Origin of the sequence: Kribbella qitaiheensis (assembly GCF_042657745.1) — a bacterium.
GTDB lineage: Bacteria > Actinomycetota > Actinomycetes > Propionibacteriales > Kribbellaceae > Kribbella > Kribbella qitaiheensis.
This window is the reverse complement of record NZ_JBHSKE010000077.1, coordinates 1-52,996: the sequence shown is the minus strand read 5'-3', so window position 1 is coordinate 52,996 and position 52,996 is coordinate 1. Positions and strand designations below refer to the sequence as shown.

The following is a 52,996-nucleotide window of genomic DNA, read 5'->3' as shown; positions in this document are numbered from 1 at the left end:
TGCATCTGGTCGCGGTCGTCGTCGCCTTGCGCAGCGGAGATGAAGGCATGGTCGCGGCCGCCGCGGTTCGTCGGAACGGATTGGCAGATGGAGCGGGCCTTGCCGCAGATGTCGCACTTGTACTCGTCGGGGACGTTGCCGCCGCCGTACCGCTTCCCGCCCTGCTGGTGCTTGGCGCGGATCATCTCCGCGCCCTTCATTGCCAGCATCACGGGGTACTGGTTCGAGCGGTTGCGGGCGATCTCGGTGCACGCCTCGGCGACGTCCACGAGTGAGCAGCCCTGGAGTTTCTCGAGGGCGGCCCGGACGGGTACCGGCTGCCAGTCGTCGCGGATCGAGATGAGGAAGGTGGCCAGGCCGCGGAGCTCGCCGGGGCTCATGCTCTCGCTCACGCTGCGGCTCCCCGTCCCGGCTTCCGTGCCTGCTGGATTTCTTCGGCGAGGCTGGCGACGGTGGCCATGGCCGCGGTCTCGTCGCCTGCCCGGTAGGCGGCGATGGCGTCGTCCATGTCCCGCTTTGCCCGCTTGGCGAGGTCTCCTCCGCGGGCCCCGACTGAGTGGAGTGCCTGCTCGAGCGGCTCGTTGCCGTAGATGGCGTTGCGGAGGGTGAGGGTGCGCCACCCGCCGGGGAGGTCTGCGTGGGTGCTCATGCGGCGCTCCTCTGGGCCATGACCAGGCCCTTCTTGGCGAACTGGACCGTCTCGGGTGCCCGGGTGCTGCGCTGCGTCAGTTCGGCTGCGAGCTCCTGTCGGCGGCGCTCCTGCTCGGCTGGGTCGTCTGCGGGTACGGCGATCGGAGGGGCGGGCGGCCTGACGGGGTGGCTGTACCTGTCGGCCCTGATCCCGGTGTGCTCCTCGATGCGACCCTCGGACCATCCCGCTGCGCGCATCCGGCGGACCACTTCGGCTCGTTCGGCCTTGGTGAGCGTGGTGATGATCTGTTCGTCGCGTCGCCCGTCGCGAACAGCGCGGATGACCATCGCCTCGTCTATCTCGTTGCGGCTCCGGTAGGTCTGCTTCTGCATCCCGAGCGGTCGCGCCTTCGGGTCGTCGATGGTGTCGTCATCCCAGGCCAGGGGTGACGGCCAGCCCCAGGCTTCGGCGAGGCGGCGGGTCTTCTCGGACGGACCGGGCGTCATGCTCAGGGCGTTGTAGACGGCGACGACTCGCTTGGCGCTGTCGACGTGGACGGATTTCGTGGAGGCCAGGTTGAGGTTGTGGAGTGTCTTGCCCACGCCGAGCCAGTTCTCGAGGTCGCGGTATCGCCAGCCGATCCGCATGAGGGCGCGGATGCGGCGCTGGGTGCCGGTTGCGTCGATGTGGCAGTAGATGGAGCGGGGCCCGCGGCGGCGCTGCTTGGCGCCACGGCGGTATGCGGAGTGGGCGGCGCGGCAGGGCGCGCAGCTCGGGACGCGGAGCTTCATGTGGGCGGTGTAACCGGCGTTGGTGCCGTGGCGCGGGTCGTCGTGCCTCATGACGCCGCCCGCCTTCCATGGGACCCGCCGCGGGGCCGGACCGGTTCGTTGTTGTTGCGGAGCGCGGTCTGGATCGCGGTCGTGGAGACGCCGAATGCGTCGGCGCACTCCTGGAGGGTCGCGCCGCGCCGGTACCGGAGGCACACCTGCTTCTGCTGCGCGTCGTCGAGCACGCGGGTCGTGTTGCGGACCTTGGCGGGGACGGCGTTGGCGAGGGTGTTCGTGTCGTCGTACTCGCCGTCGATGGCGTAGGAGTGGACGCGGTCTTTCCCTCGGCCGCCACCTTCGACGACCTGCACCTTCCCCTTGTGCCACACACCGGCGTCCACCTGGCCGCCGCGTGCGACGTACTGCTCGGTGAGCTCGGTCCACGGGAGGCCTTCGGGTTTGCGGTTCCCGCGGTGCTGGACGGGGCGGGTGGGGAGGTCGAACCAGTCGCCTCCGCCGGCGTTCTGGGTGATGGTCATGCGACATCACCGATCGCGGCCAGCCCGGCTTCAGTCAGGGTGACGGTGGATCCCCAGGAGCCCTCCAGTCGGTCCGGACGATGCCAGTTCGGCATCTTGACGTCCTCGCCGTACTCGATCAACCCGGCCGTATGCAGCGTGCGGAGCGTTCGTCCGTTGACGTGAGAGTGGCGCTCATAGCGGCCCATCATCGTCATCACCCACAGCGCGTACCGGCCGCGCGCGGCGTCGACTACCCAGCACGGGCCGCCGGGAGGCGCCTCCCTGAACTGCATGATCTTCAACAGGTTCTTCTGGGTGGCACTGAGCGTCGTGGTGGTCATGCCGCCACCGCCTGCTGCTGCTTCGTCCTGCGATACAGGCGCACTGGCGCCCGGTTGGCGGTCTCGCCGGTCGATGCCTCGTACCGGTTGGCGACGGGCCGCAGGTAGCCCTGGTTGACGGCTTGGGAGAACAGTCCGCCGCGGGACTTCTCCGGGATGTCGGCCGCCGCGAGGAGGTCGCGGAGGACGTTGCTGGAGACGTGGTGGCCGGCGGGGACCGTGTCGAGGACGCGGAGGAAGTCGGTCCAGTGTTGCGGGTTCATGGCGTTGCGTGGCATGTGAATCAGCCCCCTTCAGGCGGCAGTGGTTGGAGTGGCGGTGATGACGAGCCACATGGCCGGCGTGCGGTCGGGCAGTGACGGCGGGTGGATGCGCGGCGCGGACCAGTCGAGGTGGCTCGGGTCGTCGTCCGGGATCACTTGCGCGTCGCGGAGGCCGTCGATGGCGGGCTTGAGTGTGGCAACGAGGTTGTCGGCGTCGCGGCGTACTGCGGTCTTGGGCCGGTAGTGGAGCCGGACGTGGATGGCCTGCTGGGGCGGGATGTTGGCGGCGCGGGCGAGGGTGGTGACGTCGGCGCGGATCATGGCGGCTTTGGCAGACTTGGCTCGCCGGGCGCCGATGGTCTGGCCGCGGTCATTGAGGGACAGGGGCGGCTTCTCGTAGGGGAGGTCGAGGGTCCACATCACCTGGTCGCTCCCTTCAGGTTGCTGAGGCTGGTGGTGACGGCGTCGTCTTGCCGGTAGGTCTTGGCCGGCTGGTCGCTGAGCCATTTCCGTGCGAGCCATGCGCCGATGGGGAGGCCGAGGGTGATGCCTCCGAGTGCTCCGCCGGCGAGGCTGAGTGCGGCTTGCGCGCGGGTCATCGCTGGGCCTCCTCGGCGAGGTATTGCTCGAGCTTCTTGATGCCGCGGGCGGCTTGGTAGCTGATGAGCCGGTTGCGCTCTTCGGCCTGTCGCTTGGCTGCTTGGAGGCGTTCGGCCATGCCGAAGGTGAGCGGGATCGACTTGTCGGGGTCGCTCATACGAACCACACCCCGAGGAAGGCGCCGCGCGCCTTGTTGCCTTCGGGCTTCTCGTCGGTGCTCGCTGGGAAGAGGTCGAACGCGTGGCCGTTGCCGCAGAGGCAGTTTCCTCGGACGGCAGGGACGTTCCGGAACCAGCCGACCATCGCCTCGGGGGCGTGGTAGGACGCTCCCCAGATGGTGGTGGGCTCGTCGCGGTAGTCCTCCCAGGTGCGTCCGCTGTACGGGTCCCAATCCCCCTCGGCAGCGAGGTCGAGCATGAGTTGGTCGAGGTCGACCTCGTGATTGAGGACGACGAGCGGGCCGGAGTCCTCGATCGACTCGATGCGGCGGACGCCTTCGGGGAGTGCGGTCGTGGTGCTCACGCGGTCACCTGCTCGGCGTTGATGGCCCACTGCAGGCGGCCGACGAGGCAGGTGCAGCCCGGTTCGCCCCCGAGGGTGAACGAGATGCAGCCGTTGAAGTGGATGGCGTCGGCGATGCGTTCGGCGACGGCGGCGCGGAGGTCCTGCTCGGGGGTGAGGTCGTCTGCGCCGTGGAAGGTGGCGGCGAGCTTGGAGTTGGTCATGCGACGCCGCCAGCCTCGGTCGCCATGCGGATGACAGCCGTCAGGTTGAGCTTCCCGTCGACCGCCTCGTCGATCGCGTCCCGACGGAACTGCGTGGCCACCTCGGCCTTCACGGTGGCCTCGTCGCGGAACACGCCAGCAGCGAGCAGGGCGTCGGCCAGGTAGTCAGCCGGGGCGGGCGACTGCCGGTACTGGGCTTCCTTGATCACCTCGGTGACGCGCTCCTGGCTGGCGATCGGGGCGGACTCGGCCGGGTGGTCGTTGAGCAGGGATCGGAGAACATCCACCCCGACGCGGGCCGGAACTGGCCGAGTCCCCTCCTCGCGGCGCATCGCCTCGCGCCGGTCGGCCTTGACGCACATGTCTTCCAGGACTTCCCGCAGCCCGGTCATCAGTTGGCCGCCTTGCAGGCGTCGCGGGAGGTCTTGTACGTGGCGAGCGCGGCGGTCAACTGCTTGTTGAGCGCGTCCATCTTCACGTTCGCGGCGGTGATGCCGTCGGCGTCGAGGTTCGACGCGGCGTCCATGGCCTCGCCTAGGATCCCGAACCCTTCCCCTGCGGTGGCGATGACCGTGTCGGCGTCGGTGAGGGCGGTGGTGCAGATCGCGGGGGTGACCTCGGTGGTGACGGTCGTCTCGACCGGGGTCGGGGTGACGACCGGGTGGGTGGAGGCGTAGGTCGCGGTCTCGGTGGCGTTCTGGTCGTTCCAGGCGACGGCGGTGAGTGCGCCGACTACGGCCAGGGTGCCGACGATGGCGGCGGTGGTGATCTTCTTCATGGGCTCGGTTCCTTGTCAGTTCGTGTTGGTGGTGGGCTGGTCGGCCCAGGTGATTCGGACGGTCGCCATCGCGGGCTTCGCGGCGGTGCCGGCCGGGACGTACTCGGTCGGGACCGTGGTCGTCACCGTGTGCAGGTCGCGCGGATCGTGCGGCTTCTGGGAGCAGCGGAGGTTGTGGTACGGCTCGCCGGGGAAGCAGATCCGCGCGAGGCACCGGCGGGACAGCTCCGCCTTCGTTGGCACGGTCGCGGCCTTGGTCACGACGTGGCCAAGCAGTCAGGGCACTCACTGATCGGCAGGTCGTTGCCGTGACCATGGACCGGGCAGTGATGCTGCGGACCTTCGTACGTCTCGGGCGAGAATCCTCCCGGGTAGCAGTTGCACTGCTTCGCCTGCTGCGCGAGGGACAGCGGACAGCGGTCGGGGTTGTGATGCGCGCCGGTCGCCGTGTAGTCGAAGTCCGTTCGCCCGGCCGGGCAGGTGCAGGTGTCGGTCATGCCGCACCGCCCGACTGCCACGCCTTGTCTGCCTCGGCAGCCGCCGCGTCCGGGACGATCTCCGCGTCGATGACCTCGCCCGTTGCCGTGTCGGTCGCGCCGGCCTCGGTGCGGATGAGCTGGTCGAGCTTGTCGATGACCTTCGACGCCTCGTCCTTCGACAGTTCGTTGCGGGATGCAACGTCGCGGCCGATGATGGACATGACGTAGTCGAGGGCTTCCTTGCGCTCGGTGATCCCGGCGGTCTTCATCTGGACGCCGAGCTTCTTGATCTGCGCATCGGTGATGGTGCCGCGCTCGGGCTTGTCCTGGACGATCTCCGCGTCCGGGATGTCCCCCGCCGTCGGCGTCGGGTTCTCGTGCGAGACCGGGTTCGCCCCGTTCAGGATCGGACCCTCCGGCGCCGGGTAGTCCTGCGTTGGCTGGCCCGCGGCCTCCCGCAGGGTCATGCCCGGCCGGTGGGCGGGACGTTCGTCGCGGACCTGCTCAACGACGATCTCGCCGTCACCATCGACCTCGGCGCCCAACTCCTCCGGGGTGTAGTGCATCCCCGACAGGGCCTCTTCGCAGGCGTCGCGGGCAACCTCGGAGATCGCGCGGGCCTTCAGCATCGCGGCCGGGTACTTCTTCCACACGTCCTTCCCGACCAGCCCCGCAGCCTTCGCCCGGTCGAGCGTCCACTCCGACTCGAACGTGAACTCCGGGTCGTCACTCCGGACGATCTGCGCGACAGCCCGCTGGTCGTTGCCCGTCACCCGCAGCCGGTGGCCGGCGCGACGGACCAGCGCCGAGATCAGCGCCGCCGACGCGGACGGCTTGCCCTCGATGACGTGGATGCCGGTGATCGCCGCCATCGGCGGGAGCTGCAGCATCTCGGCGTACTCGATCGCGAACAGGAGGTTCGCGGGCTGCTTCTGGTACTGCCGCGGCAGGAGCGCTGACGACGCGAGGTGCTGGGCGTAGTCGACCTTGTCGGCGAGGCTGCCCATCCGGACAGCGGGCAGGTTCATGGTGGGCTCGGTGGTGGTCATGATGCGATTCCCCTCGGTTGCTTCGTGAGGCCACGCGCTGCCTCGATCCACGGCGTTCCGCCGTTGCGGGCCTTGCGGGTGGCGATGTGCTTCTTGCCGACGACAGCGCGGCGGCCAGTGCCGGTCGCGTCAGCGACGAGCGCCTTCACGTGCTGCGCCCGCACCTCCGCCGCCTCCAGGTCGATCAGCGCCTCGGTGAAGTCCCGCGCCAAGTCGGCCGAGATCTCCACGTCGAGCGTCCGGTCGATCTCCGGGTGCAGCTTCCGCACCGACTGATACGTCGAGTCGTGCCCATCCAGCGCGGGCGGCGTACCAGCCTCGATGCTGGCCAGGAACGCGGCGGCCCGCTCGATCGCGAACGCGGCGTCGTCCTCGTCGTACTCGACGACAAACTCCTTCATGTCCAGGTACGGGCCGAGGACCGCGAAGTGGGTGACCTCTCGGCCAGTGATGGCCATCCCCCACATCGCCTGCGCCCGGTACCAAACCGGGACCTGGTCCGTGCCCGACTGCCCCCACTCGTCGCCGCGGGCATCCGTCTTCACCTCGAGCACAGCGCCCGTACCGACCAGCCCATCCGGGTTCGTCACCATCCACGGCTGCTCGACGCTGGCCCAGGTGCCGGCCGGGTAGACGACGTCCCACTCCGGGTGCTGGTCGCGGAACCAGGCGACGATGCCGGGCTCGAGGTAGTGGCCTCGGGCCATGACGTCGGTCTGCGCTTCGGGCTCCTCGTTGCCCGCCATCAACTGCCACAGGGTGTAGGGCGAGGTCCACGGCGAGAGGCCGAGGACAGCGCTGACCTTGCTGGCGGTCATGACCTTCAGCCACTCGGGGCTGCCGGGGATGAGGTCGGGGATCTGCTGGGCGGTCATGACGCCTCCTCGAACCGTTCGGGGTCGCACGGCGGCTCGGGCGGGACGTCGGACAGATTGGGCTCGTCTTCGCTCGGGTCGTACATATGCAGCAGGCAGTCCGGGGAGATCCCCAGACCGGGGCATGCGCAGCGGCGCTTGGTGGTCATGAGAAGACCTCCGGCTCTTGCTTCCAGCAGTCCGGGCACACGGGCTGTGGGCGGCCGTCGACGAGGAGGAGCTTCGGTTCCGCGTCCTTGGTGTCGAACACGTCGCCGCAGAGCGCGCAGTCCTCTTCGGGCTTGCAGTGCGGGCAGTCGGCCCACTTGTCGCCGTGGCATTCCTGTCCGCCTCGGCTGCCGCACTGGCCGCAGTTGACGGTGTAGACGGTCCACTCGCTGCCGGTGGTCTGCTCGGTGGTGGTGCTCACGACTTGCCCCCGCCCAGTCCGGCGCGGAGCTCGCGGAGCCTGGTGATGAGCAGTTCGTTCTGCTGCATCAGTGCGACGGCGATCGCGGCAGTGAGCAAGTCCAGGAAGGCGGCGGCCTTCTGTTCCGGTGTTGCCCGAACCCAGGCGGCGATGTCTTCGATGTTCTCGTCGTCGGTGTACGGCTCGATGGCGCTCATGAGGCCACGTCCTGCCGGTCGGTGATCCACTTCCGGCACGCGCGGAGGGTCTTCGCCTTGAACATCGGGCCCATGTGTCCGGGGCTGAACACGCCCCAGAACGCGCCGCGCTTCTCGACCGAGTAGCCGTCGACCCTCCACAGTCCAGCTCGGACTTGCCTCATGCCGTGGCCTCCGGGTCCTGGTCGATGAGACGGATTCGGCCGTCCTTTGCGAGCGCTTCGAGGTGCCGCTGGGCGTACTCGCTCGGCGTCTCCCCCGGGATCAGTGCGTTGTTCGCGATCGCCTGGAGGACAGAGACGGCGTAGCCAGCGGTCTCGTGGTAGCGGCCAGCGACTGCGAGGTACTTGGTGCTCACAGCGCACCCCGCTCGTACTCGGCGTTGCCGGAGACGTTGAGGACCTCGATGACGGTCGCGCCCGGGTTCCCCTCAAGCGCTGCCTCGGCGGCGGCCTCTTCGGTCTCGGCGGCGAACCACTCGGTCAACGGCAGGTCGGAGCGGGCGGGCTGCCGGTAGGTGACTGCGTACGCGTCCCACTCCGTGACGGGGATGGGGCGGTGCTCGATCGGCTCGGACGGGAAGCTGTCGACGACCGGGGTGCACACGGCGCACCAGATCGACGGCGACGGCAGCGCCGGGTTCTCGAGGCAGCGGAGGCAAGTGAAGCCGTCCGGGACGATCTCCAGGGACTCCGCCGGGGCGAGCCGGGCTTCGTGGTCGGTCTCGTCGGCGGTGAGGGTGTCGAACATGTCCCGGGCGCCCTGGATGTTCAGCGCGAGGGCGACGGAGGCGACGGCGATGAGAGAGGCGATGCCGAGGATCCAGGCGAGGGTGCTCATCAGCGCACCAATGTGAAGTGGATGCCGGCGCCGACGACGGAGAGGAACAGCAGCACTTCTGCTGCGGTCCAGATCGCGGTGGTGAGGTGCTTCATGGGTAGACTCCCCTGCTAGTTCTGGAACCCGGGCCTCGTCTGCTTGCTGGCGGTGAGGTGCCGGGTTTCGGCTTTCTGGGTCAGGACGCGACTGCGTGGTCGCGGAGGTACTTGTCGAGCTCGGTTCGCGATACGCGGTAGTTCGGGCGGCGCGAGGCGGCGATGTTGACGGCGGCGAGTTCGCCACGCCGGATGAGTCGGCGGATGTGTTCGGCGGACGCCGCCAGTTCCTCGGCGATCTGGTCGACGGTGAGCAGCGGCGCGTGCCTGCCGTTCTCGCCACTCACGCTGCACTCCTCCGCTTCGCGGTTTGTCCAGTGTTACTGGACAGTCTGGCCACGAAAAGGTCGTCGATGCCGACACCGAGGTACTCCGCGATGCGGGCGGCCCGGTCGGGCTGGACGCTCTTGATCTCGCCTCGCAGGATGCGGCCGAGGTACGAGTGCGAAGCCTTGGGTCCCCACACTGCTTCTGCGAGTTCTCGGTGGGTGACTTCCTGGATGACCATCAGCTTCACGATCTTCTTCGGATCGAGCACCTTCATGTACAGCTCCGGAAGCTTGGCGCGGGTGGGTCGGCTCACTGTATCTCCTGGCGGGTCATGGTGTCCAGTGACACTCCTCAGAGTGTGTGGGCACGGTGTCCAGAAGTCAACCGGGTTGGCTCAAAGAATCCGCAGGCCGCAGGTGGGGCGTGCGTTTCGGCACTTCAACCGGCCGATACATTGGTGCCCAAGGGGCTGTGCAGTGTCGGTGCCCAGCCTGTTAGGTGAAGTGCGCCTGCTGGGTGAGCATGTTGCTCACGGGGTCGTAGAAGGGTCGAGCTATGGGTCGGTTGTGGGACCTCATCCAGACGCACATCGACAACGCGCCGTATCCGCCGTCGGAGAGACAGGTGGCGGCGAAGCTGGGGGTCTCGCCGAACGCGTTGCGGTTCTGGCGGGAGCCGAAGAAGCTGCCGTCGAGGGAGAACCTTCAGGCGATCGCGGACCTGGTGGGCGTGCGCTACTCGGTGGTCTTGGATGCGGCGCTGTTTGACACGGGGTACCACGAGAACGCGGCGGTCACACCTCTTCGTCGCCGCCCGGCTGCCACAGTCGAGGCGGAGCTGCAGGCGGCCGAACAGGACCTAGCCGAGTTGCCGAGGGTGGCCGGCGCGGAGGGTAAGCGGGCGGAGCTTCAGGCCATCGTGGACAGGCTGAAGGCAGAGCTGAGTTCGTCACGCCGCGCAACCCCTTCGGCCGATTCCGTAGCCAAATCGTGACCTGATGACCTGTAGCGATCCCCTCCGTTGTATCGATCAACTAGGCACAGACACCGGCCGTCCGATCTCACTCGGAAGCCACCGAAGAACCCGTCCGACCGGCGCCTGGCGTAAATACTTAACGGGCGACATGGGGAAAGGTGACGAGGTGGCGAGAAGAATCTGTCTCGGAAGACAACGACGTACTCAACTGCCGCTGTATGCCCTGGGGGGGTACGTCCTGTCAGGAGTGCTGCTGTGCACGGGAGGTGCACAGCCGTTCGGAACGATGTTGCGCGCGCCGCTGATGATCAGTGCGATCTTCGCGCTCATTGCCGGCGGGCTGGTGCATCTCCTCGACAAGAGCGAGCGGCACAACGCGGCGATGCTCGAGAAGATCGAGAACTCGGTCGGCGACGTGTGGGATGCGGGCAAGCGGTCCGGCAAGCGGGAGCGGGCCTTGGAGGATTCGGTGCCGCCGCCGCTGGCCGTGGTGCACGATCTGAGTCCGCGGTGAGCGATTCTGCGGGACTCCCGGCTGGTGCTATCAGCCGGGAGGCCCTGCAGTGGAGACGGTGGGGGCTTAGGTCTTTGACGCTAACAGGGGCGCTCGTATTTCTGTTGGCCTTGTCGGATTGTGTGGGTGACGAATCGGCGACAACCTCACAGTCGCCGAAGGTCGTGTTCTACGGCGAGGGCACCGGGACGAGCGGGGCCGCGGTGACGATGAAGACGGAGACTGGCGGCACGATCCAGCTGGACGTCTCGTTGCCGATTAGGAACGCCGAGACTGGTGAGCTCGGCATGATGTCAGAGCGGTTCAAGCGCGGCGACTTCCTGTACATCTCGGCGCAGAACAAGGGGGAGGCCGGGTCGATCACGTGCCGCATCGAGGTCAACGGCAAGGTGATCGACGAGGCCACCTCGAGCGGCGCGTACAAGATAGCGAGCTGCCAGGGGAAGGTGCCGTAGATGGGGCACGTCAAGGATCTGTGGACGAAGCCTGGTCCGAACGGCCGTCGTGTCCGTTCGGATCGCTACGGTCAGGGGAAGCGTTGGCTTGCCCGCTGGGTCGATCCGACGGGCCGGGAAGAGAGCCGCGCGTTCAAGTCGAAGGACGCGGCGCAGGACCACATCGCCCGGATGGACATCTCGGTCCGCGACGGCAGTTACCTGGATCCTCGCAGCGGGCGTCAGACGTTCCGTGAGTACGCGGAGAAGTGGCGTGCCGACCAACTGCATCACCGCGTCGCGACCGCCACGCAGACCGAGTCTCGACTGAGGCTCCACGCCTACCCGGTGTTCGGCGACAAGCCGATCAGCATGATCAGCCGGCGGGACATCCAGGACGCGATCAACCTCGCGACGAAGAAGCTCGACGCGTCCACGGTCGACACCTTCTATGGCCGCCTGGTAGCGGTCTTCTCCTCGGCGGTCCTCGACCGGGTGATCCGGGATTCGCCGTGCGTGAAGATCAGCCTGCCGGAGATCACGAAGCCGCCTGTCGTGGTGCTGGGGCCTGATCAGGTGAGCAAGATCCGGCTGGCGATGCCCGAGAGGTACGCGGCGGCTGTGACCGTGGCCGCGGCGTCTGGCCTGCGCCCTGGCGAGCTGTTCGGGCTGACGGTCGACCGGCTCGAGGGGTCGTGCGACAACGTGGTCCTGGTGGTGGACCGGCAGCAGGCGCGCAAGGCGGGGACGTGGGGGCCGCCGAAGACGGCGACGAGCAACCGGCGGGTGGAGCTCGGGCTGTTCGCGTCCCGGGCGCTGTGGGCGCATCTGAATCGGTTCGGCGAAGGCTGGCATGGGCACGTGTTCACGACGCGGCGCCAGACCGAGGTGAGCAAGACGACTCAGGGTCAGGTCTGGGGTGGCGCGATCGGGGGCATGAACCTGCCGGATCGGTCTGGTTGGCATGCGCTGAGGCATCACCATGCGTCGGTGTTGATCCGCGCCGGCCTGTCGGTGCCTGCGGTCGCGGACCGGTTGGGCCACAAGAACCAGAAGGAAACCTACGACACGTACGTGCACCTGTGGCCTGACGACAAGGACCGGATCGTCGCCGCGGTGGATGCTGCTCTGGCTGGGCTCTGACGGAACAGGGCCGGAACGGGCTGGTGTTTCCGCAGGTCAGAGGGGGTGCGGTCTGTTCCTGAGCAACATGCGGAAAACGCTATCTCGCCGTCGTGTACAACTTCTCCAGGTATGACGGCTGCCAATCCGGGCCGCGGTCGTTCAGCCGCCGGACCAGCCCGAGTACGTCGAGCCGCGGCTCCACCGGGTTGTCCCACCAGTCGGGCACCTGGTCGTACCACCTGTCGATCCGCACGGTCCGCCCGGCCGCGTCGATGCGCGCGAACAGCCAGCCGCCCTGCTCCCCCTGCGACTCGGCCAGCCACAGTTCCCCGAGCAACGCACTGAGCCGCTCAACCCCGTACTGCGGGTCGTCGACCTCCGGCGGCTCGAGATCGAACCGGTAAGACGGCGCGGCCGGATCCAGCACCTGCACCTGGATCGTGAACCCGGACGGCACGATCTTCGTCCGAGCCCGGCACCACTCCCGCAACGCCTTCAACGCCTCGGACTCCTTGGGCCGCGGGCGAGGCCGCTCGTACTCAGCCCGCATGGCCTCCTCGATGGACCCAGGCTCAGCCTCGACCTCAGCCGCCTCGCCCCCGACGATGCCAAGGCCCGGGATTTCCACCGCCGAACTGGCCGGCGGCGCCACCAACTCCTCCTGCCGCTCGGCAGCCGGCGACTGGTCCGGGAATGCCTCAACCTCGACCTCAGCATCAGGCGCCCCCGCAACGCCAAACTGCGGACCGACCGCATGACCCGCCGCCTGCTGCTCCGGGCCACTCGCCCAAGCAGAGTTCGCGTCAGCCTCCGCGGCCTCCTCCGGAGCTACCGCCCAGGCGGAGTCCGCCTCAGCCTCCCGCGTCTGCTCCGCGTCTACCGCCCGGGCGTGGTCCGCCTCGGCCTCCAGCGCCTGGTGGGCGGTGGCTTCCTGGCGCCAGGCCTCAACCTGCGCTTCAGCTTCACCGGTCGGCTGGTCGTCGGCGCCGGGTGCGAAGTCTTCGATCGGCCTGAACGGCTGCCGCTCCGCAGTGTCATCCAGCGCAGACCGCTGCCAGCGAGAACCTGGCTCCTCCGATCCCAAGCCGGCTTCCTCCACCGACGCGTCCACCTGCCGAGCATCCGGCTGCCGCGCATCCAACTGTCGAGCAATCGGCTGTGCGCGATCGGGCTCTGCCTCGCCCGCGTCCTCCGCGGCAAGGTCCGCAGCGTCGTCCTGGATGGCTTCGAGCGGGGCTGTCACCTCGACGTCGGACTGCTCACCCCATCCACCATCAGCCTGCTCTCGGGGCGCGACCGCCTCCGGAACGACGGCCTCCGGCACGGCGGCTTCCGGCGTGACGGGCGGCTGCTGGTCTGGTTGCTTGGTTCTGCCGGGCTCGTGGAACGGGCGCGGGCCGATCTGAATGGGTGCAGCGAGGGCGCTGAGTGCGGCCAACTGGTCGGCGTTGTAGCCGGTCATCGGTCGCAGGTTGTCCAGGTTGAACGGTTCCTCGACGTCCGCCTGAGGAGCCTCTGGCTGACCCTCAGCGGCCTGCTGAGCCGTACTCGACGCGTCGGCCAGGTGATCGGACGCGGAAGGGGCGTCGGCCGCGTACGCGGCGTTGGTCCGAGAGGGATCGTCGATCGCCTCGGCGGCCGGGTCCTGGGTGGCGGCGGCCGGGTCCTGGGTGGCGGGTGACGTGGGAGTCGGGCCGGGAGACGGGGCCGTGGTGGGAGGCGGGAGGTCGGCGAGCTGGTCGGCGGTCCAGTCGGCGTCGCCGAGGATCTCGTCGTGGAAGAGTTGGCCGTCCAGCTCGTAGGCGTACTCCCCCGGCTTCAGGTCTTCGGGCGTGATGCTGCTGAAGCCGTTGGGCGGGAGGTCGCGGATGGTGGGGCCGTCCGCGGGGGCGAAGGGCGACGGGCCGGAGGCGTAGTACTCGTCTTCTTCTGGGTCGCTGGAGTTCGAGTCGGCGTCGAGGACCGCGGCGATCTCGGCCGTCGGCTCGTCTTCGGTGCTGTTCTCGACCGACTCGTCGCTGGAGGCAGGCTCGCCAACGGAAGACTCATCAGCGGAAGGCTCGACCTCGATCGGGGCGACGAGGAGGTGTCCCTCCGTCGGCGGCTCCTCGGCCTGTTGCTGGGCGGCCAGGTAGGCGGCGACGTCCTCGACCCATTCGCCGTTGATCCACGCACCGCCGACCCACTCGCGCTCGGTCGGCGGCTGCCCACGCGTCGGTTGCTGAACAGGTTGCTCGTCACTCGCCTGCTGCGAGGCCGCAACCTGCTCGTCGTCTCCCGAATCCGGTAGTACGTCGAAGGCGTCTGTAGGTCCGTCGAAGTCCGGCTGATCCTCATCCGCATCCGGCAGTACGTCGAACGCGTCCGTCGGTCCGTCGAAGTCCGGCTGGTCGTCTTCCGCATCCGGCAGTACGTCGAAGGCGTCTGTCGGTCCGTCGTAGTCCGGCTGGTCGGACACGTAGTCCGGCTGGTCGGGGATGTGTTCCGCTTCGGCGGCGGGTACCGGATCGATGACGCCTGTGTCGTCGTCCGGGGTGGCGGACGGCTGCCCGTCCTCGATGGCGGCTGGCAGCCCGTAGTCGGTGGCGGCGGATGGGGCGGTGCCGTCCTCGACGATCGGGGTGGCTGCCGTGTCGTCGATGAAAGGGTTGAATTCGCTGGTCGCGTCGTCGGCAGCAGACCAGACCGACGGCTCGGAATGCACCTGCTGGTCCGGTTCGGGAGGCTGCTCCCGGGCGTTCCAGTCCTGCGGCGCGTCACGCCGTACGTCGGGCGTGTAGGTCGCCGCGGCGGGAGCATCGGCGAAGAGGCTCGCGTAGAAGTCCTCGCCCTCGCCTTCACCACCGACGCGCGGCGGCTCCGAGGATGGCAGCGGACCAAGTGTTGCCGGCGTGCTCAGTGCATAGGGGGTCGGCTGGGAGCGCGGCGGCTCGGCCGGCGGTTGAGGGCGCGGCGGCTCCGGAGTCTCCGGTTCCGGGCCGACCAGGCCGAGACGGGCAAGAGCCTCGCCGTCGTCGTCATCCCGCTTCTTGCGCCGGAATCTCCGCTTGCGCCCAGTGACCCCGTACTCGTCCCCACGAGCCGCTTGAGCCTCCACCCCATACTGCGACTCAGCCTCGTACTGCGACTCGGCGGGCGGCGGAGGCGGCGCATACGTCGGCTCCGGCCTGTACGGCGGCTCGGGGGCGAACGGCGACTCCGCCCGGAACGACGGCTCCGCGGTCAGCGGCGGCTCGGGCGCGAACCGCTCGGCGCCTCCGATGACCAGGTTCGCGTCGTCGCCGATCGGCTGACCCGTGAACGGACTGATCCCCGGCGGGACGACAAAGAGCTCCTCGTCCTCCTCGTCGTCATCCGCCTCATACAGGCCCGCATCGGCCTCATACCGAGCCGCGTCCGGCTCGTACCGGCCTGCATCCGCCTCATACGGAGGCACGGCCGGTTCATACCGGCCCTCGGACGGCTCGAACCGCGGCTCCGCCTGAGCCTCAGGGGCCGCAGGCTGTTCAACCGGCGCAGAAGCAACCGGAGGAGCCGCAGCAGCAGGAGCGGCAGCCTGGCCCGCAGCACCGACCACAGGATCCGCAGCGTTCCCAGTGAACTGCTGGGCCGCCACCAGCGCCGCCCGCAGATCCGGCTTCTGCGGCGACCGCGGCCCGATCCCGAGCCGGTCGAACAACTCCTGCAGCGCGTGCGGCGTCAGCCCGGTAGACCCCGCAGCACGAATCAGCCGGACCCCGATCGGCAGCAACTCATCGAGCCCGCCGAGGTAGTCGGCCCATTCCGCGGCCCACTCGATCATCTCGCGCGCGGCTTCCTCGTCCGAGGTCACCCACTCCGCGATCGGCAGGAACCCGTCGTCCAGCGGCTGCCACGGATCCCCCGGATACGAGGCGCGAGCCCACGTCCCGTTGAAGCTCCCGTACACGAATCCCAGCTGCCCCGCCGCGATCCGCCGCTTGACCTCAGGTTGCCCGATCCAGTCCGGCGACCCGGCCAGCAGGTCCGCATCGGCCGTCCGGCTGTGCTGGGTGTGGAACCCGAACAGCACCGCCCGGCCGCCCTCGAGCCGGACCATGCGCAGGTCGCTGCCGGTCTCGTCCTGGTGGTACCAGCCGTTCTCGTCGGCGTACCAGCGGCGGTCGAAGCCCGTCGCATGGGCGACCGCAGCCAGCGCGCACCAGCGGGCGCGCAGCTCCTCCGGGTCGTCCAGGTCGACGAGCGGCATCGGGTCTCCTGCTCAGGTGCCATCCAGCTCAGGCGGCCCCAGCTGAGGGCCCGCTCCGGCTCCGGGGGTCAGATCCAGGCCAGAACGGTACCCGAGACGCCCACGACCCACCTAGTCAGGTCGCGGCTCGAGCACAGCCACGCACTCTATGTGATGCGTCATCCCGAACAAATCGAACGCCCGCAACGAACTGACGCCGTAGCCGAGCTCCCCGAAGGTCTTCAGGTCCCGGGCGAGCGCGGCCGGGTCGCAGGCGACGTATGCGACCTTGCGGGGCGACAGCGCCGCGATGCGGCGTACGACGGCCTTGCCCGCGCCGGTGCGAGGCGGGTCGAGGACCACCAGGTCGACCGACTCCAGCCCTTGCCCGGCAGCGTTGTTCAGCACCTTGTCGACGTCGCCCTGCTCCAGCGTCACCGCGGGCAGATCGTGCAGGTTCCGCCGCGCGTTCTTCACGGCGTCCCGGTCCCCCTCGACAGCCAGTACGGCGCACCCCGCCTCAGCCAGGAACGCCGCGAACAGCCCGACCCCGGAGTACAGGTCCAGCGCGGTCTCCCCCGCCGCAGGCTCGAGCCCGGCCAGTACTGCGTCCACCAGCATCGACGGAGCCGCCGGGTGGACCTGCCAGAAGCCACCGGCCTCGACTCGGAACCGCCGGTCGCGCACCACCTCGACGACCCGCCCGGCCGAGTTCTCGTCGGTCAGGACGGCGGTCTTGCCCTCCGACGACACCACCGCCTGAACCGAAGAGGCCCCTGGCCACCGCTGGTCGAGCACCGGCGGGGTGTCCGGGTGCGCGATCAGGCACCGGTCGATCGGAACCAGGTCGTGCGAGCGGTGTGCGAACATCCCGGGCCGGCCGCCGACCACGGCGTACCGCATCCGGGTCCGCCAGCCGAGCCCGTCGTCGCCGGGTGACTCCATCACGACGTTGCGCTCGATGCCGCCGATCCGCCGCAGCGTGTCCGACACGACGGTCGCCTTCAGCCGGCGCTGCTCGACGATGTTCGCGTGCTGGAAGTCGCAGCCGCCGCAGCGCCCCGGTCCGGCGTACGGGCAGGGCGGCTCGATCCGGTGCGGCGACGGGGTGAGGACCTGTACGGCGTCCGCCCGCAGGTACTTCGCGTTCTGCTCGGTCACCCGGGCGTGCACGAGCTCCCCCGGCAACGCGTGCCGGACGAACACCACCTGGCCCTCGTAGCGCGCGACACAGTGCCCGCCGTGCGCTACCGGTCCCACCTCGAGCTCGAGTAGCGTCCCGACGATCTCTTCTGCCGTCACCGGTCTCCTGAACTCTTGCGCGCGCCGCGCCGTACCTGGCCGGCTACGCGTTCTTCACGGTCCTGCCGCTCCTCAGCCGCCTGCGAAGAGATCAGCTGGTACGGAACGGACGTAACCATCACACCAGGTGTGAACAAGAGCCGGCCCTTGAGCCGCAGCGCGCTCTGGTTGTGCAGGATGTGCTCCCACCAGTGTCCGACCACGTACTCGGGGATGTAGACCATCACTACGTCCCGCGGCGACTGGCGCCGGATGTCGCGGACGTACTGCAGGATCGGCCGGGTGATCTCCCGGTACGGCGAGGCCAGCCGCTTGAGCGGTACGGGGATGTCCCGGCGATCCCACTCGGCCTGCAGCAGCTCCGACTCGTCGCGGTCGACATCGACCGTCACTGCCTCGAGCATGTACGGCCGGGCCGCCTTGGCGAAGGCCAGCGCCCGCAGGGTCGGCTTGTGCAGCTTGGAGACCAGCACGATCGCGTGCACCCGGGCCGGCAGCATCAACTTGTCGCCGGCGTCGACAGCCATCTCGCGGCCGACCGTGTCGTAGTGCTTGCGGATCCCCTTCATCAACACGAACAGCACGGCCATCGCGATGATCGCGATATAGGCGCCGTGGGTGAACTTGGTGACCAGCACGATCACCAACACGATGCCCGTCAGCGTCAGGCCGACCGCGTTGATGCTCCGCGACCGCATCATCTGCCGGCGCTTGGCCGCGTCGGTCTCCGTCTTCAGGTGCCGGGTCCAGTGGCGGATCATGCCGAACTGGCTGAGTGTGAACGAGACGAACACCCCGACGATGTACAGCTGGATCAGCTTCGTCACCTCGGCGTCGAACGCGATGATCAGGCCGATCGCGCAGAGCGCCAGCAGGATGATGCCGTTGCTGTACGCGAGCCGGTCGCCCCGGGTGTGCAACTGCCGGGGCAGGTACCCGTCCTTGGCCAGGATGGAGGCCAGCACCGGGAAGCCGTTGAACGCGGTGTTCGCGGCCAGCACCAGGATCAGCATGGTCGCGCCGATCACCAGGTAGAACCCGGGCGGGAAGTTGGAGAAGACCGAGTCGCCGATCTGGCCGATCACCGTCTTCTGGTTGTAGCTGTCGCCGACCGGTTCGCCGTTGAGGAGGAGCTGGGTCGCGGGATCCTCGGCATACCGGAGCCTGATCTTGTCCGCGAGGAAGATGATGCTCATCAGCATCGTGATGGCGATCGTGCCGAGCAGCAGCAGCGTGGTCGCCGCGTTCTTGCTCTTCGGCTTGCGGAACGCCGGTACGCCGTTGCTGATCGCCTCGACACCGGTCAGCGCGGCACACCCGGACGAGAAGGCCCGGGCCAGCAGGAAGGCCGCCGCGAGCCCACTGAACACCTCGTGCCCGGGTTCGGGCTGGATGTCGAACTGGGCGCTGTCGGCCAGCGGCAGGTTCCCGGCGGTGAGCCGGATGATGCCCCAGATCGCCATCCCGATGATGGACGCCATGAAGATGTACGTCGGGATCGCGAACAGCGCGCCCGACTCCCGGACGCCGCGCAGGTTCAACGCCGTCAGGATCACCACCAGCCCCACCGCCAGCGGGACCTCGTGGCCCGCCAGGAACGGCAGGGCGGACTTCGCGTTCTGCACGCCCGAGGAGATCGACACCGCGACGGTGAGCACGTAGTCGACCATCAGCGCGCTGGCCACGGTGAGGCCGGCGTTCGGGCCGATGTTGACCGTGGCGACCTCGTAGTCGCCGCCGCCGGAGGGGTACGCGTGCACGTTCTGCCGGTACGACGCGACCACGACGAGCATCACGAACGCGACCAGCAGGCCGATCTTCCAGGAGAACGAGTAGGCCGCCAGACCGGCCAGGGACAGCGTCAGGAAGATCTCGTCCGGGGCGTAGGCGACCGACGACAGAGCGTCACTGGCGAACACCGGGAGTGCGATCTTCTTCGGAAGCAGCGTCTCGCCGAGCTGCGTACTGCGCAGCTTGCGTCCGATGAGGATGCGTTTGCCGATATCGCCTAGAGCGGGAGTCACACCGGTGATGTTAGAGGGATGTGAGGGCCGGTGTAGCGTCTATCCCTGCCGAACCCGATGCCAGCGGCCCCTGTGAGAGGGGCAAGGAGTGATCACGGAGTGCACGTCGTCATCATGGGCTGCGGCCGCGTCGGGTCGACGCTCGCCCGCACGCTCGAGAAACGCGGCCACACGGTCGCCATCATCGACCAGTCCGCCGACTCCTTCCGCCGTCTGAGCCCCAACTTCTCCGGCCGCACCATCACCGGTATGGGCTTCGACCGTGAGGTGCTGATCGAGGCCGGGATCGAGGACGCCGAAGCCTTCGCGGCGGTCTCGAACGGCGACAACTCCAACATCCTCGCCGCCCGGGTGGCGCGGGAGAACTTCGGCGTCGGCAACGTCGTCGCCCGGATCTACGACCCCGGCCGCGCCGAGGTCTACCAGCGGCTCGGCATCCCCACCGTCGGCACGGTGAAGTGGACCGTCGACCAGATGATCCGGCGGTTGCTGCCGAGCGGTTCGGAGCCCGAGTGGCGCGATCCGTCCGGCACCGTCCGGCTGGCCGAGGTGCACGTGCACTCCGGCTGGGTCGGCCGGCTCGCCCTCGACATCGACAAGGCCACCGGTGCCCGGGTCGCGTTCCTGACCCGGCTCGGCGAAGGTCTGCTGCCGAAGGCCGACACGGTCATCCAGGAGGGTGACCTGGTCCACGTCGTCATGCTGGAGCGCGACGCCGAAGCGATCGAGTCCCAGCTAGGTACCAAGCCTGAGGAGCTGTGATGCGGGTAGCCATCGCCGGCGCGGGGAACGTCGGGCGATCGATCGCGGCGGAACTGCTGGAGAACGGCCACGAGGTCCTGCTGATCGACAAGGACCCGCGCGCGATCAAGGCCGAGTCCGTACCGCGCGCGGAGTGGTTGCTCGCCGACGCCTGCGAACTGTCATCGCTGGAGGAGGCCGCGCTGCAGCGGTGCCAGGTGGCGATCGCGAGCACCGGTGACGACAAGACCAATCTGGTCGTGTCGCTGCTGGCCAAGACCGAGTTCGGCGTACCGCGGACCGTTGCCCGGGTCAACCACCCGCGGAACGAGTGGATGTTCAACGAGGCCTGGGGCGTGGACGTGTCCGTCTCCACCCCGCGGATCATGTCCGCGCTGGTCGAGGAAGCCGTGTCCGTCGGCGACCTGGTCCGCCTGTTCACCTTCCGTCAGGGCGACGCGAACCTCGTCGAGCTCACCCTGCCGGAGGACTCCCCGATGATCGGCCTCCGCGTCGGCGACATCGACTGGCCGATCGACACTGCCCTGGTCACCATCATCCGCGAAGGCCGCGTCCTCCGCCCCGACCCCGACGGCACCCTCGAACTCAACGACGAACTCCTCTTCGTAGCCGCCGACGAAACCGAAGAACAACTGGAAGACATGCTCTCCCCCCACCACCACCGCCCCCAGTAACCCCGCCGGGCGCCCTACTCAGGGCACGGCTGTACCGAACGACAGGAAGAGGTCGCTCGCGACACCAACCTCCGCACCTGCCGAGGTGGTCGAGGCGCACAGAGCACGCAGTACGTCCTGTCGTTCCGTACGCCGCGGCGCAGGGGATTTGGAGGACGTGCTGGGTGAGGGAGAACCGCCACCCAGCACGACCGAAGGGTTACTTCAGGCCGAAGGCCCTGGTGATCTGCTGGTTGATGCTGGCTCCTGAGCCGTCTTCCGCGTGGGTCCGCAGGGTGACGAAGGAGGCCGAGCGGGGAGCGTCGAGCCGGGCGGTCCAGCCGTCCGGCGTTTGCTTCAGAGAAGCCCGCAGCCAGGTCTTGCCGTCGTCGTACGAAACGTCGACCGATGGCTGCCGCAGCCCGTTCGTCGACGAGTCGACCGACCACATCGGGGAGATGGTCAGGTCGTCGCGGCGACCGGCTCGGCCCGCCGCGTCGGTGTCGACCGAGTAGTCGAGCTGGATCAGCGACACCGGAGCCGCCTCGGCGACGGCACCCGAGTTGAAGCCCCACTCGGTCCGCGTCGCGGTCGAGTACGGGTTCGGGAAGGTGCCGCGGGTGTTGTCCACCACCAGCCGGTACGGCAGGCGCTCGGGCTTGAGGCCGGACACGTTCAGCTGATCGCGGTCGGCCTCGGACACCAGCGTCGAGCCCTGGAAGAGGCTCACCTTCTGGGTGAGGTCGAAGTTGCCGAACGCCGTGCCGTAGTGGTCGCCGCCGGATCCCCAGCCGGGCGCGACGATGGCGAGACCATCCTCGAGCCGCACCGGCGAGAGACCCTTGCTCAGCCGCGGACGCTGGATCGGCCCGAACCAGTCAACGGCCGTACGACTACCGGCCCGATAGGCGGTCCAGCCCGCGTCGGCCTGCTGGAGCTCCCGCACGATCTCCGCGTGTCCCTGGTACGGCACGCCCGCGGTGACCCACTCGGTCCGCTCGCCCTGCGCCGCCGTCCCCCAGGTGTTCATTGAGGACTCCCAGTCGACGTTCCACACGTCGTACCGGTTCTCTGTCACCTGGCCCTGGCGGAAGTTCCGGTACGAGAGGTCGAGCCGGGCCAGGTCACGCGAGCCCGGCCGGTACGACGGGTCAACCGGCACGTGGTCCGAGAAGTGCGACACGTCGTACTGGTAGGCCATGGCCGGGTTCGAATCCACGGTCAGCGTGCGCTTGCCGTGCTGCAGCTGGGAGATCAGCTGCTCGCCCTCGTCGTGCGTCACGGTCGCGACCGTGATCGGCGGCGGGTTGGGTGCCCAGATCGAGTCGCCCCACGGCGACAGTTTGCCGATGCCGTCGTTCACCACCACCAGCAGCTTGGCGCCGGCGGCCGCAGCAGCAGTTGCCTGGTCCTGCAGCGAGACGCTGTCGTTGCGCCGTACTACGACCGCCTTGCCCCGCTCGTCGACCGTCTTGCTCGCGGCCGGGCCGCCGTCTCCGGCGAACACAGCGTCGAGCTGCTGCTTCCCCTTAGGCAGCGGAGTCGCCGCCTGACGGACCCTCAGGTCAGGGAACGACAGGGACGAAGCGGCCAGCGTCAGAGCGGGCTGCTCCATCCGCCAGCGAGCGCCGGCGGTGAAGGTGCCGTCGGTGACCTTTGCCGTGGGCAACACCCAAGCGCTGTCGTAGCTGGGATCCGGCCAGCGGGACGATCCGACCGAGAAGTCCCGGCCGAAGTCGCGATAGGTGTTCACCCGCACCTCACCCAGGCTGGTCGCCTGCGGAGTCACCACCTTCAGCTGCCGGGCCTTGCGCGCGTCGTACGTGACCGTCCGGTCCTTGTCGAGGTGGATGTCGAGCAGCGTCAGTACTGCGAGGCCTCGCGACGACGGCCCGTTCGCACCTTCCACGTCCGCGGTCAGCCAGGTCGTGTAGTCGCCGGGCGGAAGGCGAAGCTCGGTGCCGCCCTCTTCGACGGTGAACTGGCCGTACGAGCCCCGGCCGATCAGGATCGCGTCACCGGCCAGCGGGCGGCCGCTGCGGTCCTTGGCGTTCAGGGTGAGCTGGTAGCGCTCGCCTTCCCGGCCGATACCGATCATCGTGCTCAACTGCAGGCCGTTGGCGCCGGTAGCGATCAGGCGGCCGGACAGCTGCTTGTCCACCGGTGCCACCTCCACCTTGGCGGTCAGAGTGACGTCCGCCGTCCCGTGCGCGGGGACGGTGACCTTCGGCGTCGACAGCGTGAACAGGCCCGCCGGGGCGTCGTTCACCTGGGTGGACAGATCCAGTACGACCGGCGCATCACCGGTGTTCGTGTAGGTGACCACGCGGTCCACGGACTTGCCGGCCGCGACGGGCCAGCCGTAGAAGCCGGAGTACGCGCTCGACGTGGCGAACACTGACGACTTGCTGGTCGCGGCGATGTCCAGGCGCCCGTTGCCACCCTGGTACGGGATGTACTGCGGCGTCGGCTTCGCAGTACTCACGATCGCGTTCTTGAGCTGCTGCCCGGTCCAGTCCGGGTGCTGCGCGGCCAGCAGGGCCACGGCTCCGGCGACGTGCGGCGTCGCCATCGAAGTACCGCTCATCAGCTGGTAGGAGCCGGTGCCTTCGGCCGCGTACTGCGATCGCGCGGCGAGGATGTCGACGCCAGGGGCGGTGATGTCTGGCTTCAACCCGCCGTCGCCCACCCGCGGGCCCCAACTGGAGAAGTCGGCGAGCTTGTCGGCGCCGTCCACGGCACCCACGGTCAACGCCGACTCGGCGATTCCGGGCGCTGTCGCGGTGTAGTACCCGGGTCCGTAGTTGCCAGCGGCAACCGTGAAGAGGGCTCCGGTCTCGGCGGACAGCTCGTTCAGCGACTGGCTGATCGGGTCGGTGCCGTCGGTCGGCCCACCGCCGAGGCTCATGCTGACGACCTTGGCGTGCTGGTCGCGCGCGGCCCACTCCATCCCGGCGATGATCCAGGACTCCTGGCCGCTGCCCTCGTTGTCGAGCACCTTGCCGATGTGCAGCCGGGCGCCCGGCGCGACGCCGCGCTCGACTCCGCCCGACGCGTCACCCGTGCCGGCGATGGTGGACGCGACGTGGGTGCCGTGTCCCTGCCGGTCGGTGACGTCCACGCCCGGTACGAAGCTGGTCGACGCGGTCACCCGGTCGTCGAGGTCCGGGTGCTCCAGGTCGACGCCGGTGTCCAGTACTGCGACGTCCACGCCCTCGCCGGTGTTGCCGCCACGCCAGACCTCCGGCGCGCCGATCTGCGCCGTACTGTCGGCGAGGTCGGCCTTGAACTTGCCGTCCAACCAGACCTTGGCGATACCGCCGGTGAAGGTGGCCGCGCCGGTCGAGCGGGCGGTGCTCCCGGCTGTCAGTGAACGCCAGAAGTCCGCGGTGTCGTTGGTGGTGAGGGCGGCGCCCTGGATGCTGCTCAGGGCACGCTGCTTGCGGGCGCCGTCCGGCACGGCCTGCTGCCGCGAACGGGTGGCGGCGTCCGTGTAGGTGACGATCAACGGGAGGTCGCCGCGGTAGCCGTCGGCGAGCAACCGGGTCACGTTGAAGAGGTCCTCGTCCAGCAACTTCGCGGCGAGGTACCGGCTCGCGGATCGCGGGTAGACGTAGGTGTCGTCTCCCTTGACCCGCAGATCGTGGTCAGCCAGGCGGCCATCCGGGCCTGTCACGGTGTAGTTCTTCTTGCCGTCGGCGCCGACGGTGACCTTGACCTGGTCCCCGGTGATCAAGGTGATGGTCTGCGGTGCGGCCTGGCCTGCCGATACGTCGTACGAGCCGGGCGAAGCGGGTGGGGGCGACGCGGCGGCGGAACCGCCGGTCACGGACGCGGCAACGGCCAGGACTGCCGCCGAGATGGCAGTCAGCCTCCGACCGCGGCCAGAGCGTGGTGTCACGAATGCCTCACAGAGTGTCTACGAATGGTCGCGAAATCGTAGGCTTCCTTCACACCCGCAACTAACACTTTCCCCTGACCACTTTGGCCACGTCACTCTTGCGACATCGGTGGTACACCCCCACACCGCCGCGAGGTAGTCAGCCGGTCGGCTCGCCTAGGAGGTGGTCAGGCGGCCCGGCTGGCCTCACCAGAAGTCCACTCCGCGCCGCTACACCAGCACCGTGTACCGAGCGACAGGAAGACGTCGCCCGCGACGAAAGCCTCCACACCTACCCAGGCGGTTGAGCCGCACAGACAACGCAGTACCACCTGTCACTCCGTACGCCGCTCGCGTGGGAGGTACTACTTCTTGTTGCCTCGGAGGAGGTGGGTCACGTGGTCTCGGGCTTCGTCCCACTTGTCGGGTGGGAGGGAGCCTCGGAGGACTGCGTAGGCGAGCCAGAGGGCCAGGGCGTAGAGGGGGAGGCCCATGCCTACCTTTGCGATGCCGAGGGCGTTGAGGCTGCCGGTGAGGTAGAGCGGGACCTGGACGACCAGGCGGATGGCGAAGAGGCCGACGAAGACGAGGGTGGCTCGGCTGAAACCCTTGAGCATGGCTGGGTCTTTGCGCCAGGCCGTGCCGGTCTGGGTGATGACTCCGTAGAGCACGCCGAACAGCGGCCAGCGGAAGAGGACCGTCAGCAGGTAGAGGAGGCCGTACCCGAGGTTGATCAGGAGGCCGGGGAGGTAGACGTCTTCGGCTCGGCCGCTGCGGTTCGCCACCCAGGCGGAGATGAGGACGCCGACGAAGCCGCCCGCCACATTGCGGAGGGGCTGCCTGCGGACCAGCCGGAGCAGCGCGACCGCGGCGCCGGAGACGACGGCGACGAGCAGGGCCAGCTTCAGGTTGTGGTCACTGGCGCCGTAGACGATCAGGAACGCGATCCACGGCAGGCCGATGTCGAGCAGCGCGCCCCAGCCACCGAGCGCCTGGAAGAAGTCCTTGTCCGTGGTCGCCGGCTTCGCGTCTGTCTTCGCGGACTCGGCCTCATCGGCAGCGGTCTCAGCTGCAGCACCCGAGGCAGCAGCATCGGAGGTAGCAGGGCCCGAGGTATGAGGCGAACCGTCGCCGGTCGAAGAAGAGACGTCAGCCTCAGGGCCCATCGCCTCGGCGGCTTCGAACTCGGGCTTGAGGATCTCGACGAGCTTCTCGTTCAGGTCCTCGTCGAGCTGGTCGCGGCGGCTGCCCTGGGTCTGGTCAGCCATGCGCGGCCGTCGGACGGAGCTCGTACTTCGGGTTGAACATCACCCGGTCCCCGTCCACGACACCGATCCGCCCGGACGCGATCAGCTCCGATCCGGGGTGGATGCCGGCGATCTTGCGCCGGCCGAGCCAGATCAGCTTGACCGTGCCGGTGCCGTCGTACAGCTCGCCCTCCAGGGCCGGTACGCCGCCCCGCGGGCTGAAGGTGATCGTGCGCAGCGTGCCGTACAGCGTCACCATCTCCCGGTCGTGACAACCGGTGATGGACCGCGCGCCACAGTCGTGCGCGTAGTCCTGGAGCACCTCGGCGTCCTGCTGGTCGCGGTCACCGGCCAGCCCCTTGAACGCGCGCTTCCACATCCCCGCGGGTTTCTCGCTACCCATGAGCACAGTCTAATCCGCCTGCGAACGTGCTGAACCGGTATCCGGACATCTCCGTCAGGCCTCTTCCTCGGCGGCCGGCTCGGCGCCCGGGGGCAGCCGCAGGGCCAGCGATTCGCGCGGTGCCATCGGCTCGCTGCCGCGGACCACGATGACGTTGCGCAGCGACTGCTCCATCGGCGGCGCGGCGTCGGGCTCGACCGCCGCACGGCCGAGCACGGTGGCGCGCAGCAGCCAGCGCGGGCCGTCGATACCGATCACTCGGGAGGTCTGGCTGAAGATCTGGCCGTCCGGGTCCTCGACCGGGACCACCAGCACGAGCTCGGTACCGAACGGGCCGTCGGTCTCCGACGCGGTGCCGCCCATCCGGGTCGCCTCGGCGGCGATCTCGCGGCGTACCTCGGTCCAGATGCCGGAGGTCTTCGGCGCGGCGAAGGCGCGCAGCTCGAGCGCGGAGTCTTCCAGCACCAGCAGGATCGCCTGCACGTCACCGCTCTGCTCGTCGACCTGCAGCCGCAGCTCCATGCCCGGCATGCCGGTGATCACCAGCGCACCCAGATCGATCCGGTCCTCGGCCTCCAGCTCCGAGTCATCCACCTCGCTGGAGTCGAACGGACCCGCGCTGCGGCCCTCCGGCGTACCGGCTTCCTCGGCGCCCTCATCTTCGACAGGGGCCTCGACCACGTCGTCGCTGCCGGCCGGGCCGGTCGCTTCGGTGTCGTCGTTCTTGGCCTTGCGGCGGAAGATCACTGCTCTTGCCTACTTCCTCGTTCGTCAGTCATGGCTACCGGGCCGGCAGATTTCAGCCGCCGTAGTCTCGCGTATTCCGCAGGTCAACGGAGTGCACCTGATCAGCGTGTCACACCACCGAAACCGCCGGTCGAGCCGTATCCACCCTCGCCGCGGGCCGAGCCGGGCAGCCTGTCCACCTCGACGAACCGGGCCTTCTCGACCCGCTGGATCACCAGCTGCGCGATCCGGTCGCCGCGGCGCAGCGTGACCTCGGCGGCGGTGTCCAGGTTGATCAGGCAGACCTTGATCTCGCCACGGTATCCCGCGTCCACCGTGCCGGGCGCGTTGACGAGTGTGATGCCGTGTTTCGCGGCCAGACCCGAGCGCGGGTGGACGAAAGCGGCGTACCCGTCCTGCAGCGCGATGGCGATCCCGGTGCCGAGCACGGCCCGCTCCCCCGGCTTCAGGGTCACGTCGCTGGTCGCGAGCAGGTCGGCGCCTGCGTCGCCAGGATGCGCGTACGCCGGGACTGGCAGATCCGGGTCGAGCCGCTGGATCAGTACCTCGGTCATGGGTTCACCTCGTAGTCGTGGACCTTCTCAGCGGTCATGTCGGTGCCGTGCTCGATGAAATGCTCCGGCGGCACTACAACGAACACAGCTGTCGCCCGTAACGCCACACTTCCCTCGGGACCACCCAGCCGCCCGACGGCCTTCGCGTACATCCGGCGTCCCTCGAAGCCGAGGCACTCCGCCCGCAGCGACAGCGTGGCTCCCACCGGCACCGGCCGGATGTAGTCGGTCTCGAGCCGCCCGGTAACCATCGGCCGGCGCAGTAACCAGGACAGCCCACCAAGAGCCTCGTCCAGTGCCATCGCCAGTACGCCGCCATGCGCGAGGCCGGGTGCTCCCTGATGCTCCGCGGTCACGGTGAACTCACCAGTGATGGTGACGCCAGGCCCGGCCGTCGACACCAGCCGCAGCCCGGTCGGGTGGGACGGCCCGCAGGCCACACAGTTCTCGTAGTGCGACGGCAGCACCGTGCCCGGCCCGGGAGCGTCGGGGTGCCGCTCCGGTGGTTCCAGGTCGCGCTTCGGCGTCGCCGTACGCGTCGGGGGCTCGATCACGAGAGGCGACCCTACCGACGGACTCCGACAGGCCGCGTGCCAGGCTGGTCCTGTGGGTGACGCACGGGTTGACGCAGGGGCCGGTTACCGGGAGCGGCTGAGCGTGCCGGTTCGCTGGTGGATCATCGCGGCCGCCGCTGTCCTGACGCTCTGGGTCATCACCGCGGTGCCGGCCGGCAACGTCGCCGGCTTCGCGGTCGCCGGAGTCGCGGCGGTCCTCCTACTAGTGCTGTTCATCAGGTACGGCGGTGCCGTGGTCGAGGTGGACGCCCAGAAACTCCGGGCCGGCCGGGCCTCGATCGAGCGGACCTACCTGGGCGAGGCGGAGCCCCTGACCGGTGAGGCTGCCCGCAACGCCTTCGGACGCGACTGTGACCCGGCGGCTTATCTAGTACTGCGGAGCTACTTGCCCGGGGCGGTCCGGGTGAAGCTCACAGATCCGCGGGACCCAGCGCCGTACTGGCTGATCGCCACGAGGAACCCGGAGCGGCTGGCAGCAGCTCTGACGGCCGACAGCGTGGCAAGATCCTGAGTACCGGGGATCAGTAGCTAGGAGGCTGTTGTGGTGGGAGCCAAGATCGGCTGGAAGCTCGTACTGATGGCATTCACAACCGTGGTGTCGATGGTTGCCCACAGGGCGGTCACCACGGCCTGGAAGCTGGGCTCCGGCGGCGAGCCGCCGAAGGGCAATAAGGCCGGCTACGTCGAGGTGGTCACCTGGGCCGTGGCCAGCGGAGCCGCCGCGGCCGTCGCCAAGCGGTTCGCCGAGGACAGGGCAGCGCAGTACTGGCTGAAGTCCACCGGCACCCTCCCGCCCGGCTACGAAGAGAAGGACCCGCTCACCAAGGCCCTGGACACGCCCTAGACGAGGCCGAACTCCTGCTGGAGTGCCTGCGCGACCGGTCCACTCGGCCGGCCGCGGAGCTCGCCGTCGACGTAGACGTCCACGAGGTCGTCGTAGACGGCTACCAACCCGGCCAGGTCCCGTGCGTCCGACAGCGGGTCCGGGTAGCTCCACATGAGGTTCTTGCGGCCGCCGGCCGAGTAGTAGATCGCCCGGCCCTTGTAAGCGCATGTCGTCCGCAGCTCGCTCGGCTCCAGCTCCGCGACGATGTCCTCGCGCGGCAGGTAGAAGCGCGTCGGCAGGCTGGTCTCGAACACGAATGTCGGCCGCGAGCTCTCCGCCAGCACCACCCCGTCCAGCTCGATCCGGACCGCTCGGGAGCTCGGCCGGATGTCAACCCGGTGATAAGGCTCCCGAGGGTGCGAGAGGACGGGCTGGTCCTCTTCCAGCCACTCGTCGAAGGCGTTGAAGTCCAGTACTACGTACTCCGCCAACTCCGGGTCGTCCGGCCGGAACCCGGCGCCGGCCAACCGGTCGTCCCCCACCAGCAGGTCCATGCTGTGCCCGTCACTGGAGTGCGCGGCGAACGGGATGCCGGGGTGCAGGATGCCGTCCGGCGCCGGCACGGCCTCGCCCGAGGAGTGGGCCAGGTCGACGCTCAGATCAGCCAAAGGTACGGCGTACGAGGGGACCACGCGCAGGGGTTCCCAGACCAGCGCGGCCCGGGTGGTGTCGGCGATCACGCGTCCGCCGTGCCGGACCCGGATCCGCATCTCGGTCGGCTCGTAGCGCAACAAGGACAATCCTTCGGACCACAGGTCCCGCATCTTCGTACTCATACTGCGAGATTAGGAGCTGAGCGGCCTCGCGGACATCGGTAGCACCCGCTCCCGATTGCCTATCTTTCGGTCCGGAGTCTGCTGGAGCCGGACAAAGATGGGCAAACATAACGACGGGACCGGCCCCTCGAGGGGGACGGTCCCGTATACCGGTACGGACTCAGCCGAGCAGGGCGAGAGTGCTGTCGTTCTCAGGCAGCGCAGTCGCGGCAGATCAGCTGGCCGTTCTTGGTGTTCGCGAGCTGGCTACGGTGGTGAACCAGGAAGCAGCTCGAACAGGTGAACTCGTCGGCCTGGCGCGGGAGCACCCGCACCGCCAGCTCTTCGTGGCTCAGGTCGGCACCGGGCAGCTCGAAGCTCTCGGCGGCCTCGGCCTCGTCCTCGTCGACCTTGCCGGAGTTCTTGTCGTGACGGCGAGTCTTCAGTTCCTCGATCGACTCCTCGCTGGAGTCCTCGTCCGTCTTGCGCGGGGCGTCGTAATCAGTCGCCATGGTGTTTCCCTGCCCTCTTCGTACCCGTGGTGTTGCCTGCTGAGCCCTTGAACGGGTAAAGCGGCCGAGAAATTCCGTGCCGGAACTCCTGGTCCCCCGAAACCCTTGACAGACAGGCTGGCAGCGGCATCGACACCGCCCCCGAGGCAGGGATTGTGCCCTATGAAGGGCCCTTCGCGCGCGTCGGGGTCCACCTTCTGGCCCGCGTGTCGCAGATTGAGACAGGACCGAACAGCCGAATGCTCGTTACTGCGTACTACGCGCACTAACGAGCAGTTTCAGGATCTGAGTGGATTCGCCGCCGCGAGGGCATCGTGCAGCGGCCCGAACACCGCGGGGGTCGCGGCGATCGACATCTCGGGCGAAACCGGCTCTCCGTGCAGTCCGCCGACGGTCGCGCCCGCCTCGGCGGCGATCAGCGCGCCGGCTCCGTAGTCCCACGGGTTGAGCCCGCGCTCGTACACCGCGTCCAGCCGGCCGCAGGCGACGTAGCACAGGTCGATCGCGCCGACCCCGATCCGCCGGATGTCGCGGACCTTGGTGATCAGGTGTTGCACGACCTCGGCCTGGACCTCGCGCCGGGTCGCGTCGTACCCGAAGCCGGTGCCGACCAGGGCCTTGCTCAGGTCCGGGCATTCCGAGACCCGGATCGGCCTGCCGTCCGCGAACGCCCCGCCGCCCAGCGTCGCGGTGAACACCTCGCCCTTCGGGGCGTCGACGACGACCCCGGCCACGGTCCGGCCGTCGTACTCGACAGCGATCGAGACGGCGTACGTCGGGAGGTCGTACAGGTAGTTCACGGTGCCGTCGATCGGGTCGACCACCCAGCGCACGCCGCTCGAGCCGTTGACGTCGTCGCCCTCCTCGCCGAGGAACGAGTCGTCCGGCCGGGCCTCCAGCACCCGGGCCCGGATCAGCTCCTCGGACTCCCGGTCCACCGCGGTGACGATGTCGGTCACGGTGCTCTTCGTGTCGGCCACCGTGATCGTGCCGCGGCGGCGCTCCACGATCAGGCGGGCCGCCTCGGTGGCCACCTCGACGGCCAGCTTCAGCAGGTCCTGGGGGTTCTCGGAGCTCATGCAGATTCCTTAGGTGCCGGTGCGGCGGTCGTGGCCTGTGCGGCGTCGGTGGTGGGTGAGCCCGGGGCGGCGGGACGGCGAGGGGCTGGACAGCAGTCGGGCAGGCAGTCGTCCCAGCCCGGACCGAGCTTGCCGACACAGGGGCGCTCCGGCTGCTCGCCACGCTCGGCGGCGGCCCGCTCCAGCACCAGGTCCCGCAGCATCGTCACGAACCGCGGGTCGGTGCCGGGAGTGGCCGCGCGAGCCATCGGGAGGTGCAGCTTCTCCGCAGTGGCAGCCGCCTCGGTGTCGAGGTCGTAGATGACCTCCATGTGGTCGCTGACGAACCCGATCGGCACGACCGCGACACCGGGAACGCCCTCGGTCGCGAGGTACTCCAGGTGGTCGTTGACGTCCGGCTCGAGCCACGGCACCTGCGGCGGGCCCGAGCGGGAGCAGTAGACGAGGTCCGTCCGGCGCTCGACCCCTGTACGCCGCTGCAGCTCGGCGGTGATCTCCGCGGCCACGTCCTCGTGCCAGCTGGTGTAGCCGTTGCCGTCCGGACCACTGGTGGCGTTCATGGTGGTCGGGATGGAGTGCGTGACGTAGGCGATCGCGGATCCCTCCGGCAGGCCGCTCAGCGCCTCGGCCGTGGACTCCACGAACGACCCGACGAAGCCGGGGTGGTTCGCGTAGTGGCGCAGCTTGTCGATCACCGGAGAGCCCTCGACCTGCGCGGCCGCGTCGGCCAGATTCTCTCGGTACTGCCGGCAGCCCGAGTACGACGGGTAGGCCGACGTCACGATCACCACAGCCCGCCGTACTCCGTCCGCGGTCATCTCGCGCAAGGTGTCGGTCAGGTATGGCGCCCAGTTGCGGTTGCCCCAGTAGAGCGGCAGGTCGAGGCCGAGCTCGTCGAAGGAGGACCGCAGCGCGGCCAGCAGTTCGCGGTTCTGGTCGTTGATCGGGCTCTTGCCGCCGAACGAGTAGTAGTGCTCGCCCACTTCCTTCAGCCGGTCGTCCGGGATCCCCCGGCCGCGGGTCACGTTCTGCAGGAAGGGCAGTACGTCCTCGGGCTTCTCCGGACCGCCGAAGGAGAGCAGCAGGACAGCGTCGTACGGGTTTGGATCTGGCGACACGTCGACGGGCATACAACGATGTTCTCAGGCCGGGCAGATACGGTGTGCACGGTCCCCCATGCTGAAGCCCTACGTACACCTGATGCGCCGTCCCGGTGCCGGCGCCTTCTTCGCCGCCGGGATCGTCGGCCGTATGCCGATCTCGATGATCGGTCTGGGCATCGTCATCCTGATCGCCCAGGAGAAGGGCTCCTACGGCCTGGCCGGCGCGGTCTCGGGCGTCGCGGTGGTCGCCGGAGCGCTGACGGGTCCGATCCAGGGGCGGCTCGTCGACCGGTTCGGCCAGCGGCGGCTGCTGCTCGTCGGGACTGTGCTGTGCACGATCGGGCTGGCCGGCCTGCTGTTCGCCGTCAACGCGGACGCGCCGGCCTGGGTGCTCTACCTGGTCTCGTTCGTTGCCGGCGGCACCCGTCCGCAGGTCGGCTCGTTCGTCCGGGCCCGCTGGACCCATCTGCTCGGCCGGGGCCGCGCGCTGCAGACCGCCTTCGCGCTCGAGGCGGTCGGCGACGAGGTCGTCTTCATCGTCGGCCCGGTCCTGGTCGCCGTCCTCGCCAACCAGGTCAGCCCGTACGCCGCACTCGGCGCGGCGGGGGCTCTCGGGTTGGCCGGCGGGATCTGGCTGGCCCTGCTCAAGGCGTCCGACCCACCTGGGCGCGGGAGGTCCGACGGTGCCGAGAGGGCGCCGCTGCCATGGCTCTCGCTGTTGCTGCTGAGCCTCATTGGCCTGGGCCTCGGGGCCACGCTGGGCAGCGCCGAGGTGGTCACGATCGCCTTCACCGCGGAGGTCGGGCAGCCGGAGATGTCGGGCGTCGTACTGGCGGTCTGGGCGTTCGGGAGTCTGCTCTCGGGGCTCTGGTACGGGTCGGTGCACTGGCGCGCGCCGGTCGAACGCCGGCTGCTGATCGGCACGATCGCCCTGGCCATCACGCTGTCGCCACTCCCCTGGGTCGGCAACATCGTCATGCTCGCCATCGTGCTCTTCGGCGCGGGTATGACGATCGCGCCGACGATGGTCGCGGTGACGGCGTGCGTGGAGGAATGGGTGCCGCCGCAACGGCTGACCGAGGCGATCACCTGGACCGTCACCGGCATACTCCTCGGTGTTGCCCCCGGCAACGCGGCGGCCGGTCACGCGGTCGACCGCTGGGGCGCCTCGACGGCGTACTGGGTCCCGGTCACCATCGGCATCGCCTGCGCCCTGGTCGCCAGCGTCTCCGTCACCTTCGCCCGGCCCCGCACCCGCTTCGCCCACAACTGATCCCACCCGAAGGCGCTTGACCGTGCCCGACGGACCGCGGCCTGGAGCGAGACTTGAGTCTCCAGTGAGGGGAGACGGGAGGGTGTGGTCGTGAGCGACGACGAGCTGTACTCGATCGGGGAACTGGCGCGGCGGACCGGGGTATCGGTCAAGACGATCCGGTTCTACTCCGACCGCGGGCTCGTGCCGCCGACCGACCGCAGCCCCGCCGGCTACCGCCGCTACGACCTCGCTGCCGTCGCCCGTCTCGACCTGATCCGCACGCTGCGCGAACTGGGACTCGACCTGACCACGGTCCGCCGGGTCCTGGATCACGAGATCGCGCTCTCCGACGTCGCCGCGGCACACGCCGAGGCGCTCACGGTGCAGATCCGGACGCTGCGGTTGCGCCGGGCGATCCTCACCGCGGTGTCCGAGCGGGGCTCCACTCCGGAGGAGCTGAACCTGATGCACCGACTGGCCCGACTGTCCGAAGCCGAACGCGACCGGTTGATCGGGGACTTCCTCGACACCGTGTTCGGTGATGACCCCGACTTCGCCGCGATCCGACGCACACTGACCGCCGAGCTCCCCGACCACCCCACGACCGTCCAGCTCGAGGCCTGGGTGGAACTGGCCGAACTCTCCGAGGACCCCGGCTTCCGTTCCGCAGTACGGCAGATGGCTGAGGACTACAAGGCGGGTCGTGGGCGCGTGCCGCTGCGGCCGGACCTCGTCGCCAGGATTCGCCAGCAGGTTGATCCCGCAGTTCGGGCCGGGATCGACCCGCGCTCCCCCGAGGCCGACGCCGTACTGCGCAGCCTGACGGCTGAATACGCGGCCGCGGTGGGATCGCCTGATGACGATCACCTCCGAGCCCGTCTCGCTGAACTCCTGCAGACTGCGAACGACCCGCGCTGGGCGCGGTACCTGACTCTGCTGGCGACCATCAACGGCTGGGCCGCTCCGGAGCCACTCGCGCCGATCTACGACTGGACGATCGAGGCGTTACTGCGTGCGGGGTAGCGGGGCGTTCCAGCCGCGGCGGATGGCGAGCAGCCGGATGACGAAGCAGACGGCGGCTGCGGCGATCGCGATCCAGGGAGCCGTGTAGCCGGCGGCATGCGCGGCGACCACGATGGTCGCGCCCAGGAAGGCCGGGGTCGCATAGATCTCGCTCCGCAGGACCACCGGAACGCGGCCGGACAGGAGGTCGCGGATCACTCCGCCACCGATGCCGGCGATGGTCCCGACCATGGCGGCCGACAGCGGCGGCAGCCCGTGGTCGAGGGCTACGCGCGCACCGGTCACACAGAAGAGCGCGAGCCCGGCCGCGTCGAAGACGTTCACCAGCCGCTCGACCCGCCCGATCCCGGGATGCAGGAAGAAGGTGAGCAGCCCGGCCGCCACCGGTACGACGAGATACCGCCAGTCGACCAGCGCGGCCGGCGGGGTCGCACCGATCAGCACATCCCGGATGAACCCGCCACCGAGCCCGGTCACCAGCGCCAGAACCAGGATGCCGAACACGTCCAGCTTCTTCCGTACGCCGACCAGCGCGCCGGTGATCCCGAAGACGAAGATGCCGACCAGGTCGAGCACACGCAGGGCCACGTCTCCACTCACCCTGGCACCGTAACCGGGCGACCCGCCGCACCCCGGCAGCACCGCCGAAAACAAGGCGCACCAGTGGATCGCAGGGCACTAGGGTTCGCGGCATGACCGGTGCCTCCGATGTCGACTACACCGCCACCTCGGCCAGGCCGCCGTGGAGCGCTCTCCCGGAATCTCTGCGGGAGGCGCTGGCCGTTGCCCTGGGCACCGAGATCGCGGAGGCGGGACCTTCGGTCGGCTCGGGCTTCACCGGTGGATTCGCCGCGCCGCTCCTGCTGGCCGACGGCCGCCGGGTGTTCGCGAAGGCGTCGGGCGACTCGAACCACGCCTACACGGCGTACCGGCGGGAGGCGGAGATCGTGCCGCAACTGCCGTCCGCAGTACGGGTTCCGAAGATCGTCGCGACGGCGGACGCGACCGACGACGGCACCAACTGGTTCGCGGTCGCCTCGGAGCGCATCGAGGCGAGGATGCCGGGTCAGCCCTGGGCCGCCGAGGACTTCCGCACGGTCACCGAGACCTGCGAGGTGATGGCGGCCGCCCTCACCCCGAGCCCGCTCGCCGACCTGGAGCTCCTCACCGACGATCTGGGACTCACCACCCGGCTGGCGGCCGCGATCCTGGCCGGCACCGAGCCGATGCCAGGCGGCTTCCAGCCTTGGCTGGGCGACAAGCTGCAGGAACTGCAGGATCTGGTGGACCTCTACCCCACCGCCCTCGCGGACACGTCGGCCGTCCACGGCGACATCCGTCCGGACAACCTTCTGATGGACGGCGACGGCCAGTGCTGGACGGTCGACTGGAACTGGCTCTCGCTAGGGCCGCCGTGGTTCGACTGGGTCGGCCTGCTTCCGCTCGCTCACCGGGACGGCATCGACACCCTTGCCGCGGTCAAGGCGAGCCCACTGACGGCCGACGTACCGGCCGACGACCTCGACTGTTCGGCTGCCGTCATCGCCGTCTACATGCTCGACAAGATCGATGCCCCGCCGCCGCCCGGCTGCACTCCCGAGCTCCGGCACCACCAGCGCCTCTACGCCTGGTGGTTTCTCGAGTGGCTCGCTGTACGGCGCAACTGGAGCTGAGGAACTAACTTGGAGGGTATGAGCAAAGGGCCCACCACCAGGTTCAAGGTCGAGGTACAGGACGGCACACGGACGTCGCGGCGCGAGGACGTCGTGGTGACCGAGGAGCCGCTCGAGCTGCGGTTGGAGTGGCCCGGGCGGCCGCCGGAGCCACTGGTGGTGACGATGCGGACCCCCGGCTCGGACTTCGAGCTGGCCGCCGGGTTCTGCCTCGGCGAGGGCTTCGCCGTACGGCCCGGCGCGATCTCGACGGTCGCCTACTGCACGGACGTGAAGCTCACCCGCGAGCAGCAGTTCAACACGGTCACCGTCACCTTCGACGGACCGCCCGACCGCGAACCACCCCAGCGGTACGGCGTCACCTCCGCCGCCTGCGGGGTGTGCGGCCAGCAGAGCCTCGACGAGCTCGCCGAGCGGGACTACGACCCGGTGGATCCGGTGGAGGTCCCGCTCGACGTCGTACTGCGGTTGCCTGATCTGCTGCGGGAGGTCCAGCCGACGTTCGGGCGGACCGGTGGGCTGCACGCGGCGGGGCTGTTCACCCCGGCCGGAGAGAAGGTGGTGGTCCGGGAAGACGTCGGCCGGCACAACGCGGTCGACAAGGTGGTCGGCTGGACCGTGCTCAACCAGCGCAGCCGGAAGGGTCTCGTGATGGTCGTGAGCGGCCGGATGGGGTACGAGATCATCCAGAAGGCGGTGGCCGCGGGCCTCGGCATGATCGTGGCCGTCGGTGCGCCGTCCAGCCTCGCCGTCGACCTGGCCCGCAAGTTCGACGTCACCCTGGCCGGCTTCACCCGCGGCGAACGCTGTGTGATCTACAGCACACCGGAACGCGTCCTGCGCTGACCCATCCGGCCAGGCCTCGGCTCCGAACTTCCTCCGACCAGTTTCGCCGAACGGGAGGATCCGGCCTTGTGAGCGAGGAGTCGACGGCCCTACCGTGGCCCGTCATGGTCGACCCGGAAGCCGGTACGCCGGCTGATCTGATGGCGCGCGTCGCCCGCGGTGACTCGGCCGCGTTCGCGCAGCTCTATGACCTGATGGCGCCCCGCGTCTACGGCCTGATCCGGCGGGTGCTGCGCAATCCGGCCCTGTCGGAGGAGGTGACCCAGGAGGTGATGGTCGAGGTCTGGCGCACCGCCACCCGGTACGACGCCTCCCGTGGCTCGCTCACCTCGTGGATCCTCACCATGGCGCACCGCCGGGCGATCGACCGGGTCCGCTCCGAGCAGTCGTCCACCGACCGCGAGCAGGCGGTCGCGGCGGCCAGCTCGACCACGGAGTACGACGAGGTCTCCGAGACGGTGACCACGAACCTCGAGGTCGAACAGGTCCGGCACTGTCTGTCCTCGCTGACCGAGCTGCAGCGGGAGTCGGTGACGCTCGCCTACTACGGCGGATACTCGTACCGGGAAGTGGCGGAGTTGCTCGACGCCAAGCTCGCGACGATCAAAGCGCGGATGCGCGACGGCCTGATCCGGCTGCGCGACTGCCTGGGAGTGACGGGGAGGTGAGGGCCATGACGACACCGGAAGTGCACGCGCTCACCGGACCCTACGTACTGAATGCACTGCCCGAGGACGAGCGGGTCGGTTTCGAGGCGCACCTCGCCGACTGCCGGTCCTGCAGCGCGGAGGTGGCAGAGCTCCGCGAGGCCGCCAACAAACTCGGTACCGCGGTCGCCACCGAGCCACCACCCGCCCTGAGGACGCGAGTGCTCGCCGAGATCGCCACCACCCGGCAACTCCACCCGCTCGTCAAGCAGGAGGAGCCTGTCGTCCCGGAGGCCCCGACGGTCAAGAAGGGCTTCAGCCGCAGGTCGTTCTTCGGCCTGGCCGCGGCAGGTCTCGCCGTCGCCGGCGCCGGTGGGATTGCCATCGACCAGTACCGCGACAACTCGCGGACCACGAAGGAGAACGAGCAGCTCGCGGCCCTGCTGGCCGAGTCGGACGCGCAGACGGTGCGCGGCGACGTCAAGGGCGGCGGCAGCGCGACAGTGGTCATGTCGCCGAGCAAGGACCGCGCGATCGTCCTCCTGCACGGCCTCCAGAAGTTGCCCAACGGCAAGATCTACCAGCTCTGGCTGATGGACAAGTCCCGCACCATGCACTCCGCCGGCCTGGCCAGCGGCCGGGCTACGGACCAGGCCAAACTCATCCAGGGCGGCGTAGCCGACAAGATCTACTTCGGCCTCACCGTCGAGAACACCCCCGGCTCGGCCACCCCCACCCTCCCCCCAGCCGCCCTCATCGCCATGGCCTGACCTCACGAGCGCCGACGGGGCCGGCGCGGCGCACCTCTCCGCCCGAACCCCGTCGGTACCTCCCGACTCCGCGCCCGGTGCCCGCCTAGAGTCGATCTGTGGACCACGCCCTCCGCGCCGAGCTGATCCGCCGCGCTGAAGCCGACAGCGCGGCGGTGACGGCTTTCCTGGCAGCAGCCGAGACCTACCGCGACCTGCCCATTCTGAGGTCTGGGGCTCGGCCGGTCAGTCCGTGGCCGTACACGTTGCTCGAGTGGACGCCGGCGGAGACCGCGCCTGGGCCGGTACGGCGGGTGGTCGAGGTCGTGCACGGAAACGTGGCGTGGTTGCGGGAGGTTGTGCAGGAGCGTGGGTGGCCGGGGCGGTCGGTGGTCGGCATGGATGGCGTCGACGCCGCCTGGTTGATCGTGCAGCATGCCGGGTCCGGAGTACCGACACTGGGGACGGCCGAGAACCTTACGTTTCAGGCGGCGATGGTGCCGTTGTTGAGGACGGCCGTTGAAGTGGGTGAGGCTCATCCTCGGCAGCTGGCGCAGGTGGTGGACTCGCTGTGCGAGCGGCGGGATGAGAGGCCGCAGTACGCCGTGCTGATGTCCGCCTATTCCATCCAGGATGGTCGAGCGGTGTTTCCGGCCGGATTCGATCACGTGGGGATCGAGCGGCGGCGGGTGGAGCTCGGGCTGATCTCGCTGGCAGAGGAAGCCCGGCGGCGAGCGGAGGGCGAACGGATTCTTCCGACCACCGGACACGCGCCGGAACCCTGGCCGGAGACCTAGGACCGCCACCAGGGCTGCTGGTGGCGGTCCGCGCGGTCAGAGCCTTTCGGGGGAATCGGCCAGCAGGGCGTCGATCTCGGCCCTGGTCGAGTCTGGCAACGGGCCGCTGGCGATCGCGGCCGCGTGCTCGGCCACCTGCTCCGGAGTACGAGCTCCGGGCAACGGGATGATCACCGGGTCCAGCGCCCAGACATAGGCGAGCGCACCCTGGACGAGCGTCCTGCCGTCGGTGGTCAGGAGCTCCCGGACCGCCTCCAGGCGATGGAGCCAGTCCGCCATCGCGTCGTCGTCGAAGTAGGTCCACCACGGCGTGTCCCGCCGTACGTCGTTCTCGGCCGGGCGGTTCGACAGGTCGTACTTGCCGGACAGCAGGCCCATCGCGAGCGGCGTCCGGGCGAGCACCGCGAAGTCCTGCTCGTGAGCTGCGGTGAGCACCTCGGCGCGGTGACCGAAGACGTTGATCTGCGTCTGCACGCTGACGGCGTCCGCCGACTTGCCGAAGGTCGCGATCATCGCCGGGTCGTCGACACTCGTGCCGAAGTCCTTGACCTTGCCCTCGGCAACGAGTTGCTCCAGCGTCGCGACCACGTCCTCGGCCGGCGTGTCCACCCCGCCGTGCAACTGGTACAGATCGAGCGCCTCGACGCCGAGCCGGCGCAGACTCCCTTCGCACGCGTCCCGGACGACGGCCGGTGTCACCTCCTGCGAGCCGGATTCGCGGGTCGTCTCGTCGAACCGATTGCCGAACTTCGTCGCCACCACGATCTCGGCCCGCACGCTCTCCGGCAGTTGAGCCAGGGCTTTGCCGACCACCCGCTCACTGTGGCCGGCGCCGTACACATCAGCAGTGTCCAGCAGCCGGATCCCAGCGTCGACCGCGGTGTGGATCATCCGGATGCTGACCTCGTCGTCAACCTCACCCCAGCCGGCCGGCCGCCCGTTGGACTCGAACGGTCCTCCGATCGCCCAGCACCCGACTCCCAGCGCGCTGGTACTGCGTCCGTTCCGTCCGAGCCGGCGTCCTGTCGTTGCTGCCATCATCTACTCCTCCATCCGCGGGCATGCGAAACCACGGCAGCACGCAAGCCCGTGTGCCTGATCGTCGGTTGTCATTTCGGTGTCGCGAGGCGGCGGTGGTGCCGTCCCCGGCGACTCTCACTACCCTGCTACCTGGAGTGGACTCCAGGTCAACCCCATTTCCCCGAGCCTCGTCAGCTGCGCGTGATCAGGCCTCGAGCTTGATGAAGGTTGCCTTGGGGACGTGTTCGTAGCGTTCGGGCATGCAGGTCAGGATGATCACCTGGCCGTGGTCGCCGGCGCGGCCGAGGAGGGCGCCCATGTCACGGAGCCGGCCCTTGTCGGACCAGCCGAGGGCGTCGTCGAAGATCACCGGCACGCTGCTGTCGCCGGTGCTCACCAGGTGGCTGATCGCGAGCCGGGTGATGATCGCCAACTGCTCCTGCGCCCCGGTGGACAACGCCTCCACCCGCAGCCGGGCGCCGTCCAGCTCGCGCTCGGCGACGGCCAGGTCGTCGTCCAGCCAGACCCGGAAGCTCGGCCCGTAGACGCTCCGCCCGAGCGCCTCGATCCTGTTCTGCAACGGCTCGGAGTACTTCGTCTGCGCCTCGGCCCGGTGACGCCCGAGCGTCTCGTAGACCCGCCTGGCCGCGTCGGCCCGCCGCTTCAGCGACTCGTGCTCGGCCCGGATCGCGGCCAGGTCGAGCTCGGCGGTGTCCCGCCGGGTCGCGAGCCCGTCCCGCCCCGACTGCTCCAGTCGGCCCTCGGTCGTCCGCAACGAGTCGCGCAGGACGTCGCGTTCCCCCTGCAGCCGGGTCGCGACCGCCAGCGCATCGGCCAACTCCCCCGCGACCTCGTCGGCTCCGGCGGCATCCACCTGCTCCTGAACCGCCGTCAGCTCATCGAGCACCGACTCGACCTCTGCCGTCGCCTCGACCTCGGCGCTGTCGACGTCCTCGTCAGCCAGCACCGCCCGAGCCGCCTCCAGGCCATCGATGGCAGCGGTCAGCCGCTCCCCCGCCAGCTCGGCCCGAGCCCGCGCCTGCTGCGCCTCCGAACGATCCTCGTCCGCTGCCTTGCGCGCCTGGGCCGCCGCGAACTCCGCGTCCGCCAGCAGCCGCTCCACCTCGGCCAGCCCGTCCCGGGCGTCCTCCAGCCGACGCTGCGCGGTCGCGAGCTCGCCGACATCCATCGGCGCGGGCACCTCGAAGTCCTCGAAATCGAAGGCGTTCTCGTCCGGCTCGAACTGCTCGAACAACGACATCTGCCCCGGCACGGCTTCGATCGCGGGCTGCTTGCTCTCGCGCTCCTCGGCCGGCTCCTCGCCCTCGACGATCCCGAGCCGCGCCGCCAGCAAGGCGATCCGCTCCGCCGGGTCGCCGCCCGCGGTCAGGGATCGCTCGGTACGCCGGGCCTCCTGAAGCTCCGCCGACGCCAGATCGCCCTTGCGCAACAACTCCCGCGCCGCTGGCAGATCCTTGACCCGCGCCTTCTTCAGCAGATCCTTCTCGCGCCGAACCGCCTCATCCACCCGAGCCCGCAGTGTCGCGGCCTCACCGCCCGCGCGGACCTTGACCTCCACCTGCCCCGGTACGCCGACCACCAGCTCGCCCGACACCAGCAGTTCGATCTCGGCGTCTTCTCCGAGAGAGCCCGGCACCTTCTTGCCCGAGCCGGCGTCCAGCCCGGTGCCCGACAACTCGACCGCCTCGGCGCCGACCCGTCGTACCAGGACTTCCGGTACTCCGGCTGCGAGGGCCGCGCGGGCCTCGACCACCTTGGCGCGGGAGTCCTCGAGCTCGGCGACGATCGCGTCGTCGACCTTGATGCCGTCGAGCACGGTGCTTGCCGTCGCGATGCGAGCCCGTACGTCGATCAGCTCCTCCTGCTGACCCGTCAACCGATCGAGCTCGGCGCGATCCATCAGCAGCGAGACGAGTCGCTCCGCATCCTGGACCTGCGCGCGCCGCTCGTCCTTCAGCTCGACGACCTCGGCCAGCGCAGCCTCCGCCGCGTGCACCGTCTCCGTTGCCTTGCGCGCGACCGTCTCGGCATCGGTACGCCGCTCGGCCAGCTCCGCGTCGGCCTTGGTGAACCGCTCGACGTCGGCGAGCAGGCGCTCCCGCTCGAGGCGGGTGCGGGTGTGGTTCTCGAGCCGGGCCCGGGCCGTCTCCGCGCGGCTCCTGATCGAGTCCCGGCGGAGCAGGATCTCGTCGGTCGCCTTCTTGCGTTCGCGCAGGTCCTCGACCGACTTGAGGTGATCACCGAGCCGGCTCGACAGGTCGTCCAGATCGAGCGCGAGACGCTCGGCGCGGCGGATGTCGGCGACCACTTCGTCCATCGCCTTCAACGCCTGCTCGGCGGCGAGCTCGGCCGTCGCCACCACGGCGGCGGACTTCGCGTACTCGCCGTGCGGGCGACCACCTCTCGTCCAATAGCGGAGGTACTCGTGCTCCACCGCGGTGACCAGGGGCATGGACGCGCCGTCGACCGGCGTACCGGATTCCGCTGTCACCGCGGTGATCAAGGGCTCCGCATCGGCCGGCGTCGGCAGCACGAGGGACTGGCCCTGGCCGACCATCAACGTCTGCCAGAGCACGGGATCGACGTTCTCGGCGAACAGCCGCTCGGCCTCGTTGTGGGCCTCGCGGCCGGTCCAGGTCTGGCGCCGGCCGTCCGGGTCGACGATGGACAGCTCGGTGGACCGGTTCTTCAGCCAGCGCTTGGTGTAGGCGAGTTCGAGACCACCCAGCGTCAGCTCGACCGTCACCTCGGGGGCGACGTCCTGGCCGACCGGCTGGATGTCGCGGATCCGGGTCGACTTCGAGTCGTCCGGGAAGTCGAAGACCAGCGCGAACGCCTCGACCAGGCTGGACTTGCCGACCTCGTTGTCGCCGACCACCACGGTGGTCCCGATCGCGGGCAGATCGACGGTACGGTCCTTGACGCCACGGAAGTTCCGCAGCGTCAGACTGTGCAGCCTCATCCCGCGTCCCGCGCCAGTCTGTGCATCAAGGTGAGGGCCGCTCCGGCGCCGTCGTCACCACCGGCCAGCGCCTGGCGCAACTCCTCCATCGCCGCTCGCGCGGGACCGCTCAACTGCAACGCGTCCAGGTCGGCCGCGTCGGGAGCGGGCCGGACCGTCCAGAACTTGGCCCATCGCTCGACACTCGCGAAGACCTCGCCCTGCGCGTCGACCATCGCGTCCAGCCTGCTCAGCAGCGGCAACGGCAACGACCCGTCGGCGGCCAGCCGCACGTAGGTCCGCTCCTTCTCCGGGAGCTCGGCGAACCAGTCCTCCAACGCCGTCAACGACTCCTCGTCGTACAGCTCCGCGTGGTGCTCGACCATGTGCCAGGCGCCGACGCGAATCGATTCCACCTCGATCTCGTCGGAGGTCAGCGTCACCTTCAGCACGTTGCCCGGGTGGGTTTCCTCGGGTGCGGTGACCTCCTGCGTGCCCGAGAACCAGATCCGGTCCGTCACCTCGGTGGTGGAATGCCGGTCGCCCAGACCGATGTAGTGCAGCCGCCCGTCGGTCACTGCCGCCTCGAGAGCCGCCTGGTCGATGGTCGGTACGTCGGACATCCCGCCGCTGAGGCTGGTCAGCTGCCCGTGCGCGAGCAGGATCCTCTTCGTACCCTGCGGGGCCGGCGACAGGTCGGCGTACCCGGGGGCGGCGGGATCGGACACCGGTCGCCGCGAGCGCCATGGGGCGCCGACGATCTCGACGCCCGGCACGATCTCCAGCGGCAGCGTGTCGGTCACGACCTTCACGTGCTCGGGCGCGTGGCCGAGCCACTGCGACGACGTCCAGAGCGAGCCCGGCTCGAGCGCGTCGTGGTTGCCCGGCAGCAGCACCACCGGCACCTCGATCCGCTTCAGCGCCTCACAGGCCCGCAGGATCGTCTGCCGCTCCACCTGGTTGTGCTCGAACACGTCGCCGGTGACCACCACGAAGGCCGCGCCCGTCTGCTTCGCCACCTCGCCGATCCGCATGACGGCGTCCAGTCGCGCCTGGGCCCACCGGGCCTGACCGTCCGGCCCCAGGAACCGGCGCATCATGCCCAGCTGCCAGTCGGAACTGTGCAGGAAGGTGATCGAGTCGTTCATCGCGGTGAGAACGCTAACCCGCCCCACCGACAACCACCCAACCAACACACCCACAACCCCCGGGATGCCCGCCATCCGAACACATTTTCGGACTCACGGCGGTGAAATGGGGTTGAGGGTGAACCGGACGGCCGCAAGGATCGCGGGTATGGACCTCTATCTCGAGACCGCGCGGCTGGTGCTGCGGCGCTTCACCGCGGGGGATGTCGAGGTGCTGGTGGAGCTGGATTCCGATCTCGAGGTGATGCGGTACCTGACCGGTCAGCCGACGCCCCGCGACGAGATCGAGCAGAAGGTGCTGCCGGGCATCCTCGCGACGTACGAGACACATCCCGGACGCGGTACCTTCGCGGCGCACGAGAAATCGAGCGGCGCCTTCATCGGGTGGTTCGGGTTGCAGCCGACCGGCAAGCCGGGGGTGGCCGGCGTCGGTTACCGGCTGAAGCGATCTGCCTGGGGCAAGGGCTACGCGACCGAAGGCACCCGCGCACTGATCGACAAGGCGTTCACCGACCTCGACCTCGAGCGGGTCGTCGCCGACACGATGGCCGTCAACACGAAGTCCCGGCGGGTGATGGTGAAGTCGGGGCTCCGGTTCGTCCGCGTCTTCCACGTGCACTTCGACGACCCACTCCCCGGCACGGAACACGGCGAGGTCGAGTACGCCGTCGACCGCGCGACCTGGACCGTGCGACCTGGACCGTGCGACCTGGAAGGCGGCCTGCTGAGATGATGCGGTGTGCCTGACGACCAACGCCCGTACGCCGTACTGGACATCGACGCGACCTTGTCCGACACCAGCCAGCGGGTCCACTTCCTGCAGAAGCGCCCGAAGGACTGGGGGTCGTTCTTCGCGCACGCCAAGGACGACGCGGTGCTCGACGAGGGCCTGGCGGTCGCCACCACGCTGGCGGCGGAGCACGAGATCGTCTACCTGACCGGGCGGCCCGAGCGGCTCCGGCGGGACACCGTGAAGTGGTTCGAGGACAACGGCTTCCCCGAGGGCAAGTTGCTGATGCGCGGCAACAACGACCGCCGCCCCTCGGCCGTGATGAAGCTGGCCCGGCTGCGGACGCTCGCGCAGGAGCGGCGGATCGCAGTACTGGTGGATGACGACGTCAAGGTCTGCGACGCGGCCGAGAAGGCCGGGTACCCGGTGATGAGGGCGGACTGGGGGCTCGATGCCGAGACCCAGCCCACCCTCTTCGAGGCCCAGGAGTCCGAGGGCCGGACCTGACCTGACTACTTGCTGAGGCCGAGGATCAGCGTGTTCGGGTACGGCGGGTAGGGCGGCAGGTAGAAGTTCTGCACCTTCGAGCCGTGCAGGAACGCGTTGCGCGCATAGATCAGCGGCACCACCGGCGAATCGGTCAGGATCTGCTTGTCCAGCGCGGCCCACTGACCCGCCGCCTTGGTCCGGTCGGACTCGCCCGTCGCCGTCGCGATCGCGGCGTCCACCTTCGGGTTCGAGTAGCGCGACAGGTTGAACCCGCCGTTGCCGATCTCCGACGACGCGAACAGCGGCTGGATGTTGCCGAGCGCGCTCGGGAAGTCCGGCAGCCAAGTCGACACCGTCAGGTCGTAGTCGCCCTTCGGTCCGGTGATCAGGTCAGTCAGCGCCTCCGCCTCGAGCGGCTTGATGGTGACGTTGATGCCGGCCCGCTTGAGACCCTGCTGGATCGCCTGCGCCACGCCGAGGCCGGTCTCGTTGTCGGCCACCAGCAGCAGGTTGAGGTTGCTCACCCCGGCCGCCGCGAGCATCGACTTCGCCTTCGCCGGGTCACCCTGTGGTGGCGCGGGGAACAGGTCGAACTTGGTGAATCCCGGCATGCCCGGGGTGATCAGCGTGGTGGCCAGCTCACCGCCGAACTCCGGACCGCCCTCGGCGACCTGGACCGCCTGCTTGTCGACGGCGTACTGGATCGCCTTGCGGACCTCGGGGTTGGCCAGCGCCGGGCGCTTGTTGTTCATCGCGAGGTACTGCAGCGCGCCGGACGGCGAGGTGGCCACCCGGGCCTTCACCGCCGGGTTGCCGGTGACCGTCGGGATCAGCGCGGCCGGGACCGACGTACCGGTGGTGGCGGAGAACTTGTCGTCGCCGGCATCGGCGATCAGCCGCTGGTTGATCACGTCGCCCTGCAGGCCCATGTCCAACACGATCGAGTCAGGCAGCCCGGTCCGCGCCGGGTCGGTCGCCTTGTCCCAGGTCGGGTTGCGCTCCAGCTCGAGCTTCGAGCCGGGCGAGTACGTCTTCACCTGGTAGGGGCCGCTGGCAACGGGCTTCTCGCCGTAGTGTGCCGGGTCGGTGTCGGCCTTCTTCGGCACCGGCGAGAAGGCCGGCATGCTGACGATCCACGGCCAGTCGCCGAACGGCTTGTTCAGCTTGAAGACGATGGTGGACTCGTCCGGCGTCTCGATCGAGGGCAGCTCGCCGCCCTTGTACGGACCGGTGTACTTCTCGGCGCCGGCCAGCAGCGACTTGTGGTAGCCGAGGCCGCCGGACAGCTCGGGCGCGAAGGACCGCTCCACGCCGTACTTAATGTCGGCGGCGACGATCGGCGAGCCGTCGGCGTACTTCAGGCCGGGCTTGAGCTTGTACGTCCAGGTCTTGCCGGCGTCGGTCACCTGGCCGGTGTCGGTGGCCAGGTCCGGGACGAGTTCGGCCGCCTTGTCCGGCGAGGTCTTCCACGAGGTCAGGCCGCGAAGCACCAGGTGGATCGTGCTGGTGCCGAGGTTCTGGCTCTTCGCCGGGTCGAGGCTGATCTCCTTGCTCGTGGTGAGCAGGTGCAGGACACCGCCGGCCTCGGTGGCGGAGGTAGCGCCGCCACCGGGGGTGGCCGACTTGTCGTTGGCGTTGCAGGCGGTGATCGCCAGCAACAGTGCGGCCGCGACCGCGACCGCTCGGGTGGTGCGTTTCATTGTGTCCTTTCAGACAGTGGGGGGCTCGAGAGATCAGAGGGTGATTCCGGGAAGTAGCAGGCGACCCTGTGCTCGCCACCTGCGACGGGTTCCAGCACCGGCCGGACCGTCGCGCAGACGTCCTGGGCCTTGTAACAGCGGGTGCGGAACGGGCATCCGGAGGGCGGATCGATGGGGGTCGGCACGTCGCCGGTCAGCACGATCCGGTCGCGCTTGGCGCCCGGTTCAGGCACCGGTACTGCGGACAGCAGCGCGCGGGTGTACGGATGGGCGGGAGCCGAGTACACCTCGGACGCCGGCCCCTCCTCCACGATTGTACCGAGGTACATCACGGCGAGCCGGTCCGCGACCTGGCGGACCACCGCGAGGTCGTGCGCGACCAGCACGTACGACAGCCCGAGCTCGTCGCGCAGATCGGCGAGCAGGTTCAGCACCTGCGCCTGGACGGACACGTCGAGCGCGGACACCGGCTCGTCGCAGACCAGCAGGTCGGGCTTCACCGCCAGCGCGCGGGCGATCCCGATCCGCTGCCGCTGACCGCCCGAGAACTCGTGCGGATAGCGCTCCAGGTGTTCCTCTGACAGGCCGACCTGCCGCAGCAGTTCGACCAGTTGCGCGCGGGTCGGACGCATCCCCTGGGCGCGGAACGGCGTGGTAAGGATGGTGCCCACGGGCTGCCTCGGGTTCAGCGAGGCCTGCGGGTCCTGGAACACCATCTGGATCTTGCGACGGACCGGCCGGAGCTTGCGACCGCGGACCCGGGTGACGTCCTTGCCGCCGATCTCGACCGTGCCGGCCGTCGGGTCCAGGAGCCGCGTCGACACCCTGGCCAGGGTGGATTTGCCCGAACCTGACTCACCGACCAGCCCGACGGTCTCGCCCCGGCGTACGACGAAGTTGACGCCGTCCACCGCCTTGACCGCACGGGCCTTTCGCCAGGGGGCGCCGCGCAGACCGAAGTACTTCTTCACGTCCTTGAGGTGGAGCAGTTCGTCCGTGCTCACAGCATCACCTCCGGTCGGCGACCGAGGTGGCAGGCGGCCTCGTGGTATCCCTCGCCCGGTCGCGGAGTCAGCTCCGGACGCTCGGTGATGCAGCGCTCTCCGACCAGGTGGGTGTACGCGCAGCGCGGCTGGAACGGGCAGCCGGTGGTGATCGAGCCGGGCGAGGGCGGACTGCCCGGGATCGTGGCGAGCCTGGGCCGCGGCGGCAAGTCCACCCGCGGCATCGCGCCGAGCAACCCGAGGCTGTACGGATGAGCCGCGCGGTGGAACAGGTCCTTCACGGAACCACGCTCGGCCGCACGTCCGGCGTACATGACCAGTACGTCGTCCGCGACCTCGGCGACCACTCCGAGATCGTGCGAGATCAGCACCAGAGCGGTCCCGAACTCCGCCTGCACGTCCTCCAGCAGCCGCATGATCTGGGCCTGCACGGTGACGTCGAGGGCGGTGGTCGGCTCGTCGGCGATCAGCACCTTCGGGTCGTTCACCAGAGCCATAGCAATCACGACCCGCTGCCGCATTCCCCCGGAGAACTCGTGCGGGTACGCCTTGGCGCGCTGCTCCGCGGACGGGATGCCGACCAGGTCGAGCATCCGCACCGCGCGCTTGAGCGCCTCCTTCTTGGAGACGTCGTGGTGCAGGCGGTACGCCTCGGCGACCTGCCAGCCGACCGAGTAGTACGGGTTGAGCGCCGAGAGCGCGTCCTGGAAGACCAGCGCGATGTCGTTGCCGCGGATCCTGCGGAGCTCCTCGCTCGACAGGCCGATCAGTTCGCGGCCGTCGAGCAGCACCTCGCCCGTCACGTCGGCGTTGGGCGGCAGCAGGCCCATCACCGCGGCCGAACTGACACTCTTGCCGGAGCCGGACTCGCCGACGATCGCGAGCGTCTTGCCCGGTGCGACGGAGAAGTCGATCCCGGAGACGGCCGGGACCAGGCCTCCTTCGGTCTTGAAGGTGACGTGCAGATCGGCGACCTCGAGAACGGGTCTCGGTGATCCGTTGTAGTGGGTCGCGGCTTGGTTGTTCGCGGTCTGGTCAGGCATGGCCCACCCTCGGGTCGAGTACACCGTGCACCACGTCCACCACCAGATTCGCGAGGATCACCAGGAAGGCCGAGAACAGCGTCACGCCGACCACCACCGCCACGTCCAGCTGACCGACGGCGCTGATCAGCAACTCGCCCAAGCCCTGCATGCTGAACACCTTCTCCGTCAGGATCGCACCGCCCAACAGGGCGCCGAGATCCAGGCCGAAGATGGTCACGATCGGTACCAGCACGCCGCGCAGTCCGTGGACCGCCACCACCCGGCGCTCGCCCGCGCCTTTGGCCCGGGCGGTGGTGATGTGGTCGAGGTTCATCTCCTCGAGCATCTGCGCCCGGGTCAGCCGGATGTACGCCGCGGCCTGGATCGCGGCCAGCACCAGCCACGGGGTGATCAGGTGCCAGGCCCAGTCGACCGGGCTCTCGGTCAGCGGCACGTATCCGTTGACCGGGACCATGTTGAGCCAGAACCCGAACACCAGGATCGCCAGCAGCCCGAGCAGGAACGACGGGGTCGCGATGCCGATGAGCGCGAACCCGACGGCCAGCCGGTCGAAGAGCTTGCCGCGTTTGAGCGCCGCGCCGACACCGAGCGTGACCCCGAGAAGCAGCCACAGCACCGCGGCCCCGATCGCGATCGACAGGGTGACAGGGAGCCGGTCGACGATCAGGGTGGTGACGGGACGAGCCAGCGGGAAGGAGTACCCGAAGCAGGGCGCGTTGCACTGGACCGCCGCGGCTCCCTCGCCGAAGGTCCGGCCTGCGAAGATCCCCTTCAGGAAGGCGAGGTACTGCTGGATCACGCTCTGGTCGAGCTGCATGAAGTGCCGCGCCTGCGCCAGCCGGTCCGGAGTACAGGGCTTGCCACAGGCCAGTCTCGCCGGGTCGGCCGGGAGCGCGTAGAAGATCAGGTAGACGGCGAGGCTGAGCGCGAGCATGACCAGCACGGTCGCGAACAGCCTGCGGAGTACGAACCACAGCAGGTCGGGCATCAGTTCGCCCTCCGCAGCCGTACGTCGAAGGCATCGCGGACGCCGTCGCCGAGCAGGGTGAAGCCGAGCACCGCCAGGAAGAGCATCATGCCCGGGAAGACCATGAACCACGGGTCTGTGCCGGTGTAGACCCACACGATCGAGTCGGAGATCGAGCGGCCGAGACTCGGGGTCGGCGGTGGCACTCCGACACCCAGGAACGACAGCGCCGCCTCGGCGCCGATGTACCCCGGGATCGCCATCGTCGCGATCACCAGCACCGGGCCGAGCAGGTTCGGCAGCAGTTCACGGGTGATCACGTGCCAGCCGCTGGACCCGACCGACCGAGCCGCCTCGACGAACTCCCTGGTGGCCAGCGACCTGGCCTGCCCCCGGATCAGCCGCGCGAGACCGGCCCAGCCGAACACGCTCAGCACCAGGATCAGCAGCAACCAGCGCGGGAACTCCGCCGGCACGATGATGCCCAGGGCAATCATGAAGACGAGTTGCGGGAACCCGAAGAGGAAGTCGAGCAGCCGGGACATCACCCCGTCGTACCAGCCGCCGAAGTACGCGGCACTGATCCCGACCAGCGTGCCGACCACCGTGGTGATCAAGGTGGCGACGATCGCGATCGCCAGCGACGTCCGCAGGCCGAGCACGACGATCGAGAACAGGTCCCGGCCGGTCAGCGGCTCGACCCCGAACCAGTGGTCCGCACTGACCCCGCCGAGCGCACCCTTCGGCGCTCCGCCCTTGGCCGGATCGAGCAGATCGATGTGGTACGTATAGGCATCCTGACCGGACAGCTTGACCAGCAACGGCGCGGCAACCGCGATCACGATCAACGCGGCCACCAGCCACGCGCCGAACCGGGCGCTGCGATCCCGGCGGACCCGGCGCAGGGCCTGCCGGGTCGGTGAGACGGTCGCGACGACCGAGGAACTCACGAGCACTCCTGACAACGATGGACTCGACTCCAGCCGAATGACGGTAGGCCAGAGTCTTCCACCATCCAGGCCCCATCTTGAATGATGAGAATGTCAACCATCCCAGTCGGGTTTAGGTGTATTCCACCCCACCCGCTCCCCCCGTCGCCGCTGCCATCCACCCCCGGTCGCTCTCCTTCGCCGTAGCTCGCCAAACGGGTGATCCTCCCGGGCAAAGCCACGTCCTCGTGGCGCTGGTGAGACCTGGCGCAGATGCCCGCCCTGTCGACGCCGAAAGGCTCGGGAAACCTGGTCGGCTGACTGTGTGTCGCCACCGCCGACCCTGCTGGGCACGCCCCAAAGGGACAGACCCAAGCCGGCATGTGACCAATCGCCGGCCAACCGTTGCCCGCCGATCGAGAAGGCTGCCAACGCCGAGCAGCGGCAGCGTGCGGTTGACGAGGTTGGTGACGCCGGAACGAAGTGGCGGCCTGATGATGACAGCGAGCGGACAACCGCGGCTGCCCGGTGCGACCACGGCGTACTCCGCCGCACGGTCCTCGCCGCGGCACGGTGCGGCCGCGGCGTACTCCGCCGCACGGTGCTCGCCGCGAACTTCGCGGCATGGTGCTGCGCTGCGCTGCAGCCCTCAGGCCCGGAGTCACTTTCGGCGGGGTTCGCCTGCGACGGCTCGGTCAGTCAAGTGCGGTTGCCACCGAGGTCCTCGCCAGGCTGGTGGGCAGGCGAATCGTCGGCGGAGTGAATGTCCGTCCTCCCGGAAGGCTGGTCCACGTCGTTCCATGGGTCGACCCTGTGGCAGCGCCTCGGCAGTAACCCGCGCTGGTTCGCCGCCCCCAACCTCAAACCCGAGGCTGCATCACCAACCTCAAGCCGAGGATGCATCACCAACCCCACCTCAAGCCGAGGCTGGATCACAGACCTCCGGCCTTGAGCCGAGCGCCTCGATCCTCCAGCCAGCCGCGTCCGAGGCCTCGCTTGTCGGCTGCGCGCTCCTCCCGGTCATCGGTGGTGGTGACCGGTGCCAGATTGTTGGCGTGGTGCAGCGCCCTGTGACCTGGGGTCGGGGTCGCCGGGTGGGTCGGTGCATCTGCCAGATCCCGGATGGGTCGGTCCGGGATCTGCCCATGGTCGAGCTGTGCGGCGGCGCCATTCACGGCGGTGCCGGGTTGTTGGCGTGGTGCAGCACCCTGTGACCTGGGGTCGGGTCGCCGGGTGGATCGGTGTGTTTGCCGGTGCCTGGTTCGGGTGGGTCGGTGTCGGCCCAGGGGTCGAACTGCGCGGCCGGGTTGTCCGCGGTGGCGGCGCCATTCACGGTGGTGGTGGTGTGTGCCGGGATGTTGGCGCGGTTCCGGGCATGGCCGGACGCCGCGGTGCCGCCGTGGCTGGTGGTGGGTGTGCGGTAGCGGGTTC

General features: G+C 69.2%; 65 protein-coding genes (1 of these 65 cut by a window edge). 17 read left to right on the top strand and 48 right to left on the bottom strand.

Annotation, left to right across the window (positions count from 1 at the left end; genetic code table 11):
• From ACFPJ1_RS40570 to ACFPJ1_RS40450, 25 genes are all read right to left on the bottom strand, one after another.
• Positions 1 to 392 carry the 5' portion of a hypothetical protein gene (locus tag ACFPJ1_RS40570; RefSeq protein WP_380111710.1) on the bottom strand. The gene continues 139 nt to the left of window position 1, outside the view, so 392 of the gene's 531 nt are visible here — the first part of the coding sequence; it begins with the start codon at positions 390 to 392; its stop codon lies off the left edge, out of view.
• Complete coding sequence (locus ACFPJ1_RS40565) at positions 389 to 649, bottom strand: hypothetical protein (protein ID WP_380111709.1); 261 nt, start codon at positions 647 to 649, stop codon at positions 389 to 391. The genes ACFPJ1_RS40570 and ACFPJ1_RS40565 overlap by 4 nt, the downstream gene beginning before the upstream one ends.
• Positions 646 to 1,473, bottom strand: a complete 828-nt coding sequence (locus ACFPJ1_RS40560) for a hypothetical protein (protein ID WP_380111708.1) — start codon at positions 1,471 to 1,473, stop codon at positions 646 to 648. Before ACFPJ1_RS40560 ends, ACFPJ1_RS40565 begins: the two co-directional genes overlap by 4 nt.
• Complete coding sequence (locus ACFPJ1_RS40555; RefSeq protein ID WP_380111707.1) at positions 1,470 to 1,940, bottom strand: RNA polymerase sigma factor sigma-70 region 4 domain-containing protein; 471 nt, start codon at positions 1,938 to 1,940, stop codon at positions 1,470 to 1,472. Before ACFPJ1_RS40555 ends, ACFPJ1_RS40560 begins: the two co-directional genes overlap by 4 nt.
• On the bottom strand, positions 1,937 to 2,263 hold the full coding sequence (locus ACFPJ1_RS40550) for a hypothetical protein (RefSeq protein WP_380111706.1): 327 nt from the start codon (positions 2,261 to 2,263) through the stop codon (positions 1,937 to 1,939). The genes ACFPJ1_RS40555 and ACFPJ1_RS40550 overlap by 4 nt, the downstream gene beginning before the upstream one ends.
• Positions 2,260 to 2,541 carry a hypothetical protein gene (locus ACFPJ1_RS40545; RefSeq protein ID WP_380111705.1) on the bottom strand — a complete coding sequence of 94 codons (282 nt, stop codon included), beginning with the start codon at positions 2,539 to 2,541 and terminating at the stop codon, positions 2,260 to 2,262. The genes ACFPJ1_RS40550 and ACFPJ1_RS40545 overlap by 4 nt, the downstream gene beginning before the upstream one ends.
• A 15-nt stretch (positions 2,542 to 2,556) precedes the next feature.
• Positions 2,557 to 2,949: a RusA family crossover junction endodeoxyribonuclease gene (locus ACFPJ1_RS40540; RefSeq protein WP_380111704.1), complete on the bottom strand. Its 393-nt coding sequence runs from the start codon at positions 2,947 to 2,949 to the stop codon at positions 2,557 to 2,559.
• Entirely contained in the window at positions 2,946 to 3,125 is a 180-nt protein-coding gene (locus tag ACFPJ1_RS40535; protein ID WP_380111703.1) for a hypothetical protein, read from the bottom strand. The genes ACFPJ1_RS40540 and ACFPJ1_RS40535 overlap by 4 nt, the downstream gene beginning before the upstream one ends.
• A complete protein-coding gene (locus ACFPJ1_RS40530; RefSeq protein ID WP_380111702.1) occupies positions 3,122 to 3,283 on the bottom strand; it encodes a hypothetical protein in 162 nt (53 codons plus the stop codon). Before ACFPJ1_RS40530 ends, ACFPJ1_RS40535 begins: the two co-directional genes overlap by 4 nt.
• Positions 3,280 to 3,648 (bottom strand): hypothetical protein, encoded by a 369-nt coding sequence (locus ACFPJ1_RS40525; protein ID WP_380111701.1) that lies wholly within the window; start codon positions 3,646 to 3,648, stop codon positions 3,280 to 3,282. The genes ACFPJ1_RS40530 and ACFPJ1_RS40525 overlap by 4 nt, the downstream gene beginning before the upstream one ends.
• The gene (locus ACFPJ1_RS40520; protein ID WP_380111700.1) at positions 3,645 to 3,851 is read right to left on the bottom strand and encodes a hypothetical protein; all 207 of its coding nucleotides are present in this window, start codon (positions 3,849 to 3,851) and stop codon (positions 3,645 to 3,647) included. The genes ACFPJ1_RS40525 and ACFPJ1_RS40520 overlap by 4 nt, the downstream gene beginning before the upstream one ends.
• Positions 3,848 to 4,243 (bottom strand): hypothetical protein, encoded by a 396-nt coding sequence (locus tag ACFPJ1_RS40515; RefSeq protein WP_380111699.1) that lies wholly within the window; start codon positions 4,241 to 4,243, stop codon positions 3,848 to 3,850. The genes ACFPJ1_RS40520 and ACFPJ1_RS40515 overlap by 4 nt, the downstream gene beginning before the upstream one ends.
• A complete protein-coding gene (locus ACFPJ1_RS40510; RefSeq protein ID WP_380111697.1) occupies positions 4,243 to 4,629 on the bottom strand; it encodes a hypothetical protein in 387 nt (128 codons plus the stop codon). Before ACFPJ1_RS40510 ends, ACFPJ1_RS40515 begins: the two co-directional genes overlap by 1 nt.
• Before the next feature lie 15 nt (positions 4,630 to 4,644).
• Positions 4,645 to 4,872 (bottom strand): hypothetical protein, encoded by a 228-nt coding sequence (locus ACFPJ1_RS40505; RefSeq protein ID WP_380111696.1) that lies wholly within the window; start codon positions 4,870 to 4,872, stop codon positions 4,645 to 4,647.
• A gap of 14 nt (positions 4,873 to 4,886) precedes the next feature.
• The gene (locus ACFPJ1_RS40500; protein ID WP_380111695.1) at positions 4,887 to 5,126 is read right to left on the bottom strand and encodes a hypothetical protein; all 240 of its coding nucleotides are present in this window, start codon (positions 5,124 to 5,126) and stop codon (positions 4,887 to 4,889) included.
• Entirely contained in the window at positions 5,123 to 6,157 is a 1,035-nt protein-coding gene (locus ACFPJ1_RS40495) for a hypothetical protein (protein WP_380111694.1), read from the bottom strand. The genes ACFPJ1_RS40500 and ACFPJ1_RS40495 overlap by 4 nt, the downstream gene beginning before the upstream one ends.
• Positions 6,154 to 7,032: a lambda-exonuclease family protein gene (locus tag ACFPJ1_RS40490; protein ID WP_380111693.1), complete on the bottom strand. Its 879-nt coding sequence runs from the start codon at positions 7,030 to 7,032 to the stop codon at positions 6,154 to 6,156. Before ACFPJ1_RS40490 ends, ACFPJ1_RS40495 begins: the two co-directional genes overlap by 4 nt.
• Complete coding sequence (locus tag ACFPJ1_RS40485; protein WP_380111691.1) at positions 7,029 to 7,181, bottom strand: hypothetical protein; 153 nt, start codon at positions 7,179 to 7,181, stop codon at positions 7,029 to 7,031. The genes ACFPJ1_RS40490 and ACFPJ1_RS40485 overlap by 4 nt, the downstream gene beginning before the upstream one ends.
• On the bottom strand, positions 7,178 to 7,441 hold the full coding sequence (locus ACFPJ1_RS40480; protein ID WP_380111690.1) for a hypothetical protein: 264 nt from the start codon (positions 7,439 to 7,441) through the stop codon (positions 7,178 to 7,180). The genes ACFPJ1_RS40485 and ACFPJ1_RS40480 overlap by 4 nt, the downstream gene beginning before the upstream one ends.
• Positions 7,438 to 7,638: a hypothetical protein gene (locus tag ACFPJ1_RS40475; protein WP_380111689.1), complete on the bottom strand. Its 201-nt coding sequence runs from the start codon at positions 7,636 to 7,638 to the stop codon at positions 7,438 to 7,440. The genes ACFPJ1_RS40480 and ACFPJ1_RS40475 overlap by 4 nt, the downstream gene beginning before the upstream one ends.
• Positions 7,635 to 7,802 (bottom strand): hypothetical protein, encoded by a 168-nt coding sequence (locus ACFPJ1_RS40470; protein WP_380111687.1) that lies wholly within the window; start codon positions 7,800 to 7,802, stop codon positions 7,635 to 7,637. Before ACFPJ1_RS40470 ends, ACFPJ1_RS40475 begins: the two co-directional genes overlap by 4 nt.
• Entirely contained in the window at positions 7,799 to 7,996 is a 198-nt protein-coding gene (locus ACFPJ1_RS40465; protein WP_380111686.1) for a hypothetical protein, read from the bottom strand. Before ACFPJ1_RS40465 ends, ACFPJ1_RS40470 begins: the two co-directional genes overlap by 4 nt.
• Positions 7,993 to 8,478, bottom strand: coding sequence for a hypothetical protein (locus ACFPJ1_RS40460; protein ID WP_380111685.1), 486 nt, complete (start codon positions 8,476 to 8,478; stop codon positions 7,993 to 7,995). The genes ACFPJ1_RS40465 and ACFPJ1_RS40460 overlap by 4 nt, the downstream gene beginning before the upstream one ends.
• 175 nt (positions 8,479 to 8,653) lie before the next feature.
• Positions 8,654 to 8,860: a helix-turn-helix domain-containing protein gene (locus ACFPJ1_RS40455; RefSeq protein WP_380111684.1), complete on the bottom strand. Its 207-nt coding sequence runs from the start codon at positions 8,858 to 8,860 to the stop codon at positions 8,654 to 8,656.
• Positions 8,857 to 9,156 (bottom strand): helix-turn-helix domain-containing protein, encoded by a 300-nt coding sequence (locus ACFPJ1_RS40450; protein ID WP_380111683.1) that lies wholly within the window; start codon positions 9,154 to 9,156, stop codon positions 8,857 to 8,859. Before ACFPJ1_RS40450 ends, ACFPJ1_RS40455 begins: the two co-directional genes overlap by 4 nt.
• A 251-nt stretch (positions 9,157 to 9,407) precedes the next feature.
• On the opposite strand from ACFPJ1_RS40450, the gene ACFPJ1_RS40445 reads away from it, so the two are divergent.
• The 4 genes from ACFPJ1_RS40445 (at position 9,408) to ACFPJ1_RS40430 (ending at position 11,909) form a co-directional block, all read left to right on the top strand.
• A complete protein-coding gene (locus ACFPJ1_RS40445; protein ID WP_380111682.1) occupies positions 9,408 to 9,836 on the top strand; it encodes a helix-turn-helix domain-containing protein in 429 nt (142 codons plus the stop codon).
• A 268-nt stretch (positions 9,837 to 10,104) separates the two neighbouring features.
• Positions 10,105 to 10,332, top strand: a complete 228-nt coding sequence (locus ACFPJ1_RS40440) for a hypothetical protein (protein WP_380111681.1) — start codon at positions 10,105 to 10,107, stop codon at positions 10,330 to 10,332.
• 122 nt (positions 10,333 to 10,454) lie between these two features.
• The gene (locus ACFPJ1_RS40435; protein ID WP_380111679.1) at positions 10,455 to 10,787 is read left to right on the top strand and encodes an MmpS family transport accessory protein; all 333 of its coding nucleotides are present in this window, start codon (positions 10,455 to 10,457) and stop codon (positions 10,785 to 10,787) included.
• Positions 10,788 to 11,909 (top strand): tyrosine-type recombinase/integrase, encoded by a 1,122-nt coding sequence (locus ACFPJ1_RS40430; protein WP_380111678.1) that lies wholly within the window; start codon positions 10,788 to 10,790, stop codon positions 11,907 to 11,909.
• A 79-nt stretch (positions 11,910 to 11,988) separates the two neighbouring features.
• Here ACFPJ1_RS40430 and ACFPJ1_RS40425 read toward each other — a convergent pair whose 3' ends face one another.
• From ACFPJ1_RS40425 to ACFPJ1_RS40415, 3 genes are all read right to left on the bottom strand, one after another.
• Positions 11,989 to 16,119, bottom strand: coding sequence for a hypothetical protein (locus tag ACFPJ1_RS40425; RefSeq protein WP_380111676.1), 4,131 nt, complete (start codon positions 16,117 to 16,119; stop codon positions 11,989 to 11,991).
• Positions 16,120 to 16,230: 111 nt separating this feature from the next.
• Entirely contained in the window at positions 16,231 to 17,400 is a 1,170-nt protein-coding gene (locus ACFPJ1_RS40420; RefSeq protein ID WP_380111675.1) for a class I SAM-dependent RNA methyltransferase, read from the bottom strand.
• Positions 17,397 to 19,424 carry an APC family permease gene (locus ACFPJ1_RS40415; RefSeq protein WP_380111674.1) on the bottom strand — a complete coding sequence of 676 codons (2,028 nt, stop codon included), beginning with the start codon at positions 19,422 to 19,424 and terminating at the stop codon, positions 17,397 to 17,399. The genes ACFPJ1_RS40420 and ACFPJ1_RS40415 overlap by 4 nt, the downstream gene beginning before the upstream one ends.
• 99 nt (positions 19,425 to 19,523) lie before the next feature.
• Here ACFPJ1_RS40415 and ACFPJ1_RS40410 point away from each other — a divergent pair, with 99 nt between their 5' ends.
• The gene (locus ACFPJ1_RS40410; RefSeq protein WP_380111673.1) at positions 19,524 to 20,186 is read left to right on the top strand and encodes a potassium channel family protein; all 663 of its coding nucleotides are present in this window, start codon (positions 19,524 to 19,526) and stop codon (positions 20,184 to 20,186) included.
• Positions 20,186 to 20,860, top strand: coding sequence for a potassium channel family protein (locus ACFPJ1_RS40405; RefSeq protein ID WP_380111672.1), 675 nt, complete (start codon positions 20,186 to 20,188; stop codon positions 20,858 to 20,860). The genes ACFPJ1_RS40410 and ACFPJ1_RS40405 overlap by 1 nt, the downstream gene beginning before the upstream one ends.
• 199 nt (positions 20,861 to 21,059) lie before the next feature.
• On the opposite strand, the gene ACFPJ1_RS40400 is transcribed toward ACFPJ1_RS40405, so the two are convergent.
• The 6 genes from ACFPJ1_RS40400 to ACFPJ1_RS40375 form a co-directional block, all read right to left on the bottom strand.
• Entirely contained in the window at positions 21,060 to 24,740 is a 3,681-nt protein-coding gene (locus ACFPJ1_RS40400) for a S8 family peptidase (protein WP_380111671.1), read from the bottom strand.
• Positions 24,741 to 25,084: 344 nt separating this feature from the next.
• A complete protein-coding gene (locus ACFPJ1_RS40395; RefSeq protein ID WP_380111670.1) occupies positions 25,085 to 25,987 on the bottom strand; it encodes a DUF3159 domain-containing protein in 903 nt (300 codons plus the stop codon).
• Positions 25,980 to 26,369, bottom strand: a complete 390-nt coding sequence (locus tag ACFPJ1_RS40390) for an OB-fold nucleic acid binding domain-containing protein (RefSeq protein WP_380111669.1) — start codon at positions 26,367 to 26,369, stop codon at positions 25,980 to 25,982. The genes ACFPJ1_RS40395 and ACFPJ1_RS40390 overlap by 8 nt, the downstream gene beginning before the upstream one ends.
• Positions 26,370 to 26,423: 54 nt before the next feature.
• A complete protein-coding gene (locus ACFPJ1_RS40385; RefSeq protein WP_380111668.1) occupies positions 26,424 to 27,116 on the bottom strand; it encodes a DUF3710 domain-containing protein in 693 nt (230 codons plus the stop codon).
• 101 nt (positions 27,117 to 27,217) lie between these two features.
• Positions 27,218 to 27,670: a dUTP diphosphatase gene (gene dut / locus ACFPJ1_RS40380; RefSeq protein ID WP_380111667.1), complete on the bottom strand. Its 453-nt coding sequence runs from the start codon at positions 27,668 to 27,670 to the stop codon at positions 27,218 to 27,220.
• Complete coding sequence (locus tag ACFPJ1_RS40375; protein WP_380111666.1) at positions 27,667 to 28,224, bottom strand: PaaI family thioesterase; 558 nt, start codon at positions 28,222 to 28,224, stop codon at positions 27,667 to 27,669. The genes dut and ACFPJ1_RS40375 overlap by 4 nt, the downstream gene beginning before the upstream one ends.
• 52 nt (positions 28,225 to 28,276) lie before the next feature.
• On the opposite strand from ACFPJ1_RS40375, the gene ACFPJ1_RS40370 reads away from it, so the two are divergent.
• Positions 28,277 to 28,756 (top strand): DUF3093 domain-containing protein, encoded by a 480-nt coding sequence (locus ACFPJ1_RS40370; protein WP_380111665.1) that lies wholly within the window; start codon positions 28,277 to 28,279, stop codon positions 28,754 to 28,756.
• A 33-nt stretch (positions 28,757 to 28,789) separates the two neighbouring features.
• Complete coding sequence (locus ACFPJ1_RS40365; RefSeq protein ID WP_380111664.1) at positions 28,790 to 29,089, top strand: DUF4235 domain-containing protein; 300 nt, start codon at positions 28,790 to 28,792, stop codon at positions 29,087 to 29,089.
• Here ACFPJ1_RS40365 and ACFPJ1_RS40360 read toward each other — a convergent pair.
• From ACFPJ1_RS40360 to ACFPJ1_RS40345, 4 genes are all read right to left on the bottom strand, one after another.
• A complete protein-coding gene (locus ACFPJ1_RS40360; protein WP_380111663.1) occupies positions 29,086 to 29,907 on the bottom strand; it encodes a DUF427 domain-containing protein in 822 nt (273 codons plus the stop codon). The two genes, ACFPJ1_RS40365 and ACFPJ1_RS40360, sit on opposite strands and share 4 nt — an antisense overlap.
• A 191-nt stretch (positions 29,908 to 30,098) precedes the next feature.
• Entirely contained in the window at positions 30,099 to 30,398 is a 300-nt protein-coding gene (locus tag ACFPJ1_RS40355) for a DUF4193 domain-containing protein (RefSeq protein WP_132196133.1), read from the bottom strand.
• Positions 30,399 to 30,676: 278 nt separating this feature from the next.
• Positions 30,677 to 31,477 carry an inositol monophosphatase family protein gene (locus ACFPJ1_RS40350; protein WP_380111661.1) on the bottom strand — a complete coding sequence of 267 codons (801 nt, stop codon included), beginning with the start codon at positions 31,475 to 31,477 and terminating at the stop codon, positions 30,677 to 30,679.
• Positions 31,474 to 32,607: a ferrochelatase gene (locus tag ACFPJ1_RS40345; RefSeq protein ID WP_380111660.1), complete on the bottom strand. Its 1,134-nt coding sequence runs from the start codon at positions 32,605 to 32,607 to the stop codon at positions 31,474 to 31,476. The genes ACFPJ1_RS40350 and ACFPJ1_RS40345 overlap by 4 nt, the downstream gene beginning before the upstream one ends.
• 46 nt (positions 32,608 to 32,653) lie before the next feature.
• On the opposite strand from ACFPJ1_RS40345, the gene ACFPJ1_RS40340 reads away from it, so the two are divergent.
• Both ACFPJ1_RS40340 and ACFPJ1_RS40335 read left to right on the top strand, forming a co-directional pair.
• A complete protein-coding gene (locus tag ACFPJ1_RS40340) occupies positions 32,654 to 33,853 on the top strand; it encodes an MFS transporter (protein WP_380111659.1) in 1,200 nt (399 codons plus the stop codon).
• A 90-nt stretch (positions 33,854 to 33,943) separates the two neighbouring features.
• Positions 33,944 to 34,858, top strand: coding sequence for a MerR family transcriptional regulator (locus ACFPJ1_RS40335; protein WP_380111657.1), 915 nt, complete (start codon positions 33,944 to 33,946; stop codon positions 34,856 to 34,858).
• Here ACFPJ1_RS40335 and ACFPJ1_RS40330 read toward each other — a convergent pair.
• Positions 34,841 to 35,458, bottom strand: a complete 618-nt coding sequence (locus tag ACFPJ1_RS40330; RefSeq protein ID WP_380111656.1) for a trimeric intracellular cation channel family protein — start codon at positions 35,456 to 35,458, stop codon at positions 34,841 to 34,843. The two genes, ACFPJ1_RS40335 and ACFPJ1_RS40330, sit on opposite strands and share 18 nt — an antisense overlap.
• Positions 35,459 to 35,550: 92 nt before the next feature.
• Here ACFPJ1_RS40330 and ACFPJ1_RS40325 point away from each other — a divergent pair, with 92 nt between their 5' ends.
• From ACFPJ1_RS40325 to ACFPJ1_RS40305, 5 genes are all read left to right on the top strand, one after another.
• A complete protein-coding gene (locus tag ACFPJ1_RS40325) occupies positions 35,551 to 36,531 on the top strand; it encodes a phosphotransferase (RefSeq protein ID WP_380111655.1) in 981 nt (326 codons plus the stop codon).
• 18 nt (positions 36,532 to 36,549) lie between these two features.
• The gene (fdhD, locus tag ACFPJ1_RS40320; RefSeq protein ID WP_380111654.1) at positions 36,550 to 37,377 is read left to right on the top strand and encodes a formate dehydrogenase accessory sulfurtransferase FdhD; all 828 of its coding nucleotides are present in this window, start codon (positions 36,550 to 36,552) and stop codon (positions 37,375 to 37,377) included.
• Positions 37,378 to 37,481: 104 nt separating this feature from the next.
• The gene (sigK, locus tag ACFPJ1_RS40315; protein WP_380111653.1) at positions 37,482 to 38,045 is read left to right on the top strand and encodes an ECF RNA polymerase sigma factor SigK; all 564 of its coding nucleotides are present in this window, start codon (positions 37,482 to 37,484) and stop codon (positions 38,043 to 38,045) included.
• A 5-nt stretch (positions 38,046 to 38,050) separates the two neighbouring features.
• The gene (locus ACFPJ1_RS40310) at positions 38,051 to 38,794 is read left to right on the top strand and encodes an anti-sigma factor (RefSeq protein WP_380111651.1); all 744 of its coding nucleotides are present in this window, start codon (positions 38,051 to 38,053) and stop codon (positions 38,792 to 38,794) included.
• Positions 38,795 to 38,892: 98 nt separating this feature from the next.
• Positions 38,893 to 39,570, top strand: coding sequence for a DUF6624 domain-containing protein (locus ACFPJ1_RS40305; protein WP_380111650.1), 678 nt, complete (start codon positions 38,893 to 38,895; stop codon positions 39,568 to 39,570).
• A gap of 36 nt (positions 39,571 to 39,606) precedes the next feature.
• On the opposite strand, the gene ACFPJ1_RS40300 is transcribed toward ACFPJ1_RS40305, so the two are convergent.
• The 3 genes from ACFPJ1_RS40300 to ACFPJ1_RS40290 all read right to left on the bottom strand — a co-directional run bounded on the left by ACFPJ1_RS40300 (position 39,607) and on the right by ACFPJ1_RS40290 (position 44,700).
• A complete protein-coding gene (locus tag ACFPJ1_RS40300; protein ID WP_380111649.1) occupies positions 39,607 to 40,608 on the bottom strand; it encodes an aldo/keto reductase in 1,002 nt (333 codons plus the stop codon).
• A 187-nt stretch (positions 40,609 to 40,795) separates the two neighbouring features.
• Entirely contained in the window at positions 40,796 to 43,573 is a 2,778-nt protein-coding gene (locus ACFPJ1_RS40295; protein WP_380111648.1) for an AAA family ATPase, read from the bottom strand.
• Positions 43,570 to 44,700 carry a metallophosphoesterase family protein gene (locus ACFPJ1_RS40290; RefSeq protein WP_380111647.1) on the bottom strand — a complete coding sequence of 377 codons (1,131 nt, stop codon included), beginning with the start codon at positions 44,698 to 44,700 and terminating at the stop codon, positions 43,570 to 43,572. Before ACFPJ1_RS40290 ends, ACFPJ1_RS40295 begins: the two co-directional genes overlap by 4 nt.
• Positions 44,701 to 44,848: 148 nt before the next feature.
• On the opposite strand from ACFPJ1_RS40290, the gene ACFPJ1_RS40285 reads away from it, so the two are divergent.
• Positions 44,849 to 45,433, top strand: coding sequence for a GNAT family N-acetyltransferase (locus ACFPJ1_RS40285; protein ID WP_380111646.1), 585 nt, complete (start codon positions 44,849 to 44,851; stop codon positions 45,431 to 45,433).
• 6 nt (positions 45,434 to 45,439) lie between these two features.
• A complete protein-coding gene (locus ACFPJ1_RS40280; protein WP_380111645.1) occupies positions 45,440 to 45,937 on the top strand; it encodes a phosphatase domain-containing protein in 498 nt (165 codons plus the stop codon).
• Between the two features lie 5 nt (positions 45,938 to 45,942).
• On the opposite strand, the gene ACFPJ1_RS40275 is transcribed toward ACFPJ1_RS40280, so the two are convergent.
• The 6 genes from ACFPJ1_RS40275 to ACFPJ1_RS40250 all read right to left on the bottom strand — a co-directional run.
• Positions 45,943 to 47,619 (bottom strand): ABC transporter substrate-binding protein, encoded by a 1,677-nt coding sequence (locus tag ACFPJ1_RS40275; RefSeq protein ID WP_380111644.1) that lies wholly within the window; start codon positions 47,617 to 47,619, stop codon positions 45,943 to 45,945.
• Complete coding sequence (locus ACFPJ1_RS40270; RefSeq protein WP_380111643.1) at positions 47,616 to 48,623, bottom strand: ABC transporter ATP-binding protein; 1,008 nt, start codon at positions 48,621 to 48,623, stop codon at positions 47,616 to 47,618. The genes ACFPJ1_RS40275 and ACFPJ1_RS40270 overlap by 4 nt, the downstream gene beginning before the upstream one ends.
• Positions 48,620 to 49,666 carry an ABC transporter ATP-binding protein gene (locus ACFPJ1_RS40265; RefSeq protein ID WP_380111642.1) on the bottom strand — a complete coding sequence of 349 codons (1,047 nt, stop codon included), beginning with the start codon at positions 49,664 to 49,666 and terminating at the stop codon, positions 48,620 to 48,622. The genes ACFPJ1_RS40270 and ACFPJ1_RS40265 overlap by 4 nt, the downstream gene beginning before the upstream one ends.
• Positions 49,659 to 50,657: an ABC transporter permease gene (locus ACFPJ1_RS40260; RefSeq protein WP_380111641.1), complete on the bottom strand. Its 999-nt coding sequence runs from the start codon at positions 50,655 to 50,657 to the stop codon at positions 49,659 to 49,661. Before ACFPJ1_RS40260 ends, ACFPJ1_RS40265 begins: the two co-directional genes overlap by 8 nt.
• Positions 50,657 to 51,586, bottom strand: a complete 930-nt coding sequence (locus ACFPJ1_RS40255; RefSeq protein WP_380111640.1) for an ABC transporter permease — start codon at positions 51,584 to 51,586, stop codon at positions 50,657 to 50,659. The genes ACFPJ1_RS40260 and ACFPJ1_RS40255 overlap by 1 nt, the downstream gene beginning before the upstream one ends.
• 1,150 nt (positions 51,587 to 52,736) lie before the next feature.
• Positions 52,737 to 52,996: hypothetical protein (locus ACFPJ1_RS40250; RefSeq protein ID WP_380111639.1), on the bottom strand; the 260-nt coding region annotated here is incomplete at its 5' end.

Coding starts and splice junctions, on each gene's coding strand:
- ACFPJ1_RS40355 (WP_132196133.1), bottom strand. CDS start 30,398: ATGGCGACTGATTACGACGCCCCGCGCAAGACGGACGAGGACTCCAGC.
- ACFPJ1_RS40475 (WP_380111689.1), bottom strand. CDS start 7,638: ATGAGCGCCATCGAGCCGTACACCGACGACGAGAACATCGAAGACATC.
- ACFPJ1_RS40425 (WP_380111676.1), bottom strand. CDS start 16,119: ATGCCGCTCGTCGACCTGGACGACCCGGAGGAGCTGCGCGCCCGCTGG.
- ACFPJ1_RS40555 (WP_380111707.1), bottom strand. CDS start 1,940: ATGACCATCACCCAGAACGCCGGCGGAGGCGACTGGTTCGACCTCCCC.
- ACFPJ1_RS40340 (WP_380111659.1), top strand. CDS start 32,654: ATGCTGAAGCCCTACGTACACCTGATGCGCCGTCCCGGTGCCGGCGCC.
- ACFPJ1_RS40260 (WP_380111641.1), bottom strand. CDS start 50,657: ATGCCCGACCTGCTGTGGTTCGTACTCCGCAGGCTGTTCGCGACCGTG.
- ACFPJ1_RS40495 (WP_380111694.1), bottom strand. CDS start 6,157: ATGACCACCACCGAGCCCACCATGAACCTGCCCGCTGTCCGGATGGGC.
- ACFPJ1_RS40530 (WP_380111702.1), bottom strand. CDS start 3,283: ATGAGCGACCCCGACAAGTCGATCCCGCTCACCTTCGGCATGGCCGAA.
- ACFPJ1_RS40390 (WP_380111669.1), bottom strand. CDS start 26,369: ATGGGTAGCGAGAAACCCGCGGGGATGTGGAAGCGCGCGTTCAAGGGG.
- dut (WP_380111667.1), bottom strand. CDS start 27,670: ATGACCGAGGTACTGATCCAGCGGCTCGACCCGGATCTGCCAGTCCCG.
- ACFPJ1_RS40485 (WP_380111691.1), bottom strand. CDS start 7,181: ATGACCACCAAGCGCCGCTGCGCATGCCCCGGTCTGGGGATCTCCCCG.
- ACFPJ1_RS40515 (WP_380111699.1), bottom strand. CDS start 4,243: ATGACCGGGCTGCGGGAAGTCCTGGAAGACATGTGCGTCAAGGCCGAC.
- ACFPJ1_RS40325 (WP_380111655.1), top strand. CDS start 35,551: ATGACCGGTGCCTCCGATGTCGACTACACCGCCACCTCGGCCAGGCCG.
- ACFPJ1_RS40300 (WP_380111649.1), bottom strand. CDS start 40,608: ATGGCAGCAACGACAGGACGCCGGCTCGGACGGAACGGACGCAGTACC.
- ACFPJ1_RS40275 (WP_380111644.1), bottom strand. CDS start 47,619: ATGAAACGCACCACCCGAGCGGTCGCGGTCGCGGCCGCACTGTTGCTG.
- ACFPJ1_RS40430 (WP_380111678.1), top strand. CDS start 10,788: ATGGGGCACGTCAAGGATCTGTGGACGAAGCCTGGTCCGAACGGCCGT.
- ACFPJ1_RS40345 (WP_380111660.1), bottom strand. CDS start 32,607: ATGCCCGTCGACGTGTCGCCAGATCCAAACCCGTACGACGCTGTCCTG.
- ACFPJ1_RS40460 (WP_380111685.1), bottom strand. CDS start 8,478: ATGAGCACCCTCGCCTGGATCCTCGGCATCGCCTCTCTCATCGCCGTC.
- ACFPJ1_RS40470 (WP_380111687.1), bottom strand. CDS start 7,802: ATGAGGCAAGTCCGAGCTGGACTGTGGAGGGTCGACGGCTACTCGGTC.
- ACFPJ1_RS40545 (WP_380111705.1), bottom strand. CDS start 2,541: ATGCCACGCAACGCCATGAACCCGCAACACTGGACCGACTTCCTCCGC.
- ACFPJ1_RS40550 (WP_380111706.1), bottom strand. CDS start 2,263: ATGACCACCACGACGCTCAGTGCCACCCAGAAGAACCTGTTGAAGATC.
- ACFPJ1_RS40295 (WP_380111648.1), bottom strand. CDS start 43,573: ATGAGGCTGCACAGTCTGACGCTGCGGAACTTCCGTGGCGTCAAGGAC.
- ACFPJ1_RS40265 (WP_380111642.1), bottom strand. CDS start 49,666: ATGCCTGACCAGACCGCGAACAACCAAGCCGCGACCCACTACAACGGA.
- ACFPJ1_RS40500 (WP_380111695.1), bottom strand. CDS start 5,126: ATGACCGACACCTGCACCTGCCCGGCCGGGCGAACGGACTTCGACTAC.
- ACFPJ1_RS40285 (WP_380111646.1), top strand. CDS start 44,849: ATGGACCTCTATCTCGAGACCGCGCGGCTGGTGCTGCGGCGCTTCACC.
- ACFPJ1_RS40565 (WP_380111709.1), bottom strand. CDS start 649: ATGAGCACCCACGCAGACCTCCCCGGCGGGTGGCGCACCCTCACCCTC.
- ACFPJ1_RS40560 (WP_380111708.1), bottom strand. CDS start 1,473: ATGAGGCACGACGACCCGCGCCACGGCACCAACGCCGGTTACACCGCC.
- ACFPJ1_RS40310 (WP_380111651.1), top strand. CDS start 38,051: ATGACGACACCGGAAGTGCACGCGCTCACCGGACCCTACGTACTGAAT.
- ACFPJ1_RS40290 (WP_380111647.1), bottom strand. CDS start 44,700: ATGAACGACTCGATCACCTTCCTGCACAGTTCCGACTGGCAGCTGGGC.
- ACFPJ1_RS40510 (WP_380111697.1), bottom strand. CDS start 4,629: ATGAAGAAGATCACCACCGCCGCCATCGTCGGCACCCTGGCCGTAGTC.
- ACFPJ1_RS40405 (WP_380111672.1), top strand. CDS start 20,186: ATGCGGGTAGCCATCGCCGGCGCGGGGAACGTCGGGCGATCGATCGCG.
- ACFPJ1_RS40520 (WP_380111700.1), bottom strand. CDS start 3,851: ATGACCAACTCCAAGCTCGCCGCCACCTTCCACGGCGCAGACGACCTC.
- ACFPJ1_RS40440 (WP_380111681.1), top strand. CDS start 10,105: ATGTTGCGCGCGCCGCTGATGATCAGTGCGATCTTCGCGCTCATTGCC.
- sigK (WP_380111653.1), top strand. CDS start 37,482: ATGGTCGACCCGGAAGCCGGTACGCCGGCTGATCTGATGGCGCGCGTC.
- ACFPJ1_RS40350 (WP_380111661.1), bottom strand. CDS start 31,477: ATGAGCTCCGAGAACCCCCAGGACCTGCTGAAGCTGGCCGTCGAGGTG.
- ACFPJ1_RS40360 (WP_380111663.1), bottom strand. CDS start 29,907: ATGAGTACGAAGATGCGGGACCTGTGGTCCGAAGGATTGTCCTTGTTG.
- ACFPJ1_RS40535 (WP_380111703.1), bottom strand. CDS start 3,125: ATGACCCGCGCGCAAGCCGCACTCAGCCTCGCCGGCGGAGCACTCGGA.
- ACFPJ1_RS40395 (WP_380111670.1), bottom strand. CDS start 25,987: ATGGCTGACCAGACCCAGGGCAGCCGCCGCGACCAGCTCGACGAGGAC.
- fdhD (WP_380111654.1), top strand. CDS start 36,550: ATGAGCAAAGGGCCCACCACCAGGTTCAAGGTCGAGGTACAGGACGGC.
- ACFPJ1_RS40490 (WP_380111693.1), bottom strand. CDS start 7,032: ATGACCGCCCAGCAGATCCCCGACCTCATCCCCGGCAGCCCCGAGTGG.